The organism is Neolewinella lacunae (assembly GCF_014349155.1).
Taxonomy (GTDB): Bacteria; Bacteroidota; Bacteroidia; order Chitinophagales; family Saprospiraceae; genus Neolewinella; species Neolewinella lacunae.
Genome location: NZ_JACSIT010000084.1, coordinates 1 through 46484 on the forward strand (window position 1 = coordinate 1; position 46484 = coordinate 46484).

A 46484-nucleotide genomic window follows, 5' to 3' on the forward strand; every position below is an offset into this window, starting at 1 on the left:
GACCCAGAGGGTCTCGACCTATTAAGCGCTTGAGCCTCCCCGGTTGGCCAAAGTGAGTACGGCTGCGGCCTGGCTAATTAGACAGCCTACCACTAGGGGCTGTTAGCTGATCCTTATTCTCTGCGCTCCGGGGGACGGCTTAGTAGGGCATGGTTCCGCCGGTGATGCCCATGACTTCGCCGGTGATGTAGCTGGATTCCTGGGAGGCCAGGAGGACGTAGAGGGGGGAACATTCGACGGGTTGGCCGGGGCGTTTAAGGGCGGTTGAGGCACCGAACTGCTGGACTTTCTCCTGGGGCTGGCCGCCGGAGGGCTGAAGGGCCGTCCAGAAGGGACCCGGAGCAACGGCATTGACGCGAATGCCTTTTTCGGCCACTTGCTGGGCCAGGGACTTCGTGAAAGACACGATGCAAGCCTTCGTTTGGGCGTAGTCGAGCAGCGATTCGGAGGGGTCGTAGGACTGTACCGAAGCGGTGTTGATGATCGTTGCACCGGGTTCCAGGTGGGGTAGGGCGGCCTTGGTGATCCAGAACAGTGCGTATACATTAACCTTGAAGGTATTGTCGAACTGTTCGGTGGTCAGGTCGAGGATGGACTGCTGTGAGGTTTGCCGGCCGGCGTTGTTGACGAGGATGTCCAGTCCGCCGAGTTCCGCAACGGCGCCTTCGACCAATTGCTGGCAGAAGGATTCCTGGGAAATATCGCCGGGGATGGCGACGGCTTTCTGGCCCGCGTCCTGGATGAGTTTGATCACTTCCCGGGCGTTTTGTTCTTCGGAGGGGAGGTAGTTGATGGCCACGTCGGCACCTTCGCGGGCGTAGGCGATGGCGGCGGCGCGCCCGATGCCGGAGTCGCCGCCGGTAATCAGGGCTTTGCGTCCCTGGAGGCGCCCCGTACCTACGTAGCTCTCCTCGCCGTGGTCGGGCTCCGGGTCCATTTTATGGATGTCTCCGGGGCGGCTCTGCGGCTGGCGGGGAAAGGGTGGTTGGGGGTACTGGGTCAGGGGATTTTGTTTGGTCAGGCGGTCTGGGATGGTTTGCGTACTCACGTTTGGGGATTTTTGCGGTGAAAAGGTGACCAAAAGGGCACCCGCCGACTAGAACTTAGGGCTGGTAGGGCAAGTTCGTTCATTCCCGCATTGGGCGGTATTTGGATCGGGTTTTGGGTGTTTTGCAATCTTTTCCGGTGGGGCTTCGGCTTTTACCTTCCCTTGCTCCTAAGACGGACCGTGCACCTGCGGCCGCGCCTTTTGCATTGTACCGAAGGGGCTTATTGTTCGGCGGCGGTGCGCTCGTCAATGAGCAGCAGGGCAGGGTACTTCAGGCGGCGGTTGAGCTTGAAGGTGGAGAGGCGGTTGTGGTAGTAATACAGCAGGGCGAAATTATCGCAGACGATGCGACCTTTCCGATCGCGGTAGAGCGGCTTATCGATGTGGAAGGTGCCCATACTATCGATGCCATGGCCGACGATGGCGGCGGGGCTTTCGTAGATTTCGGGGGCTATCTTAGTGCGGTCTTCGAGGCTCATGGCCACGAGGAGATCGCGCAGCTGGGCGACGACGTCGTAGAGGGCTTCCTGATCGAAGTAAAAATCTTCGGGGGGGAGGCGGAGCAGGGCGTAGAGGTCGTGGCCCGGGAAAGCTTTTTCCAGCATGCCGAAGGCGGCGTAGCTGACCAGGTGGCTGGCCAGGACGATGCCATCGGCGTGGTAGCGTTCGACGATCTTTTCGCCCAGCATACGGGTGTACTCGTTTTCCCGCTGGTAATCCTTATTGATCTTGCCGAACTGATCGCGGAAGTATTCGCGGGTGGAGACCTGGTGGCCGTTTTTACTGTAGCTTTTGCCGTCGGCCTCAACGCGGTTACCGAGCACGTCCAGCGGCTGGCCGAGGGTGATGGTGATGCGGTTGCCCTTGCTGAAGACGCCCCAGACGAACTTAAGGATGGAGCGGAGGCTGTGGAAACTGTCCTGGGCTTTGATGTAGCGATCCTGGCCCTCCTTGCGCAGGTGTTGCTCAATGAGGAACTGCCCTTCGAGGACGAAGGGGTAGCTGAGGATGACGGGCACGATGAAGACCTTATCGTTGCGCCCATCCTGGTAGCGACCGCGCTGGGCTTCGACGGCGGTGCCGAGCAGGCCCAGCTTGAGTTTGGTTTCCAGGGCACCGGAGCGGGAGCGGGTCCCCCCCGGAAAGAACAGGCTGGGAACGCCGCGCTGGATGATGAGCCGGCTGAAGGTTTTCAGCGCGGTCATGTAAATGGGGTTTTGCTTGCGCCGGTCTACGCGGTAGGCCCCCAGGCGATTCATGAAGTAGGCGGTATAACCCGTATTATAAAGGTTAAGGCCGGCGCCGAAGGACATGGCGGGGAGGCCGGCCACCTGGTCCATGGCGTACCCGATGAGGATGGAATCGAGGTTGCTGAAGTGGGTGGGCACCATCACCACCGTACCCCGTTGGCTGAGTTCGCGGACCTGGTCCACGTAGCCCCGGACGAGCAACTTTTCCTGCAACAAGATTTTTTTGGAGAACAGGCTGCGGAAACTCCGTCCGTCGGCGGCATTGAGCAGGCGACCGAAGAAAAAGGTGAGGAAGCGGCGGGCGAATTTGAAGGTGGGGATTTTGAAATGTCCCACGATTTCGTCGGCGTAGCGGTGCACGACGCGGCCGAGGATGGTGCGGGTGGCGTTTTCGGCGGTGGTGGGCTCGTTTTCGTCGAGGGAGCGGGTGGCCAGCATTTTGGCCAGGCGCTTCCAGTACCGGCGTTCCTGGGGCGGGTCTACCTTCCAGGGTTCGTCCTTGGTGCGTTGTTGTTCGGCGAAGAGGGTCTTGCTGAGCAGCCCGTTGAGGTCGCGGCCGTGCTCTTCGAGAATGCGCTCGGTAGTGGCCGCTTCGAGTTCGCGGACGAAGTCGGCGCGGTCTTCGTGCAACTGGTTGATGGCCCAGGAGTGGATCTCGGGGGCGGTATGGGGGTAGCGTTTACCTTCGTGCTGGAAGGTAGCGGAGGGGCTGGCTGCGGCGGATGGGGTAGGGGTATCGGTCACAGTGGCGAAGATAGGGCAAATGCGCAGAAGGGGAACCGGGGGGCTTGGGGGGTGAAACCTGGTTTTGCTCCACCCTGAGCTCTGGGGTCAAGGCAGTTTGGAAATCAGGGAATAAGCGCCGGCTGGCAAGGGCTTGCCCCCAGAAATTTGGACCAACAGGCGTGTCTAAACACAGATGTTGGGCCGTTGGTACGGAGTCAGGAATTTTTTTTTGGCGACAAGTATACTTTTTTCGGCAATGTCTTTTGTACTTTTACGTCTACTTAAGCCTAAGGGCAGATTTACCTCATGAAAAAATAAACGACCTTCGCGTTGTCCCGGTGTGTTTTGGGTATCCCTCGTCATTTGCCTGACCGGGTCTGAACGCGTTAGTGCAGTTTGTTTTTCCACGGGGCTAGTGTCTCGGGAAGTAACCATTACGTGCTTCTCTTTTTTTAGAATAGCGTCTCTCAAATGTCAAATCATAACATTCCCTCCTTCGGGCGGTGTGCCCGTGCGTGTGCCAACCGCAGCACCCTGATCATTGCTTTGCAGCGAAAGATGGCCTGGTTGGTGGCTGGTCTCCTGCTGCTGTCTGGGTCTGCTTGGGGGCAGGGCAACGGCATGGGACGGCCCTTAGCGGATCCGGATCATCGGCAAGTGCCGGCCGTTTCAGCGGAGGTGGAAACGCCCCAGCGGTACGTGGAGGTAGAAATCAGTTTTGCGGGTCAGGAAGAGATGGAAGATTTTTTGCAGCTGGAGCTGGACTATGACCATTTCCATCCTTCGCTCGGAGCAAACCAGGTAGTGCTGCCGGCCCAGGACCTGGAAAAACTGCGGGCCGCCGGCGTACCCTACCGCGTTGTGGTGGAAGACGTTGCGGCGGCGGTCGACCGGAGAAATAAGGAATACCTGGCCAAAAACCCGATTGTGGCGCCGGAGAAATCGACGGCCGGATTCGAGTTGGGCAGCATGGGTGGGTTTTATACCTACGCCGAGGTTTTGCAGCAGTTGGATGAAATGAGGACCCTGTACCCCAACCTGATCACCGAACGTTTCAGCATTGGTACGAGCATTGAAGGGCGAACCATCTGGGCCGTCAAAATCTCCGACAATCCCAGTACGGACGAAAGTGCTGCCGAGGCTCCCGTTTACTTCGACGCTCTGCACCACAGCCGCGAGCCCGCCTCAATGGCTACGGTGATCAATTTCATGTTTCACCTGCTGGAGAACTATTCGAGCGACCCCGGCATCGGGTACATTGTCAACAACCGGGAGATTTTTGTGGTCCCCGTGGTGAACCCCGATGGCTACGAATACAACCGGCAGACCAACCCCAACGGCGGCGGCATGTGGCGCAAAAACCGGCGGGTCAATTCGGGTTCCTCCTGCCGGGGAGTCGACCTGAACCGAAACTACAATACGGACTGGGGGGGGGCTGGTTCCAGCTCAAACCCCTGTTCCGATTCCTACCGGGGCGCTTCGGTATTTTCTGAGCCCGAGTCGAGGGCCATCCGCGACTTCACTACATCAATCAATGCCCCCATTGCCTACACCACCCACACCTCGGGAGGCTACTGGCTGGGGCCGGACTTCAGCAACGGACAAACGGAATTTGCCATCCACGCGGAGCTGAACAGCGACTGCATGCACGAAAACGAATACATCTACGGAGACGCGGCCATTCTGCTGGGGTACGCCAGTGGCACGACGCAAAACTGGATGTACGAGGCTCTGGGCTCGCTTTCCTGGACGCCGGAAATTGGTACAACGGGTTTCTGGCCTACCATTCCAGAGATCATCCCCCTGGTCAACCAACAAATCAAGCCCTACGAATACGCGTGCTGGGTGGCCGGAGCACTGGCCGATTACCAGGGTTTTGAGGTGCTGAATGCGGAGGGATTATCCGTCGGGCAGCCGCTCTCCCTCGGGGTGCGCATTAAGAATAAGGGACTGAGCAAGACCGCCCAAAACGTGGTGGTCAGTCTTACTCCCGATAATCCTGGCGTAACCGTGGTAGCGGGCAGCCAGGCCTACGGCAACATTGCCTCCCGTGCTTTTGCGAGCAACGCCAGCCCCTTCACCTTTACGGTGGACCCTTCGGTTCCCGTGGGCACCGTGGTTACCTTCCAGGTGGTAGTGAGCCAGGAGGGCGTTGTATCAGATCAGGACCAGTTCCGCATCACGGTTGGCCAGCCCACTGTGCTGTTCAGCGACGACGCGGAAAATGGCAACGCGGCCTGGGTAAACGGTGGAACGGGGACCAACTGGCAGGCCTCCACGGAGGATGCCTACACGGGGAATGCGTGTTTTGTGGACTCTCCCCTTGGGCATTCAGCATCTAACAACAACCGCAGCTTTACGCTGGCGGCGCCGATTTCCCTGGTGGGTGTAAGCAACCCGCGCCTGGAATTTGCCGCCAAATGGGGTTTGCACACTACTACGGATTACGTCCGGCTGCAGATCAGCACCAACGGGGGCAGCACCTGGACTAACCTGAGCAGTGCGGCCATGGAAAGCATCGGGGGAGCCCCCGCTTTCGTGCGCAACGAACGCTGGACCCACCAGGTGGTCGATCTTTCTGCCTACAGCGGGCAGAGCATCCGCTTGCGCTTCCTTTCAGTAGCAAACTCCTCCCTGCGCTCCGACGGATTTTACTTCGACGATTTCCGGGTGGTAGGCTACGCCGGGATCAATCCTGCCACCTGTACCGACGGCATCCAGAATGGCGACGAAACGGGCGTTGACTGCGGTGGGAGTGCCTGTTCCCCTTGTCCGACCTGCACCGACGGCATCCAGAATGGCGACGAAACGGGAGTGGATTGTGGTGGTCCTGCCTGCCCCGCCTGCCCAAGTTGCAACGACGGGATTCTCAACAATGGCGAAACGTCCGTCGATTGCGGCGGCCCGAACTGCGCGGCCTGCCCCACCTGTACGGACGGCATCCAGAACGGGGACGAGACCGGCGTAGATTGCGGCGGGGCTTGTACGCCCTGCGAAACGGGCTGCGCCACGGTGGTCATCCTCACTGATGGGTTTGAGACGGGATACGGCAACTGGATTGATGGAGGAACGGATTGCAACCGCGTAAGCAGTAGCACCTACGCCAGCACGGGTGTTTTTTCCGTCGCCCTGCGCGACAACACCTCCTCCTCCGTAATGTCAACCAACAACCTGAACCTGGCGGGCTACGGAGAAATTACCGTAAATTTCTCCTACTACCCCGTCAGCATGGATAATTCCAGCGAGGATTTCTGGCTCCAGATATCCACCAACGGTGGGTCCAGTTACACAACGGTAGAAGAGTGGAACCTGGGCGACGAGTTCCAGAACAATACCCGCTACTTCGAGTCGGTGGTCCTTTCCGGCCCTTTCACCACCAATACCCGTCTGCGCTTCCGTTGCGATGCTTCGGCGGACAACGACCTGGTTTATCTGGACGACATCGTCGTTACCGCTTGCCAGCCCGGTACCAGTGCGCCCACCTGCTCCGATGGCATCCAAAACGGCAGCGAAACGGGAATCGACTGCGGTGGCCCCGACTGCCCGGCCTGCCCAAGTTGCTCCGACGGCATCCAAAACGGCGGCGAAACGGGTGTTGACTGCGGTGGCCCCAACTGTGTGGCTTGCCCGTCTTGCAACGATGGCATCCTGAACAACGGCGAAACGGCCGTCGACTGCGGTGGCCCGAATTGCAGCGCTTGCCCAAGTTGTTCCGACGGCATCCAAAACGGCGGCGAAACGGGTGTCGACTGCGGTGGCCCCAACTGCGCAGCCTGCCCCGTTACCTACTGCACTTCGAGCAGTTCCAGTACCCAGTACGAGTACATCCAGTCGGTCAGCATCGGTGGAACCAGCAACACTTCGGGCAATAACGGAGGCTACGGAAACTTTACGGCCAGCCCCATCCTGCCTTTAAATGCCGGTACTACGAATATCACCCTTGTACCCGGCTTCCAGGGAGGCGCGTACAACGAGGCCTGGTCGGTTTACATCGATTACAACGCCGACGGTGATTTTACCGACGCCGGAGAGTTGGTTTTCCAGGGCATCTCCTCCACTACGATTAATGGCTCTTTCGTGGTGCCGGGCGGACTAAGTGGAGTAAGTCGACTGCGCGTCCAAATGCAGTACAGCAACTACACCAGTGGCAGCTGTGCGGCCTATTCCTGGGGAGAGGTGGAAGATTATACCGTCAATTTCGGCAGCGGTGCCCGGCGCAATGCTCCGGTGTTGCCGGCCGTGGTACAGACGGAAGGCGAAACGCTTTCTCTCTTCCCCAACCCGGCTACTACGGACCTATTCATCCGTACAGGAAATCTCTCCAGCCAGGAGCCGGCCAACTGGCAAATCACCAATGCCGCTGGACAAGCCGTACGGGCGGGGATTGCGCAAAAGGACCAAACCGACCGCGGGTTTACGCTGGACATCAGTGCGTTGACCCCCGGTATGTATTACTTCACTGTCGTTACTTCGGATAAAAACATCACCCGCCGCTTTGTAGTACAACGGCGATAATTCTCGATACCAGTTCCTCAGTTACACCCTTATAGATTTACAGCCTCATGAAAAAAATTCAACCTTCGCTTCGGCCCAACCGGTCCGTATACCTTTCCCTGTTTGGTGCTGGCTTAGCGCTGGCTTTAGTACTGGGCTACGGGCAGGCGAAAAACCTTCTGGCGCACCTCCTGCCAGGGGGCGGACCGGATGGGCCCACGGCAGTACAAGATGGCGCATCGCTTGCCTTTGGGCCTAACGACCTGATGGTAAGCGTATTTGACGACTATAACAGTGACGGCACCGACAACGGCGCTGGAGAGCCTGGGATCAGCGGCTTGACGGTTACTGCCTACGATGCGGCAAATACGCCTACGGTATTTACGGATTCCGGGGATGGGAATTACCTGTTCACCCCCGGTAATGCCAACGTTTATCGGGTAGAAATCACGGGCATTGACGATGCTTTTGAGCCTAGCGTGGCCGGTGCCACTACCACCTTTTTCATGGCGCGTGGACAGACGGTAGCGGTGGGCTTGCACGTGCCCGATGAGTATTATCCGGGGACTGGAGTATTCCTCACCACGCCTTGTTACGTAGATGGTGCATCGAATGGCCCCAACAGTGGGGGCGACGTATTGGTAGTGGTGCCAGCCAGTGGCCTGACCACCGGGGTTGGAAACCGTACCCCAACTGAATATTTTGTGGCCAACCACAACGAGATTGGCGCCACTTTTGGCGTAGCCTACGCCCGGCAGGCCCAGACCTTGTTTGCCGCTGCATTCACCAAACGGCACACGGCTTTTGGCCCTGGCGGAACGGGGGCGATTTACCGGGTGGGGCTGACGAGTGCCACCGCACCGGTCACGGCTGCCGCTCCCACCACCTTCATCAACCTCAATACCCTCTTTGGTGCTAATACGGCGGGAGCAAACCCTCACCCCAATACTGCCGATTTTGACCGCGACCCTCTGGCTTACGATGCAGTAGGTAAAGTGGGTTTAGGAGGTCTTGCTTTCACCGAAGAAAACAACACTCTGTGGACCATTAACCTGGCGGATCGCCGTCTCTACGAAATGCCCCTCGGCGGCACGCGGTCTAATCCTACGGCACCCAGCGCCGCCGCGATTAGTCGTTGGCCCGCAACGGGTAGCCTGGTTGATTTACCCGGCCTACCGGGGACGCCTGCCGAGCGCGCGATCAACGTGCGGCCTTTTGCCGTTAAAGCACACCGGGGAGAGATTTACATTGGCGTGGTTTACACCGGCGAATCCACCGTCGTCCTCAATGGCGCAAACACCTTGGTAACCAACACCGGAGACCGGACGGTAATGCGGGGTTACGTCTATAAATTTGATCCCACGACGGATGTTTTCACCCAGGTGCTTTCTTTCCCTTTTAATTATATCCGGGGACAGGCCATTGACTTCTGTTCTAACAATGCCCAAGCCGAATTTTTCCCCTGGGCACCTGTGTACGATAAAAATACTTTTCAGACGGCCGTGATGGGCAATAGCGCAGTCTCTGGAAGTTTACCTCCCGAAAGGGCCTACCCACAGCCCTGGATTACGGACCTGGAATTCGATGAAAATGGAAAATTGCTCATTGGGGTCCGCGACCGTTTTGCCGACCAGCATGGCTTCAATAAACTACCTCCAACCACCGCTACGGCCGACCCTAATTTACGTTTCAGCGCCGACGGTGCTGGTGATATTTTGGTAGCCTCTCCAGCGGTTAGCGGTAATGGCACTTACGTCCTGGAAAACAATTCGGGCAACGGTGTCGGCGGCGAACCCTTCGGCCCAACGACCGGCATTAACAAACAGGAAGGTCCCGGCAACGGCGAATTCTTCTTCGACGACCGCTACCGGCCAGCTGATGCTACTCCCGACGGACCTACCCGCCCCAACTGCTCCCTGGATGTCAACGATATGGATCCCATTCTGGAGCCCACCCGAGAGCAGGGGCACGATGAAGTCTCCCTTGGCGGTCTCTTTCAGTATAATGGCACCCTCAATTTGTTGCTTTCTGTCTACGACCCCATCAACGCATTCGATGATTTTAACCAGGCAGGCTTTATGAGTTTGAGCACCATCAATGGCTCCCGGCAAGGGGCGGCCTTGGTATATGCTTCGCTGGATTTTAACGCTGGCACGCCCGATAACCCTGCTACCTTCGGTAAAGGCAACGGCTTGGGCGACGTTGAGGGTGTTGCTCCGGCAGCCCCCCTGGAAATTGGCAACCGCGTTTGGCTCGACGTCAACAACGACGGCATCCAGAACCCGGGCGAAAACGGCATTAATGGGGTACGGGTGGAACTGTTCAAGGACATTGGTGGCGTAATGACCAAGGTCGCCGAAACCACTACTGCCGCTAGTGCTACCCAGGGGGATGGTGCCTTCCGCTTCAGCAGCAGCCCGGCCCAAACCTGGTCCAACGGCCAAACACGGGTACTGCCAGATATGAACTACGAAGTGCGCGTCAGCCTGGCCAATTTGCAGTCGGTCAACGGCAACATCATTGCTTTTGCTACGGCCAACGCCGGAGGTAATGCCACCAACAACAACAAAACGGACTTAAGCGATTCTGACGCCAATACCAGCGGGGTCATTGCCGTCCGCACCGGTCAGCCCGGAGACAACAACCATACCCTCGATATTGGCGCGGTAGCTTGTAACATTGCTATCGCCAGCGCCTCGCCCGGCACCTGCGTCCCCGCCACCAATACCTACACGCTGGACGTGGAAGTCACCTACGCGAATATCCCCAGTGGCGAAATGATTGTCATTACCACCAGTAATGGCGCCAACCAAAGCTTCACCCCGGCGGCCGCCAGCGGCACCGAAACGTTTACGTTAACGGGCCTGGCCAGCGATGGCGTGGCCGATATTGACGTCACGGCAACGTATTCCACCAGCACCGTGTGCACTGCGACCCTCGCCGATGCCTACGATGCACCCGCAGATTGCACCCCCGTCTGTTCCCTGGACATTACCCGGGTGGATATTCAGTGCACCAACGGAACCACCTTTACCGTCTCTTTTGACGTAGAATGGGACTTTTTGAACGCACCATCCGACGTGATCGAGGTTTCGGTCGGCGGTATTGCACAGACGAGCATCAATCCCTCCGCTGCTACGGGCATCCAGTCTTTCGGGCCCATTTCCGTTGCCGGCCCCGCCTACGATGTACTGCTGAGCGCGGCTTTCCAGGCCACTGCGACCTGTACGGCGACGTCGCTCGTTGACCTCATTGCTTGCACCGACCCTTGCGCAGGCGAGTTGGGCGGCAACGTCTTCAACGATTTCAATAACGATGGCGCGGACGCAGGTGCAACGGAAGTCGGACAGGGCAATGTCCTGGTAGAAATCTACGAATGCGATGGCGCTACACCCGTAGCCACCACTTACACCAACGCCAACGGCGACTGGAGCGTGGACGACAGCGGCTTTACCTACCCCGTGCGCGTCGAATTCTCTACGCCGTTGCAGGATTACCTCCAGCCCAGCTACGCAGGTGCGGATAATGGTACCGACGTTCAATTCGTGGATGCGCCTTCTTGTGAGGTGGATTATGGGGTGATTGATATTTCTCAATACTGTAACGAGAATCCACTTGTTGCCGTAGTGTGTTTTCCCCGGAATACAGATGGCTCCGCTGAACCAATTGTTGTGTTCGTTGAAACCAATGACGCACGCAATTGGCCTGGCCCTTCAATTGCCGGTGATACCGATGGTCGCTGGGGAATTCCAGCGGGAGCCACGGCTGCCAACTACCCCGCTGTAGCCGAAGTTTTTGCCACTAAAGTTCAGGTGGAGACCACTTTCGGACTAGATTGGGATGCGGACAACTCCAGGCTTTATACTGGCGCATACATGAGAGCCTTTGCCTCAATGGGTTCGAACTCGAGTTCTAATGGCTTCGCAGAAGGGGCCATTTACGAAATTCCTATTGACTTGGCCAACAGCACCAGCACATCCGCGCAGATGTGGTTGGATCTGGAAACCCTTTTGGGAGACGGTATCGCTGGAACCTTTATTGCGGATGCCGTATTTCCAGGGCCGGCGGCCTATGGCGTAAATAGTCTTAACCCGAACCAGATTGGATACACTGGTTTGGGCTCGATCAAGGTCTCGAATGATAATAGCGAGCTATACGTGGTCAATTTAGCTACCCGCGAAGTACTGGTCATCCCAATCGGACCCAACGGCGCTGCTCCCACTACCGCCGCTGAGATTAAACGCTTCCCTTTGCCCACTTCCCAATGCGGTGGCACTTTTCCTGATGGACGGCCATTGAGTGCTGTATTAGGTCTCGGAGTGCATCCCGAGTCCGGTAGAGTTTACGCCACACTTACCTGTACGGGGCCTACCATCGCTGACGTGACGGGGCACGTGTACTCTTTCGATCCTTCTGACGCGACGCCCTCTGCGGCTGATTTCAACCTCGAACTGACTATTCCTCTCAATATTAACCGGCCTGCCTCCAGCCCCAATTCGAATCGTTTCTGGGGGCAGATCGGCCACCCTTGGGAAACGCTCATTCCGAGTGCAGTATCCTATAATAATGATCCAACAATTGGTGGTACCGCCTTTAATCCTCTCCCGCGAGAATTGGTATCTCAGCACATTCAGCCCTGGCTCGGTGAAGTGGGTTTCGCCCGGCAAAACGACGGCACCTACGCAATGGTCGTTGGGGAGCGCAACCGCTACCATGATGTCATCAATGGTTCCTTCTACGTTGCGGGAGGCGTATTTTTCAGAGCGTGTGGAAGTGAAGGAAATTGGTCGCTAGAAAGTGGAGGCAGTTGCGGTAGTGCAACTTCGTCTGTCGCCTACACCATGAGTGGCACTAGGGCCGGTCAGTACGTGAGTGATCAAAACCAATTCTTTTACTACGTCGGCCGGGAAGGAACGATGGGGGCCGGGACGGTAGATATTCCTAAAGGTACTTCCGAAATGGTCATTCCTGCCATGGATAACCTTTTTAATTCTTCGACCTCTGGATTGAGTTGGTTGAGCACTGTCGATGGTGGGAGGCTGCGTGATGTACGCATACTCGGAGACTTTTCGCCTGGTGGATTCAATAACACAAACTTCACTAAGGCCAATAACTGGGGAGCTATAGCCGCACTCTGCGAAAATCCCCCCATCCAAATCGGCAACTACGTTTGGGAGGATGCCGATGAAGACGGCGTACAGGACGCTTGCGAGGATCCCATAGCCGGCATCCCCGTCTCACTGTACAACAAAGCCACCATGGCTTTCGTGGATGTGCAAACCACCGGGGCCAACGGCGAATACTACTTCAGCGACGTTGACCCCAATACGGAGTACGCCATTGTCTTCGGTTACGACTACACCAACATGGCAACCACGGGCCTCTGGGATGAAACCGCCGGAGAACTGAAAGTGGGTAATATTCCCTACGCATTGACCCAAGCCGATAACGGGGAAGGCAATAGCCAGGATCTCAACGACTCCGACGCCACGCTGATGGATATGGCGGGCCTGACTGGTTACCCCATCATCAGCTACACCACCGGAACGGAAACCGATCATACGCTGGACGTGGGTCTGGTCCGGCAACCCAGTATCGAAATTCTCGATCCCTGCCAGTGTTTCGACGTAGAATACGACGCCCCTGAAACTGATCCGCTGGAATTCCTCGATTCCATCAAAGTAACCGGACCCGCAGGCCAAACCTGGCGGGTTGTGGCCCAGGTTGGTATGGAAGTAGTGGATTCCTTCATGAACCGTCCGATTCCGCTGGATACGGTACTTCGGGAGATTATGCCTGGAATGTATACCCTGAACTTTGCACATACCAGCCGGAGAGGCTACCAGGTAACGGTGGAGAACAACCTAGGTCAGCAACTGACAATCGGCGCCGTTTGCAATAACCCCGCCATTACGGTGACTCCGTTTAATTTGACGCCACTCTGTAACGTAAATACGGACCCCGTTCAGATCGTCAGCTCAGCGCGCCTGAACGGCATGGAAGTTCCCGGTACGTTCACTTACGAAATCATTGAGGAACACTACGCAGAGACGGGTACGCCGATCACGGAAATCGACGCCGATGCCTACCCCGATGGTACCATCCTGCTGATCCGCGGCCGTTACGTGCCGAGTGATCCCCAATACTGCCCCCATACCTTCGTGTACGAAGTGGAGATACTGACTTCCGCTTGCCCCTGCGAAAATATCCAGGACGGTGACGATTTGGGAGGTACGGCCTTCATTGACCAGAACAACGACGGAAGCATGACGGGTGACGCCGGACAGGAAGGGGTAGTTGTCCGGGTATACGACTGCGACGGTGAACTGGTTTGCACGACCGTAACCAACGAGAACGGAGATTGGAATTGTCAGGACCTCAACCCCGGCGAAGATTACCGTGTGGAATTCAGTTTGCCCACGGATGGCAGCCTGGCTAATCTCCAACCGAGCTACGCCGGAACCGATAACGGCACGAATGTTCAGTTTGTCCAACCAGGAACCTGCGAAGTCGATTACGGGCTGGTGGACGTAGAAGAATACTGTAACGATGCCCGCATACTCTTGCCTTGTTACGAGAATGGATCGGGAGTAAATAACTCCAATCCCGTGCTTATCCAACTAGGATATGGTGCTACCGGAATGGGAGCAAATGTCTATCCGGTTGATGCGGTAGCTAGTACCAACGGTTCTCTCTGGGGGCTTTCCTACAGCAGAAAGCTACAGATGGCCTACACTTCTGCCTTCCTAAAGCGGCAGGTGGGTATTGGTGAACGTGGCTATGATGGTATCTACGTGTACGATTATTCCAATTCATCCGTGGGTGCGCTCGTCGGAGGATTCGACTTGGAAGGTGTCGTTCCGGCAAATGGCGGAGCGGCGATTTCCTTGGGTACGGTCACCCGCAGCCTGATTCCGAGTGGTTCGGGTACTGGCGACAATGAGTTGTCCGCAGACCGGAACCAAGCGTCACGGGATGCAGATGCCTTTGCTAAGGTAGGCAAGATCAGCTTCGGTGATATTGATGTTGATGAGGCAACGAATACGTTGTGGGTAGTTAACCTTAACCAACGTACACTCCTCTCCATTGATCTCGACCAGGTTACCCCAAGTGCGAACGTGCCCAACACCCTCCCTTCTGCCGCAGTGAATGCCTATAATATTCTGGGCGGTGGTACCGGTCCTACCATTAGTGGAGCGCCATTGTGTATCAATGGAGAATTACGGCCATTTGCGCTTAAAATTAAGGGCGGTATTGGTTATTTGGGAGCCATATGTGACGCTTCCGGTTCGGCTACTATTGACGGCCCGGCGGAGCAGACGGCTTACGTTCTCTCTTTTGACGTCAATAACCCGACTTCCTTTACCGAGGTGCTGAGTTTTGGGCTAAACTATCCTCGCGAAGTATCGTGGCAACCATTTAGTCCCGGACCAGGCTTCGATCCTCTGGAATCTGACCAATGGCAACGGTGGATGGATAGCTGGAATCCGGCAGAAATCAAAACGGGTATTGGAGGTCTTTTTGACGGGGCTCCACAACCGATCCTGTCCGATATTGAGTTTTTGGAAGACGGAAGTATGGTTTTAGGGCTGATGGACCGGTTTTCTATGCAGCAAGGTTGGGACAATTTGATTCCTACTTCCGGTTCCAGTCAGCTGGCGCTTGCGGTCAGCCACGGTGATATTCTTTTGGCTTACCATACAGGCCTGGGTTACGTGTTGGAAGGCCCGAACGTGAATGATGTTCCTGCTACTCTTCCCGGAGGCGCAGTCAGTGGTGAAAAAACCAATGATGGTCCATCCAGAGGCGGCGAATTCTTCTTCGGTGATCGTTACGTTGGCTCAGATGCAACCCACCCGGAAACAGCAATGGGGGGGCTGGCGGTACTCCCAGGAAGTAATGAGGTGACTGCTGTATCGTTTGATCCGTTTGCTTTTAACAGCATGGGCGTGCGTTGGCTGAGTACCGCAACTGGTGCCCAGACCCGTGCTTACCAGATATTGGCCGGGGGCAGAGCTGCCTTTGGCAAAGGTTCCGCACTGGGAGATGTTGAGTTGATTTGCGACCCGGCACCGATTCAAATCGGCAACTACGTTTGGATCGACACCGACGAAGACGGCGTCCAGGACCCCTGCGAAACACCGGTTGCGGGCATACCCGTTTCTTTGTATAACAAGGACACGGACACGTTCGTGGATGTCCAGACCACTGGCGTAAACGGCGAATACTACTTCAACGATGTTGACCCCAATACCAACTACGCCATTGTTTTTGGGTACGACCATACTTCAACGGTTACGGACCTGCTGTGGGATCCTGTGAATATGGAAATCCTCATTGACGGATTGCCCTACGGCCTCACCGCAGCGGACACCGGAGAAGGCAACAGTCCGGATCTCAACGACTCCGACGCCAGCCTCATGGACATGGCCGGGCTCACCCAGTACCCCATCATCAGCTACACCACCGGCACGGAAACGGATCACACGCTGGACGCAGGCCTGATCTCGCTGTGTATCCCGCCCTCGGCAACCTTCGTCCCCATCCCCGGAGACTGCAACGGAATTATCATCAATAACAACGGCCGCATTGTCCTCACTACCACTACCGACGCGGATAAATATGGCGTCAGCGCACCCGGTGCCGCCACCTATGATGGCCCCGATTACGACGCTGCCCCCGCTATCCCCGTTCTCTACGCCGATATCGTGACCAACGTGCCGAACGCTGGCGAAACCTACATCGTCCGGATCTTCAATGGCGACAATGGCTGCTTTACCGACTACCCCGTTGTAGTGCCGGTAGCCAATTGCCCCATCGACCCGCAGGGCTTTATCTACTGCGAAGAAACCGGCGAAATCATCACCGGCGGCAGCATCAGCGTTAGTGGTCCCGGAACCTTCGTCATTACGCTTGACGGATCCACGGGAGAATACCAGTTCTTTACAGATGGTACGCCCGGGATCTACACCATCACTTATACGCCGCCCGCTGGCTATACGCTCAGTGCCAACCGTTTACCCGCAGGTGTGCTGGATCCAACCGGACAACCAGACCCCTTCCTCGTAGGTGCAAGCAGCGCCGATGGCCTGGTCCTCGATGATTTCACTGCCGGCGCGAACCCTTTCTACCTGGAAATCAACTTCGCTCCGGGAGACCCCGAGGTATTCACCAACAACATCCCCCTTCAGGGCTGTTCCGTAACCCTGGGCAGTACGGTGTTTGAAGATGCCGAAAACAACGGCGTTCAGGACGCCACCGACAGTGGTATTGCCGGTGTGCTGGTACAACTCTTCAGTCCTGGTCCCGACGGTATGGTCGGTGGTGGCGACGATGTGGAAATCAACGTGGGCCCCGACGGCATCCGCGGCACGGCCGACGATGCTCCCGGCGGAATGCCTACCGATGCCAACGGCGACTACTTCTTCCAGGGGCTTGCAGCGGGTGATTACTACGTACAGATTGGTGCGGCCAACTTCGGCCCGGCCGGTACCCTGGAACTGATTCCTTCCTCCTCCAACACCACCAGCGGCACCTTCGCTGGCGAGACGGACCCCGATGATAACGTGGACAACGACGACGAAGGCACCCAGCCCGGTGGCGGAGGCACGGTAGTTACCTCCGGCATCATCACCCTGAGCGCCAACGCGGAACCCACGGATGCCACCAGCGAAACGGCCCAGGGCAATACCCAGGACAATACCACGGGCAACACCGACGACGACAATGGCAACATGACCCTCGACTTCGGTTTCTTCGCCCCGGTAGCCGTGGGAGACTACGCCTTTGTAGACCTGGATATGGACGGCACCCAATCCGCCGGAGACGAGGTCCTGCCAGGGGTAGTCGTTACCCTCTACGACAGTGAAACGATGCTGCCCTACGCCGGCACCGACGTCAATGGCAACCCCATCACCCCGCTCACGACTGACGCCAACGGACTGTACCTTTTCAGCAACTTGCCGCCAGACGATTACTACGTCGTGTTCAACATCGCCGGAATCGATAATGCCGATCTCTACGACTTTGCCATGCCCAACGTTGGCGGCGATGATGCCCTGGATTCGGACGCAGCCCCGCTGAATGCCTCCGACGACACCGCCCCGAGCGGCCAAACCGGCTTCCTCAGTTCAGGAGAGGAAGATCTGACCCTCGACGCAGGGGTAACCTGTGCCATCACCGTAGAGGTATCCGATCCGTTTACCATCTGTTCCACCCAGCCGATCGACCTGTTGGCCGGGGCATCCGTTGCACCAGCCCGTCTGGGCGGGGCATGGAGCACCCCCGACGGTACGGGAACCTTCACCGACGCCAGTGGAACGCCGCTGACGGCACCCTACGCGCTGGGCACCGCCGCCAGGTACCTGCCCAGTGCCGCCGATGCCCGCCGTGGTTTCGTAACCCTGACCCTGACGAGTGGAGATCCTGGCCTGTTGGTGCCCCCCAGCAGCTGCGATCCCGTCAGTGCCAGCGTTCAAATCGAAATCCTGAAGGTGGACTGTGGTTCCTTCTTCTGGAATGGAATGGATTAGGGCGCTTCGCTTGAATTTTGAACCACTAAGAACACCAAGAGGGACTAAGGAATCTTCCCCTCTTAGCGTTCTTGGTGGTTCAAAATCTTAGGGTGTCTTAGTGGACTTAGTGTTCTTAGTGGTTCAAAAAAACCTGCGCAGCAGTTCCTTCCCCATTTGTCTTTGCACCTCTTCGTGTTCTTAGTGGTTGAAAATACCTGCGTAGCAGGCACAAAAGCTTAATGGTTCAAAAAAAGCTGCGCAGCAGCCTCAAACCTTAGTGTGTCTTAGTGGACTAAGTGTCCTTAGTGGTTCAAAAAAGCTGCGCAGCAGCCCAGTTAAACAAAGAAATTTAATTTAATGCATTGTTTTTCAAGTACTTAACCTTTCTATTTTCAGGCAAAACCTGAGGAACATTCCCGTAACCCTGGCCCGAATTGGTTAGGGTTACTTTTTTTTGCAACGGCTTTTGCCACCGTTCAGCGGAAAGCCAATTCAATTGATATGTAATAAAAATAAATTCGTCACTGACTGGCTTTGCCGGGCAGGCCAGGGGGATAGGGCGCAACTTTGTGCCAGTAATCCCAAAGTCTCATGTTCATATTTCCCGTTTATCTCAGTATTGCGTCTGTTTTTCTCCTGGTGGGTCTGGTTGCAGACCAGGCCCACCGTGGAGGAAGACGTCGCAGCCCGGGCCCCACTGGCGTAGTGCACCGGGTAATGTTGTGGATTGATTACGCCATTGTGATTGTCTGCCAGATCCTGGTAGTGGTGGCTTATGCGCTGCAGGTGGACTTTCTGCAGCTGCTCCACTGGCCGGAAACTACGGCGGCGTGGCTGGCGGCGGCGCTGCTGTTTGCGGCTTGCTTCCTCGGTAAGCAGTATGTGCTGAAGGCGCTGGCGCGTACGTCGCTGCGGACGTGCAGCGGGGGGCTGGCCAGTCCGGGTGGAACCGCCTTACCGCTTTGCGACGTGCTTTTCTTTTTCCCTCTTGCCGTGCTGGGCATTCCTACGGTAGTATACGTTCTGGGCAAAGCGATCACGCTGTTGCTCCCCGTAGTGATCAGTAGCCCAGCGGTGGAAGTGGCGCGCGAAACCGTCGCTTCCGGTCGGCAGCGCTACGCTTAGCCTTAGGCTGTTTAATTAGCTAGGCCGCAGCCATCCTCACTTTGGTCCATTCGTTGGGGGCTCAACCCCAGATCAACCGGGGGAGGCTCAAGCGCTTACCAGGTCGAGACCCTCTGGGTCGTAGGAGAATACGCCACTGTGCCTAGCTCGATCGACCCAGAGGGTCTCAACCTAGGCAGTCTAACGCGCGTACGGGCTCACCCCAATTAATTAGACAGCGCTACGCTTAGCCTTTCAGCAATCCCCCCAGCAAGCGCAGCGCATTGCTCACGGTAGCCTGGCTGTCCACGGGGATCTTGAGGTAGGTTTTTCCCGTAGCAGTATCCGTTTCGGTGATGGAATTAACCAGGTCTTGGGTGGCATTGGCGTCGGAGAGGGTGCGCGTGAGCCGTTCCAGGAAACCGACGCCTTCACTGACGAGGCTGGCGGCGCTTTCAGCCGGAGCGGCTCCATCGGATGCATTACTGCCAGCGGGAGCCTGGCCCGCCGGAGCGGGGGAAGGCTGACCAGCTTCGGTTCCCGAAGAACCTTTATTAGGCGGTACGTGGCTGGGTTGGTCGGGGGACTTACTATCCTGGCCATCTTCAGCTTCCGTTTGCCAATCGGGTGCGGCGGAATCCCCACTTTGGCCTGCGGCCTGGCCGACGGGGTTTTCCAGGTCATCGTCGGAAACCGGTTCGCCGGGCGTTGCGGTGACGGGGGCATCCTGCACGCGCTCCAGGTTTTCCATAAAGTCGTTGAACTTACGGTCGGACATAAACACGTTGTCCTGCCCCGTATCGAGCACCGCTTCGGCCAGCTGGGATTTGAAGCGCAGGGTATGCACCATCCGGTGTTCAATCGTTCCTTCGCTGATGAGGTTAATGACCTGCACGCCCCGCTCCTGGCCCAGGCGGTGGACGCGGCCGATGCGCTGCTCCAGCACCGCCGGGTTCCAGGGCAAATCAAGGTTGACGATGAGGGCCGCCCGCTGCAGGTTGAGGCCTACGCCCCCGGCATCGGTACTCAGAAAAACGCGGCAGGCGTCGTCTTCCCGAAAACGATCGAGCAAGGCTCCCCGGTCTTCGCTCGGGATGCCACCGTGGAGGTAGGCGTAGTCAATGCTTCGGGCTTCAAGTTCCTGGCCGACAATCCGCGTCATCCGTTCCCACTGGCTGAAGATGACGACTTTTTCCTGGGGGTCCGCCAGGCGCTCTTCGAGCAAAAAGAAGAGTTCGGCGATTTTGGTATCGTGGCGGGTTTGTTGGTCTACGAGGTAAGTGCTGTTGCAGGTCATCCGCATCAGGGTCAGGCAGTTCATGAGCCGCTGCCGGTCCTTTTCGTTCAGGAAACCCATGCGCCGCCACTTGGCTACGAGCAGGGCCACGTCCATGTTGTAGCCTTCGTGCATCTCCATTTGTGCCGCCGTCATCGGCACCAGAAAATGCTGGTCTACGCGCGGGGGCAGTTGCTGGGCCACTTCTTTTTTGCGGCGGCGGATCATCAGGGTGGCCAGCTTGGCATTGATTTCTTCGAGGTAGCGGTAACCGCGCACAACGCCCTGTTCGTCGGTCGCCACGTGTCGCGCGTGCAGTTTCCAGAGCGGGCCAAGCCGGTACTGATCGAGAAACTGGACGATGGAGTACAGGTCTTCCAGCTTATTCTCCAACGGCGTTCCCGTCAGGGCGATGCGGTTGGGTGCCTCCAGTTTTTTGACGGCGTGGGCGATTTTGGAATCGTAATTTTTAATGCGCTGCGCCTCGTCAAGGATGAGCAGGTCGGGCAGCTGATCGTTGAGGTAGGTGAAGTCGCGGGCGACGACGTTGTAGGTGAGGATTTTATAAAAGTGGGCGGGGTCGGCGTATTGTAAGCGACGCTGGGGCTGGGGGCCTTCGATGACGGTCACGCTGCTGTTGGTGAATTTGCGGATTTCCGATTGCCACTGGTATTTCAGGGAGGTGGGGCAAACGATGTACACGCTGCTGATGCCCATTTCCTGGCGGAAAAGCTCGGCGGCAGTGATGGCCTGGAGGGTTTTGCCGAGCCCCATTTCGTCGGCAATCAATGCGCGGCCGGCGCGGAAGGCAAACAATGCCCCTTCGCGCTGGTAGGGATAGAGGGTGGCGCTGATGGCTTGGTCCAGCCGCCGGGGATCGGCCGCAATCCCGGCGGCTTTTTGCTGGCGGCGGGCGTCTTCGCGGCGTTCAATGATTAAATCCAGGGCGTCGGGGTAACAACGGAAGCCTTCGTCGAGGGCATTGGCCGCTTCCACAAACTGATCGATGGCCAGCCAGGCCGAGGGCAAAATGCTGCCGTCGTCCGCGAAAAAGCCAGCGGCCAGCTGGGTGAATTTATCCCTTTGGGTGCTGCCGATGCGCAGCCGGAGCACAGGCTCGCCAGTAGCGTAATCAACCGACAACGAGCTGTAGGGCTGCGGGCCAAGGGGGCCTTTTTTAAAATGCTGTTTATTGCCCCAGGTATTTTTTAGTTTTTCCAGCGTCCATTCAATGTGCTTGCAGGTGCCGAGCTGGTTGGTGCGAAAATCGTAGCAGCTGCAAAAATTATCCCCCGGCTCCAGGCCGCGGATGGCCACGCGGTAGCTGCTGCGGCTATCGGGGTTGCGGACGGCAAAATCCGACCACACGGGGTGTTTACCCTGGTTTTCGAGTTTGAATACCTGGGCTTGCCCGAATTGGCGGCGCAGGGCCAGCTGCCAATCGCGGATGCTGAGGTCTTCCGGCTGCTTGTGGTAACTTACTTTTTTGGCTTTTTTAGCTTTTTTGGGGGTTTGTGCTTTGGCCATCGGGCTGCTGTTTTGAGGGTGGTAAGATAAGGGAACCTGGGCAGGATTTTGCGGAGGAAGGGACAGCTGGGGCCCAGACTTCCCCCGCTCCTTCAATAATTCCTCGCACCTGCGGCCGCGCCCCAATCGATTTTGGGCTTGTACTTCCCAAGCTTGGGCTAACTTTGCGCCAAAGCCAACCACCATGCACCAGGGCCTGCGCCAGACCGATTTGACCTTCGATCCACCCGCCAGTTTTTACCGCGGAAAGGTGCGCGATGTGTACCGCCGGGGCGATCAATTGCTGATGGTGGCCACCGACCGGATCTCGTCGTTCGACCACGTGTTGCCCAAGCCCATTCCGCATAAAGGGCAGATCCTCAACCAGATAGCGGTCCACTTTCTGGAGGCGACGCGGGATATTTGCCCGAATTGGCTCGAGTTTTCGCCCGACCCCAACGTTGCCATCGGCAAGGCCTGTGCGGCCATTCCCATCGAGATGGTCATCCGGGGTTACGCCGTGGGGCACGCCTGGCGGGTCTACCAAACGACGCGGGATAGGGCGCTGCCGCAGGTGCTGTGTGGGGTTGAGATGCCGGGCGGGATGCGGGAGAACGACGCCTTTCCGGAACCGATTATTACCCCGGCCACCAAAGCCGAGGAGGGCCACGACGAAGACATCAGCCGCGCCGAAATCCTGGAGCGGGGCCTCGTGACGCCAGAAGTGTACGCCCGCCTGGAAGACTACACGCGCCGCCTCTTCGCCCGCGGCACCGCCATGGCCGCCGAGCGCGGCCTCATCCTGGTGGACACGAAGTACGAGTTCGGCCTCCTCAACGGCGAAGTCTACCTGATCGACGAAATCCATACCCCCGATTCGAGCCGCTACTTCTACGCCGAAGGCTACGCTGAACGCCAGGCCAGCGGCGAACGCCAAAAACAACTCTCCAAAGAGTTCGTTCGCGAATGGCTGATGGACAACGGCTTCCAAGGCCTCGAAGGGCAGGTGATGCCGGAGATGCCCGACGACTTCGTCGACCTCGTTACCCGCCGCTACACCGAACTCTACGAAACGATTACGGGCAAGACTTTTGTCCCGGCCGATACGAGTGATACCCTCGGTCGCATCCGCGCCAACCTGGCGGGGACGAACTGGCGGGTGGTGTGAGGTCAAGACGTTTTACGTCGCAGCAATGCTTGAGCCGTTCCACGGCTCCACCCTTTTTGAACCACTAAGGGCACTAAGAGCACTAAGTACACTAAGTTTGGGGCTGCGCCGGGCAAGGCTTGAGGTCAAAACGTTTTACGTCGCAGCAATGCTTGAGCCGTTCCACGGCTCCACCCTTTTTGAACCACTAAGGGCACTAAGAGCACTAAGTACACTAAGTTTGGGGCTGCGCCGGGCAAGGCGTGAGGTCAAGACGTTTTACGTCGCAGCAATGCACTCATGCACCCCCTCGACCTGAAACGTCTCAACCATCGCCCCACAGCGGCTCCACCATTTAGGCAGCCGGTGCCGTACCTTGCCCCTTAAATCACCACACCGCAGCAACTCCCGAAAATGAAAATCTTCTGCATCGGCCGCAACTACGCCGCCCACGCCGCCGAACTCGGCAACGACCGCCCCACGGAGCCCATGGTTTTCATGAAGCCACCGACGGCCATTTTGCCCAACAACAAGCCTTTTTACTACCCGGACTACAGCCAGAACATCCACTTCGAAACCGAGCTGGTGGTGAAAATTGCGAAGAACGGTCGGCACGTGCAGCCCGAGTTTGCCCTCGACTACGTAGGCGCGATCGGCCTGGGGCTGGACCTGACGGCCCGGGACTTACAGGACAAGCTCAAGGCCAACGGCCACCCCTGGGAAATTGCCAAGGGCTTCGACAATTCTGCCCCGCTGGGCACAGACTTTTTCCCGCCCCAGGATTTTGACGACCTGAACGACATCACCTTCCGGCTGGAAAAGAACGGTCAGCAGGTCCAGCACGGGCAGAGCCACCTGATGCTCTTTCCGCTGACGGAGTTGATTTGCTACATCAGCCAGTTCTTCCGCCTGCAAAAGGGCGACCTGGTATTTACGGGTACGCCTGCGGGTGTAGGCCCCATCCAGCGCGGCGATGAGTTGGTGGGCTTTTTGCAGACGAAACTGGGGGAACAGGAGATGTTTCGGACTAGGGTTAGGTGAGAATTGAACATTTACAATTCAACATTCAGAATTTAACATTTAGCTGCCGCTGTTACATGTTTAGCATTTAACAGTTGGCTGCCGATGTCACATATTTACCACTGGATCCGGAGGTCACATGGAGCAGAAAGAGGTGCTGGACATCTAAAATCGTACATCTGACATCGTACATCGTAAATCTGACATCACCCATCTCCCCCGCGTTTGCCGAGTTCGATGACTTGTACCTGGCTGATTTGTCCGCCTTCAATATCGAAGCGCAGGAGGGTGCGGACCTGGTGAAAGCCGTGGTGACCGCAGGCTCCGGGGTTCATGTGGAGGAGTTTCCGGGCTTTATCGGGCATCACCTTGAGGATGTGGCTGTGGCCGCAGATGTAGAGCCGGGGTTGGTGGGCGTCGATGAGTTGGCGAACGCGGGCGGTGTAGCGGCCGGGATAGCCGCCGATGTGGGTCATGAAAACGGGCAGGCCTTCGACGGTGAAGAACTGGTTGAGGGGTAGCCGGGCGCGCACGGCCGCATCGTCGATGTTGCCGTAGACGCCGCGCAGGGGTTTGAAGGCCTCGAGGGCGTTGAGGAGGCTCGCGTCACCCACGTCGCCGCCGTGCCAGATTTCGTCGCAGTCCTTAAAGTAATCGAATACCCTGGGGTCTAGGTAGGAGTGGGTATCGGAGAGGAGGCCAATTTTCATAGTGGGGATGGGAGGGCGGAAAAATGTACAATTTACAATTAAAGATGTACCATTGGAAATTGTACATCTGACGAGAATTCTGCAGTGGCCCGGTGGTGGTCAATCCTCTTGGCGCCGGTCCGCTGCGACGTAAAACGTCTTGACCTCACCTCACACTGCGACGTAAAAACGTCTTGACCTCACGTCTTGACCTCGCGGGCAATAGAAAACCCGGCAACGGGCTGCGTTGCCGGGTTGAGCGCTTGGATCGGGGAGTGGGCTCCCGTGCCGGTACTGTGCTTACATGGACAGTTGCAGGTCCGGGCCGGTCGCGTAGTTGCGGATGGCCTGGAGCAGGCGCCGACGGGCGTTGAACCGGACGCGGGGTACGGTTGCCTGGGCCTGGGTGAGCTCCGCCAGCTCTCCGCGGAGGACCGGGTCAGCGGCCAGGGCCGCCTCCGTTGCCTCCGTCTGGGCCGGGGTGCTTTCGCCGTACAAATAGGCGATCATGTCAATATTGGTAAAAGTTTGCTTCATCTCAATGCTTTAAGCTTTACAAAATCGGTGATCCTTTAAGTTGATGGGACTATGCTGTAAAACGTGGTATCCTGCTTGATCCTGGGGTGAAGTTTAACCATCCGGCTGGGTGTTACAACGCAAGATAGGAAAAAAGGTGCGCATTTCAGTGGTCGCGGCTCCATTTTTGGGTCCGGTAGAGGCCCGTCCAGTGTTTTCCACGGATGTAGAGCACGTCAGGGTCGCTATCGAACCAGGCGGAGAGGCGGTATTCGGCTCCTTTCTGGGGGTCCAGGATGGTGCCGCCGCTCCAGCCCGTCCCATCCCTGGCGAGGTTTTTGATGATGACCAGGCCTTTGATGGGGCTGCCTTGCTGCTTACCGGGGCACTTATCGCAAACGGCGTCCCGTTGCGCAGTAAGGATCTCGGCGATGCGGCCGAAGTACTTATCGCCCTGGGCGTAGATTTCCACGACCGACTTCACTTCTCCCGTTTGGTCATCAAGCGTACGCCAGCGTCCCACCGGGCTGGCGGTGGAACTTTGGGCAGACAAACCCAGGGAAACGGCAGTGAGTAGGAGGAGGAGTAGGTAGCGTCGGGCCATGTAGCTCTTTTGTTCGGGGGTATAAACGCCTTATGCTGAGGCTTTGGTGTGTACGGTGCCAAGGATTTACCCTGCCTTGGGAGGCGGAGACGCTACTTCGTTTGCCTTATTCTGTCTCCGAGCGCCGGTTCTCGCAAAGGAACGGAACGTGGCCTGGCCGGGAGCGACTTAGTGTAAAAATTACACATTGCGTCGGAATTTTATACTGAAATGAAAGAGTGTTCGGATTTTTATTTTGAATTTTGTTGAAAAACAGAATTTTGATGCTCGCGCTTCTTTGGTAACAATAACTTAATGTAGCGGTAAGCCGGAGTTTACGGGCTCTGGGGACTTTTGCGGCACAAATCAATCAGTATATGCATACCAAGCTTACACTATTTCTAATGGCCATGCTCTGGGCCACGTTATCTTCCGCTCAGCCGGTGATAACCATCACCGACGCCAGCCTGGTGGGCGGCCAAACCTATAACTGGACCAACGACAATGTCTACCTCCTGGATGGCCTGGTTTACCTGGAGAGTGGTGGGGTGCTTAATATTGAGGCTGGAACGGTTATTAAAAGCCTTCCCTCAACGGAGGTTACCACAGGTGACAATACAACAGCCCTGATCATTACCCGTGGCGCGCAGATCTTCGCCGAAGGTACTGCGGCTAATCCTATCATTTTTACCGCCAGCGACGATGACGTCAACGATCCCAATGACTTCGGTGCAAATGACCGCGGCGAGTGGGGTGGTTTGATCATCCTCGGTAACGCTACGATCGCCAACAGCGATCCTACCGATAATGTCGAAGGAATTGCCGCTACCGAAACCCGCGCCGTTTATGGCGGTACCAACGACAATGACAACAGTGGCGTGCTGCGCTATGTGTCTATCCGTCACGGCGGTGCACAGCTTTCTGCTGATAACGAGATCAATGGTTTGACCCTTGGTGGCGTTGGTTCTGGTACCGACATTGACTTCATTGAGGTATTTGCTAACCTGGATGACGGAATTGAATGGTTTGGTGGAACTGTCGATGTAAAGCACGCCACCGTTTCCTTCTGCGGTGATGACGCTTTCGACTACGACCAGGGCTGGCGTGGTCGTGGTCAGTTCTGGATGGCCCTTCAGGCGCCAAACACCAACACCGGCCGTTCCGGTGAGCACGATGGCGCTACCCCGGATAACGTGGCTCCTTTCAGCGCACCAACTATTTACAACGCCACTTACATCGGAATCGGTCAGAACGGCGTTGCTACGGGTGGTGACGCCAACCGGGAAGGCCGCCAGCAAAGCGTTGTCTTCCGCGATAACGCCGCCGGTATTTACCGCAACTCCATCTTTACGGGCTTCAACCAGCGCGCAATTGCTATTGAGGACATTGCTGGTGATGACATTGACAGCTACGCCCGTTTACTGGCTGGTGACCTCGTCTTGGAGAACAACCTTTTTGAAAACTTTGGAGCTGGTAATACGGCAGCTGCTCTTTTCAACGCCATTACGCCCGGTGAAGCCATCATCAGTGGCCCTTCTAACGACATGGTAGTTTCCATGCTGGGGGGCGCTAACGAAATCGGTGCTTCCGGCATTGCCAACATAGGTCGTATTCCCGGTGGTAACCTGGATCCACGGATCGATGCCAACGGTAATGCACTGAGGGGAGCGGTAGGCATTGACGAAGACCTCAACGCTGATGGTTTCTTCAACCTCGTTACCTACCGCGGAGCCTTCGGCAACCGGGTAAACTGGCTGGAAGGCTGGACGGCGCTTGATGCTTATGGCTACCTCGGTGATGAGGTTGAGCCCATTGATAACTTCGATTGTATTGTTGTTCGCGACGAGGACCTCGTTGGCGGCCAGAACTACACCTGGACCAGCAACAACTGCTACACCCTCGACGGACTCGTATTCCTGGAGGCTGATGCTACCCTGACCATCGAAGCCGGTACCATCATCCGTGGTCTCGACGCGGACCGCGTGTCTACCGGTGACAATACCTCCGCGCTCATCATTACCCGTGACGCACAGATCTTCGCCAACGGTAATGCCGAAAACCCCATCATTTTCACGGCTGCCGACGACGACACCGAAGATCCCGATGACTTTACCTCCCGCGACCGCGGTGAGTGGGGTGGCCTGATCATTCTGGGTAACGCTACCATTGCTAACAGCGATCCTACTGACAACGTTGAAGGTATTGCGGCGACTGAAGCCCGTGCCGTTTACGGTGGTACCGACGACGCAGATAATAGCGGTGTTCTCCGCTACGTGTCTATCCGGCACGGTGGTGCACAACTTTCTGCGGATAACGAAATCAACGGCCTGACCCTCGGTGCCGTTGGTTCCGGTACGACGATCGAGTACATTGACGTATTTGCTAACCTGGACGACGGAATTGAATGGTTCGGTGGTACGGTAGACGTACGCTTCGCTACCGTTGCCTTCTGTGGCGACGATGCTATGGACTACGACCAGGGATGGCGTGGCCGTGGCCAGTTCTGGTTCGTAATGCAGGAGCCCAACACCAGCACGGGCCGCTCCGGCGAGCACGATGGTGCTACGCCCGACAACGCAATGCCTTTTAGTGCTCCGACCATCTACAATGCTACCTACATTGGTATTGGAGAAGGTAACACCGCGACCGGTGGCGATGCCAACCGCGAAGGACGCCAGCAAAGCGTTGTCTTCCGGGACAATGCCGGTGGCCAGTACCGCAACTCTTTGTTCACCGACTTCAACCAGCGCGCCATTGCCATTGAGGATATCGCCGGTAACGACATCGATAGCTACGCCCGCCTGTTGGCCGGTGATCTGGTAGTTGCTGATAACATCTTCGAAAACTTCGGCGCTGGCGACACCCCAGCCGACCTCTTCAATGCCATCACGCCCGGTGAAACCATCATCAACGGCCCATCCAACGACATGGTCATCTCCATGCTCGGTGGTGCCAACGAGATTGGTGCTTCCGGTATCGCGAGCATCAGCCGTGAGCCAAACATGATGCTGGACCCACGGATCAACGCCGGTGGTGCTGCCCTTGGTGGTGGAACGCCTAACCTCGATGACGATTACTTCCAGCTGGTTTCCTACCGTGGAGCCTTCAATAACTCCAACAACTGGTTACAGGGCTGGACCGCACTGTCTGACATGGGCTACCTGGGAGACCAGGTGGAAGAGATTGACAACTTCGACTGTATTGTCATCCGGGACGAAGACCTCGTTGGTGGACAGACCTACAACTGGGGCAGCGGAAACTGCTACACCCTGGACGGCCTGGTGTTCCTGGAAGCCGACGGTACGCTGAACATCGAAGCCGGCACGGTCATCCGTGGTTTGGATGCTGACCGGGTTACTACCGGTGACAACACCTCCGCACTGATCATCACCCGTGGTGCAACCATTAACGCTACGGGTACCGCCACGGCACCGATCATCTTTACGGCTGCCGACGACGACACCGAAGATCCCAATGACTTCACCTCCAACGACCGTGGAGAATGGGGTGGTTTGATCATCCTGGGTAATGCTACTATTGCTAATAGTGACCCTACCGACAACGTTGAAGGTATTGCAGCTACCGAAACCCGCGCTATTTACGGTGGTACGGACGACGAAGACAACAGCGGTATTCTTCGCTACGTTTCCATCCGTCACGGTGGTGCACAACTCTCCGCTGATAACGAAATTAATGGCCTTACCCTCGGTGGTGTAGGTTCCGGCACGACGATCGACTACGTGGAAGTTTTCGCTAACCTCGACGACGGGATTGAGTGGTTCGGTGGTACCGTTACGGTAGATCACGCTGCGGTTTCTTTCTGCGGTGACGATGCTTACGACTACGACCAGGGATGGCGTGGTGGCGGCCAGTTCTGGTACAGCCTCCAAGGCCCCGGTACTTCCACCGGCCGTGCTGGCGAGCACGACGGTGCTACTCCTGATAACGCAATGCCCTTCTCTCAGCCGCTGATCTGTAACGCTACCTACGTAGGCATCGGGGCTGACCAAATGGCAACGGGCGGTGACGCCAACCGGGAAGGCCGCCAGCAGGCCGTGATCTTCCGGGATAACACCGGTGGTTCTTACAACAACAGCATCTTCTCCGACTTCAACGGCAGCGCCATTGCGGTAGAGGATATTGACGGTACCGATATCGATTCTTACAACAACTACCTTAATGGTGACCTCAGCCTGAACAACAACATTTTCTGGAACTTCGGTTTCGGCGAAACAGCTGCTGACCTCTTTACGGTAGTCAACCCCGGTGAAGCAGTACAAGCTGCCCAATCTGCCGCCTTTGCTGCGGCCATGACGGCTGCTGGTAACCGCATCGTTGATCCTAAATTCATCGACTCCGACCGCGACATGGCTGGTGGAGACATTGACCCACGTCCGAACCAGTTTGCTGACGCCAGCTTCGGTGCGATCGAAGTTGAAGGGTGTGCGGTAGTCGACTACTACGGTGCCTTTGAGCCAGGTAATGGTGATACAAACCCAGTGTGGATTAACGGCTGGACTGCCCTGACGACAAGTGAAATTGTAGTTGAGTCAACCACCTCTACCGGTACGGCTGAGGAGGACGGCTTCTTGCTGGACGCTCCGGTTCCTAACCCTGCTGCTGAGTTCACAATGGTCAACTTTACACTGCCCCGCGCTACGCAGTTGACCCTGACCATCGTTGACATCACTGGCCGCCCGGTTGCCCGTACGGCGCGTCAGTACAGTGCTGGTGCCCAGAGTGAGCGCATCAACGTACAGAACCTGCCCAACGGCACCTACATCATCCTCCTGGATGCCGAGGGTAGCCGCCTGGTGCAGAAAATGGTGGTAAACAAGTAAGGCGCTGCCGCAACTACTTACCAAGCTTTTGATGTCAGCCCAATCCGTACCCACGGATTGGGCTGATGTCATTATCGCCCTCTTCTCTCCTCTTCAACTAAGCTTAGTGTAATCTTCACACTAACGGTAGCGGGAGGGCTTAACGAAAAATTTACATTGCTGACTTGTTTTCCCCCTTTGCACCTGCGGCCGCGCACTGATAATCAGTGAGTTATGGATACGTAAACTTAACGTACACATAACCCGAAGTCCCGAAATATGGTAATTAAACAACCGACCTTTGCGGCTTCTAGTGCAAACGGTTACAATTCAAATACATATGCTGAAGCGAATTCTTACGATCGTTGTTCTGCTCTGTGCAGCCGGAACAATTTTTTCTCAGAAGGGGGCCATCTCAGGGACCGTGTACGACGAGAAGGGCGAACCTCTTCCCGCCGCCAACATACTGCTTGAGGGGACTACCATCGGAGCAACTACGGATTACATTGAAGGAAAATACCAGTTCCAGGCTGACCCAGGGGTATACACCATCGTGGCCTCGTTTCTTGGTTATGCTGATGTGAAAATCACCGGTGTGGAAATCAAAGCTAACGAAACCAAGTTACTGGATATCGTCTTTGACCCAGAAGCAGCGGGTGGGGTGGACCTGGCCGAAATTGTGGTGACCGCCGAAGCCATGGAGCGTGGTGAAGTTGCGGTCATGAAACTGCGCCAGAACGACGTGAATGCCAAAGACATCATCAGTTCACAGGAGATGAGTTCATTGGGTGCAAGTACGGTTTCCCAAGCGCTGGCAAAAGTGACGGGGACAACGGTAGTAGGCGGCAAATACGTCTACGTGCGGGGATTGGGGGATCGTTACTCTGCCACTACCATCAACGGTCTGCGCCTGCCCAGCATCGATCCTTACCGTAACAGCGCGCAACTTGACCTGATTCCCACCGACATTCTGGACAACATCTCCGCCTCCAAAACCTTTACCCCCAACCTTCCCGGCGATTTTACCGGCGGTAGCGTTGACGTAAAAATTAAGGCCTTGCCGGAGCGCTTCACCTGGGGAGTTTCCGTTGGTACCTCGGTAAACACACAGTCAAACTTCCAGAACGACTTTCTGACCTACGAAGGCAACGCTGAAAATACCTTTGGTTACGCCTCCAGCAACCTGGACCTTCCCGTTGATCTGGATGATCAGCGTTATTCCGACCTGGGAACGTTCTCCCGGGGAGCCGTTCGCAGGGCCCGTACGGACGATGAACTGGCCGCCTCCCTCGAAGAAGTGACCGACGCTTTCGGCTCTGGCTTCGGCATCGAAGAAGCCCGCTCTCCAATGAACTACAGTGTGAGCGCCAACATCGGCAATCAGTTTAAGCTTGGTTCCATGCCGCTGGGTGTATTCGCTACGATCTCTGCCAGCAAAGATTACTTTGCTTACAACGGTGGCATCACCGGGCAGTACCTGACCCCTGGCCTGGGAGCTACGGCCCTTCAGGAAGTATTTGACCTGCGCCGGGACCTCAGCGAGGAAAGCGCCGACCTGGGAGGTATGGTGGGCCTGAACCTGCGGTTAAGCCCTTCCAGTAACATCTCTTTTTATACCCTCTACAGCCACCAGGGCACCGCTTCCGTTAAAATATCCCAGGGCAGTTACGAAGCTAAAGGAGCCAGCGGTGAGGCAGACAACAACTTTGTCGGCCGAGAATCCGCTTTCCTGGAACGCGAGCTGACTGACTACGTACTGCAAGGGGAACATACCCTGCGCAAGCTCGGGAATATTAAGGTCGATTGGACGGCCAACTACGTTACCAGTTCGCAGCAAGAGCCGGATTTCCGCTACATCGAGTACATCGAACAGGCAACATCCATCCTTAATGACCCTTCGCAGTTCCGCCAGCCCAGCCGCTTTTTCCGTGACTTGGCCGATGAGAGCTACGAGGGTAAGCTGGACTTTACCGTGCCTTTCCTGGCGGAAGCGTCCAGAGCAAATACCATTAAATTCGGTGGACAGTACCGTACGAAGGAGCGTGACTTCAACGAACGGCAAGTCGAATACTTCCAGCGTGCGGGCAATGGACAAACGTTCAGCGAGCTGGGCGGTGACTTCGAGCAGTACTTCGGTGACGACAACTCCGGAATCATTGGTGGTGAGCCCGGAAGCAACGAGATCGGCATTTCTATCATTAATACTACCTCCCAGGGGAACAGCTACGTTGGTACCGACGAAGTAGCGGCGGGTTACCTGATGGCTACCTACGAAATTGGTACGCGGCTTAAACTGACCGGTGGTGTACGGGCAGAAAATACCCGGATTGATATCGCCAGCGACATTGCCGACATCGTAGATCCTAGTAACCGGCCGCTGCAGGTTGCCAACATTGACACGACCAACATCATGCCGGCGTTCAACTTCGTTTACAAGACCATGCCAAACCACAATCTACGGGGATCATTCTCCCAGACGGTAGCGCGGCCAAACATGCGGGAACTGGCACCCTTTGCGTCCTTCAACGGTGTAGACCCCGACGTTGTGGGTAACGTCAACCTTCAGTTGTCCAACATCGATAACTACGACCTGCGGTATGAGATCTTCCCCGAGAATGCTCCCGGTGAGGTCATCAGCCTCAGTGCTTTCTATAAGCGATTTACCAACCCAATCGTGGTGACCTTCCTGCCCGGCGGCGGAGGAAACCAGCAGTTTACCTGGACGAATACTGAAGGAGCTAACCTGTACGGTATCGAGTTTGAGATCCGTAAATCACTGGCGTTCATCAGCCCTAGTCTGAGCAACTTCACCCTCAGCAACAACCTGGCGGTCATTCAGTCAAATCAGGATATTGCCGACCGCGAGTGTGAGCAGGGGATTTCCCTCAATGAGAATTACGTTTGTGAGCGCCCTTTCAACGGGCAGTCTGACTTCGTATTCAACGCCAACCTGGCTTACCGCACGCCCGGCGAAAATAGCTGGGACGCTATTTTGGCCTACAACTTCTTCAGCGACCGCCTCCAGTCCATTGGCCGGCCCGGTACTCCCGATATCTTTGAGCAGGGCCGTAGCCAACTCGACTTATCTATATCTAAGAACTTCAATAACCTCAAGGTGAGCCTCCGGGCGCAGAACCTGATTGACCCCGATTTCCGCAGCTATTCTACGTTCCTCGGGCAGGAGTACGATTTCACCCGCTACCAGCGTGGTCGCACCTTCAGCCTTAGCCTGAGCTACGGCATTTAAGATGCACTAGATTACTTTAGCGTAATCGTTGGCGCCCCCTGCCTTTGGGTGGGGGGCGTTTTTTTTTGACTAAGCGCCTGTCTTAATGACACCGCTATTGAAGGCGGCTCGCGCAATCCCCTCCACCGCCCGCGCCACCAGGCGCCCCGTAATCCCGTCCCGGTCAAAGCGGGGGTTGTACTCGGCCAGGTCACAACTGATGACTTTGCCCGTGCCCAAAACAGCCGCCAAAACGGGAAAAAAGAAGCTGGCCTCCAGTCCTACGGGACTCGGCGCACTCACGCCCGGAGCCATGGCGGCGGAAAAGCCATCGATATCGATGCTCAGGTAGAGGTGGTCGTAGGCGGCGGCAAAGTGTTGGACGAGGGTGATGGCCGCCTGCACGTCTTGGGCATTAGCTCCACAGGCCTCCAGCGGCAGAAAGCGGGCTCCCAGGCGCTCGGCCGTCTGGAAGAGGGAAGGCGGATTGGCCGCCCGCTGGATGCCGATGGCCAGGTAGCCGTGTTGCCCGGCCCCGTCCACCAGAATCTGGTGAAAAGGCGTGCCCGAAGTGGGGCCGTCGGCAAACGAGCGCAGGTCGAAGTGGGCGTCGAAATTGATCACCCCCAGGCGGGTGCCGGGGCGTCCGGCCAGCGCCGAACGGATGCCGAGGTAGTGCGCCCAGGCAATGTCGTGCCCACCCCCGATGCCGATGGGGAAAATCCCCGCCGCCAGCAGCCGGACGATGGCCCGACCAAAACTCTCCTGCGTGCTTTCCAGATCGCCGGCCAGGCAGGTGATGTCTCCCGCGTCGGCAATGCGGAGGGGGCCGAGGTGGTTGGCCAGACTTCCCATGCTCCTGCGGGCTTCGCTGGCACCTGCGGCCGCGCCCAATCGGCCCTGGTTGCGGCGCACCCCTTCCTCGCATGCGTAGCCCAAGAGGGCCAGGTCCGGCGGATCAGCGCTGATCGCTTGCCGCAGATCCAGCAGCTCCATTTTTTGGTACCAGTATTCGGGGCCGAGGGTAGGGTCGGTCTGGCGGCCAGTCCAGGCCGCAGCGCTGGGGGGGAGGTAGTTGGTCATGGTCAGCAAAGGTACCACCGGCCACTGAGGAGCACGCGCTCCACCGAAGATTCGCCGAAAGCGTACGGGAGGGCGGCCAGCGACGGGACCGGACGGGTGAGGAGTAAATTGGCGCGCTTGCCTACGGTGATGGAGCCCAGCTCGGCCTCGAGGCCCATGGCGTAGGCACCGTTCAAGGTGGCCGCGTTAATGGCTTCGTTGGGCAGGAGTTTCATTTGGGTGCAGGCCAGGGAAACGACGAAGTTCATGTTGCCCGACGGTGAGGAGCCTGGATTGTAGTCCGTCGCCAGGGCCAGCGGCAGCCCGGCGTCGATGATCCGCCGCGCAGGGGTGTAGGGGATGCCCAAGAAAAAGGAACAACCCGGCAGCGCCACCGGCATGGTCGTGCTGCCCCGCAAAGCGGCTAGGTCTTCCGCTTCCAGCACTTCCAGGTGGTCGACCGAGCGGGCCCCGTACGCTACTCCGGCGGCTACTCCCCCCAGGGCGGTGAATTGGTTGACGTGGATTTTCCCCGCCAGCCCAAAGCGCTGTCCCGCCGCCAGTACCCGCTCGGTATCGGCCACGTCGAAGTAGTTTTTTTCGCAGAAGATGTCGACGTAGTCGGCCAAGCCCTCCGCCGCAATTTGGGGCAGCAGTTCTTCGGTCAGCATCCGCAGGTAAGCCGTTTTGTCCTGGGCGTAGGCGGCCGGTAGTGCGTGGGCCCCGAGGAAAGTGGCGCGGATGGCCACCGGGTACTCGGCAGCCAGGCGGCGGATGACGCGGAGCATCTTGAGTTCGCCGGCCACCGTCAGGCCGTAGCCCGATTTGATCTCCAGCGCCCCCGTCCCCTGGGCCAACACCCGTGCCAGCCGGACGCGGCTCTGGGCGTAGAGTTCGTCTTCGGAAGTGGCGTTGAGCAGTTGGGCGGAGTGGAGGATGCCCCCCCCGCGGGCGGCGATCTCGGCGTAGCTCAGGCCCCGGAGGCGGTCCAGCCACTCGCTGGCACGGTCGCCCGCATACACCAGGTGGCTGTGGCTGTCGCACCAGGCGGGCAGCACGAGCCGGCCCCGGCAGTCGGTCACCTCCCCGGCGTAGTCCTGCGGGCATTCGCTCATCGGCCCGAAGGCAGCAATGCGGTCACCCTCCGTCAGCAGGTAGGCATCGTCGAGGGCGGGCAGTTCGGCCATGGCGGCGCCGGCAACCCAGGCCTGGCCGGCCGGGCGAATCTGGAGGAGCTGTTGGATGTTTTTGAGGAGCATGAGTTGTTAATGCGTGAATGAGCGAATGGGTGAATGCGTGAATAAATGAATACTGGTTGTGGGTCTGGAACGTGCGGCAGCGAACCACGAAGTAGCAGCGGAGCTAATCAAATATCAAATATCAAGAATCGTCTATCGTCTATCCATTTCTGGTCATTCCAGCAGCGCATCATCCACCAGATTGGGAAGGGTGACGCGGAGGCCTGGGGTGCGGTCCATTTCCCGGCGGATGGCGAAGTTGGCCTCGGGGTTGCGGGCCCAGGCGCGGCGGGCGATGCCGTTGTTGACGTCATAGAAGAGCATGCTTTTCAGGCGTCGTTCGGCCTCCGGGCTGCCGTCGAGGAGGAGGCCGAAGCCGCCGTTGATGACCTCGCCCCAGCCCACGCCGCCGCCGTTGTGGATGGAGACCCAGCTGGCCCCGCGGAAGGCGTCGCCGATGACGTTGTGGATGGCCATATCGGCGGTGAATTTACTGCCGTCGTAGATGTTAGACGTCTCGCGATAGGGGCTGTCGGTGCCGCTCACGTCGTGGTGGTCGCGGCCCAGCACGACGGGCCCGAGGCGGCCTGCGGCGATGGCTTGGTTGAAGGCCAGGGCGATGGCGGTGCGGCCCTCGGCGTCGGCGTAGAGGATGCGGGCCTGGGAACCGACCACCAGGCGGTGGCTGGCCGCCTCCCGGATCCAGGTGATGTTGTCTTGCAACTGCTGTTCGATTTCGGGGGGCGCGGAACGCAGGATGCGGTGGAGGGTTTCCAGAGCAAGGGAATCCGTCAGGGCCAGGTCCTCCGCCTTGCCCGAAGTACACACCCAGCGGAAAGGCCCAAAGCCGTAGTCGAAGCAGAGCGGACCGAGGATGTCCTGCACGTAAGAAGCATAGCGGAAGTTGATGCCGTCTTCTGCCATCACGTCCGCCCCGGCGCGGGAGGCTTCCAGCAGGAAAGCGTTGCCGTAGTCGAAGAAATAAGTACCCCGGGCGGTGTGGCGATTGACCGCTGCGGCGTGGCGGCGGAGGGTCTGCCGGACGAGGTCCTGAAACACCGTCGGTTCCTCCCGCAGCAGGCGATTGGCTTCGTCGAAGGACACGCCGGCCGGGTAGTAGCCGCCCGACCAGGGGTTGTGCAGCGAGGTCTGGTCGGAGCCGAGGTGGACGGTGATCCCCAGGTCGGCGAAGCGTTCCCAGACCTCGACGACGTTGCCGAGGTAGGCGATGGACATTGTTTTTTGTCCTTGCATCGCATCCTGCGTCAGCGCCACTAAAGCATCCATATCTTCCACCAGCACGTCCACCCAGCCCTGTTCGTGGCGCTTGCGGGCGGCGGCGGGGTTGACCTCCGCGCAAATGGTGATGCAACCGGCGATGTTGCCCGCCTTGGGCTGGGCACCGCTCATGCCGCCCAGCCCGGCGGTGAGGAAAATTTTTCCAGCCGGACTTTCTCCCGCCGGCAAGACCATCCGAAAGGCGTTCATTACGGTGATGGTGGTGCCGTGGACGATGCCCTGGGGGCCAATGTACATGTACGAACCAGCCGTCATTTGTCCGTACTGCGTGACGCCGAGGGCGTTGAATTTCTCGTAGTCGTCGGGCTGCGAGTAGTTCGGGATCATCATGCCGTTGGTGACCACCACGCGGGGGGATTCCGGCGCGGAAGGGAAAAGCCCCAGCGGATGGCCGGAGTAAAGGTGCAGCGTTTGCTCGTCGGTCATCGTAGCCAGGTACTGCATAGTGAGCAGATACTGGGCCCAGTTTTGGAACACCGCGCCGTTACCGCCGTAGGTGATCAGCTCCGCCGGGTGCTGGGCCACGGCGGGGTCGAGGTTGTTCTGGATCATGAGCATGATCGCGCGGGCGGCCAGGGATTGCCCCGGGTACTCCTCCAGCGGCCGGGCGAACATCGGGTAGGCGGGCCGAAAGCGGTACATGTAGATGCGGCCGTATTCGCGGAGTTCGGCGGCGAATTCCGGGGCCAGTTCCGCGTGCCAGGCGGGCGGGAAATAGCGCAGGGCGTTGCGCAGAGCCAGCTGCTTTTCGTCCGGGCTGAGGATGTCTTTGCGCCGGGGCGCGCGGCTGACGCCGCTGGGCGGGGCCTGGGGCGGGGGTAGGGTGGCGGGGATGCCGGAGAGGAGTTGTTCTTGAAAGGTCATGACGTGGGGACGGTTGGTGAGGTGGAGACGTTCTACGTCGACCGGTGGCCGACTCTGGACCTTCGGTCTGGAGCACATCTCTCCTTCGGTTTTTTAGCCCATGGAGTTGCATGGAGTTGGGCCTAGAGTTGCATGGAGTTTTAAACGGATCCGGACCTCTGGTCCGGTTTGCTTGGTGTGCCGGACCGGAGGTCCGGAACCAGGTCCGGAACCGGTTAGTGGAGGCGGAATTTACGCTGCGCCACCAGGCGGAGCAGCGCCGCGATATCATTTTTCAGCATCCGGTCTTCTTCCAGCGTGGGGACGTACGCCCTTACGAGGGCGTGGTTGTATTCCAGGATTTCGGAAAAGCGGAGGGGCCGCCGGAAGTCCATCGCCTGGGCGGCGTAGAGCATTTCGATGGCCAGGATTTTTTCGAGGTTGCCCAGGATCTGGTTGAAGCGGCGGCCGGAGATGCTGCCCATCGAGACGTGGTCTTCCTGCCCCAGCGAAGTCGGGATGCTATCGGCCGAAGCGGGGAAACAGAGCGATTTATTCTCCGTCACCAGCGCAGCGGTGGTGTACTGGGGAATCATGAGGCCGGAGTTGAGTCCGCCGGCGGTAGTGAGCAGGCGCGGCAGGCCGTAGCGCCCTTCGAGGAGGAGGTAGCAGCGGCGATCGGCGATGTTGCCCAGTTCGGCGGCGGCGACGCAGCAGTAGTCGAGGGCCATCGCCAGGGGCTGCCCGTGGAAGTTGCCGCCCGAGATGGCCGTCTCCTCGTCCAGGATGATGGGATTATCGGTCACGGCGTTCAGCTCGACGTCCACCAATTCCTCCAGGTGCGCAAAGGCGTTGCGCGAAGCGCCGTGGACCTGCGGCATGCAGCGCAGAGAGTAGGGGTCTTGCACCCGGCTACAGGCGGCGTGGGAGGCCATGTTTTCCGATCCCTCCAGAAAATGCCGGATGCGTTCGGCCACCCGGATGCTGCCTGCAAAGGGACGCAGGGCGTGTAAGTCCTCCCGGAACGGTGCCGCCGAGCCCTGGAAACCCTCCAGGCTCATTGCTCCGGTGAGGTCGGCCAGATCCAGCAGATAAGCCATTTTATCCAGGCCAAGGACGGCGTGGGCGAGGATGAACTGCGTGCCGTTGATCAGGGCCAGCCCTTCCTTGGCCGCCAACTGGAGCGGAGCGAGGTGGTGCGCAGACAATACGGAGCTGGCCGGTACGACCCGACCATTTTGCCACATTTCCCCTTCGCCCAGCAGGGGCAGAAAAAGGTGGGCCAAAGGGGCCAGATCCCCCGACGCCCCGACGGAGCCCTGCTCGGGCACCACCGGCAGGAGGTCGTGTTCAATGAAGTACAGCAACCGCTCGATGATGATGGGCCGGACGCCGGAATAGCCCTGGGCGAGGGCCTGGACCTTACAGATGAGCATCACCTTGGAAAGCAGCGGTGCGATGGGCTCCCCAACCCCCACGGCGTGGCTCAGCAGGAGGTTTTCCTGGAGTTTGCTCGTTTGCTCGGGCGTGATCTGGGTATCGCACAGCGGCCCGAAACCCGTATTGATGCCGTAGACGGCCTTATCGCCCGCGGCCATGCGTTCTACGCTGCTGCGGGATGCCCTTACCCGTTCCCAGGCTTCAGGGGAGAGTTCGCCTTTAAGCCGCCCGGAAGCCAGGGCGAGGCATTTTTCGCGGGTCAGGTGGTGGGAGCCGTAGTGGAACATGGGCGGAAAGGAATGGTCAATGCACAAAGTTCCGTTTTAAATCCATGTACATTAAGACTACTTTTGGGCTTGATTGATGCCCAAAAGTTATTGATGGAGCTGCGTTACTTCCAATATTTTCAGGTGGTGGCTGAAGAGTTGCACTTCCGGCGGGCGGCGGAGCGCTTGTTCATTTCGCAGCCGGGCTTGAGTCGGCAGATTCTCCAGTTGGAAGAAGAACTGGGGGTGCGCCTGTTTGATCGCCACAGCCGGCGGGTGGAGTTGACGCCAGCGGGGCGTTACCTCCACGAGCGGACAACGCTTTGGCTGCGGGACCTGGACCAAACCATCGCCAATACCCGCCTGACGGGACAAGGCCTGCGGGGGCACCTGCGGATCGGCTACATTGGCTCGGCGATGCAGCAAACCATCCCTGCACTGTTGCTGGCGGTGAAGGAGACTTACCCCGATGTGCACGTCTCCCTCCGCGAGCTGGAAAACCCCGCCCAGGTGTTGGCCCTCCAAAACCGGGAGTTGGACCTGGGCTTCGTCCGGATGGAAAGGGTACCCGCGCCGCTGGTAGCCCGGCCGGTGCTGGAAGACACTTTTTCGCTGGTTTTGCCGGAGGGATATCCGCTGACGGCCGAGGAATTTACGGGGCTGGCGGCACTGCGCCACGAACCCTTCATCCTCTTCGAACCCGCCTACAGTGAGAGTTACTACGAGAACGTCATGCAGCTTTTTGACGACGCCGGTTTCACGCCCACGCTTTCCCACAGCACGGTCAACGCCAGCTCCATTTACCGCCTGGTGGCCAACGGTTTTGGGCTGGCGATTGTCCCCACCATCCTGCGCGAAGGCTACGCCATGCCCGTAAAGTTCATTGAGCTGACCCAGGTGCCCCAGCGCACGACCCTGCGCGTGGTCTGGGATGGGGAGAATGAAGATGCTTTGTTGGGGAATGTTTTGGGGTTGTTATAACCAGTGGGCCAACCAGTAAGTATCGTTACATTAAGTCGACATCAGCGCCGCGCTGGCCAGATTTGGGTGTAACAGGACTTGCAAGTTGGCCCACTGGTATGGTCTTGGTTGCTGATTAGTCAGGGAAAATCCCCCCTCCAAACGTCCTAAACGCATCCGTTTCGCCCCAAGCAAGTTCTCCATGCGTTTTCTACCGTTCTTCAGCTGGGTTTTTCTGGCCCTTTCCCCGTGGTCGCCCAGCACCGTGGTGGCCCAAACCCCATCCTTCACCACCACTCAGGTAGGCACCAACAACCTCGTCGCCCGGGCCTCCGATCTCCACTACGGCCCCGATGACCACCTCTGGGTAGCGGAGCGCGCGGCGGGCCGGGTCGTGCGTATTGACCCCGCAACGGCGGCCCGCACCGTCCTGCTCACCCTTCCCGACATCTACTCCGATGCCTCGCAGGATGGACTGCTGAGCCTGGCCCTCCACGATAGTTTTACCCTGGGGAAGCCCTTCGTGTACCTCTCCTACACTTACCAGGAAAACAACGAGCGGCGGCAACGCCTGGCCCGCTACACCTACCAGGCCCCGGGCAGCCTGACCGACCCTGTCACCCTCCTCGAAGACCTCCCGGCCAGCAACGACCACAACTCCGGACGACTGGTCTTCGGCCCCGACGCAAAAATCTACTGCACCATCGGCGACCAGGGCAACAACCAAAACCGCAATTTCTGCGCCCCCATTCGCTCCCAGGATTTGCCCACCCAGGAAGAAATTGACCAGGAGAATTGGATCAATTACCCCGGCAAAATCCTCCGGATGAATCAAGATGGCTCCATCCCAGCCGATAATCCGCTGCTCAACGGCGTACGCAGCCACGTATTTACCTACGGCCACCGCAATGCGCAGGGACTCGCCTTCGGCAGCAACGGCCTCCTTTACTCCGATGAGCACGGGCCCAATACCGACGATGAGGTGAACATCATCAACGGCGGAAAAAATTACGGCTGGCCCCGGGTAGTGGGCTTTCGGGACGACCAGGCCTACGACTACTGCAATTGGTCTTCCGCCGCCGATTGCGCCAGCCTCACCTACGTCAACAACGGCTGCCCCGCCGGCGTCCCTCTCCAGGAAGAAAGTACCCTGACGGACACCAATTACCAGGATCCCATCTTCGTGATGTTTGCCGTTCCGGACGACTACGATTACGACAACCCCGCCTGCCAGAATGCCTACACTTGCCGGCCTAACGTCGCGCCCTCCAGCCTGCTCGTTTACGAAAGCGACGCCATACCGGATTGGTCCAACAGCCTCCTCATCACCAGCCTGAAGCGGGGCAAGGTCTACCGCCTCCAGCTCGATGCCAGTGGCACGGCCATCGTGGGTGATACTACTGAATACTTCTACACCGGCAACCGTTACCGCGATCTTGTTGTAGCTCCCGATGGCAAAACCTTCTACGCCATCACCGACCAATCCGGCAACATCACCGATCAATCGGGCCTCAACCTCATCAGCGGCGTACGCAACCCCGGTGCTATCCTGAAGTTCAGCCTTACCCCTCCCGTCAGCGTTGCCGGCCGGAAGGTCATCCATGACTTGCGCATCTGGCCCAACCCTGCCCAGCGGGAATGCTTCGTCGAACTGAGAAGCTCCGGCGAGACGAATGTCCCGGCCGAACTAATCAACAGCAAAGGCCAGCGTATTCCCATAGCCACCGCTTTTCAATCGGGGGTCAACCGGGTCAGCCTCCAGCACCTGCCCTCGGGCGTTTATACCCTCCGCCTTCTTACCCGCCAGGGCTTCCATTACGAGCGGGTGGTGGTGCGTGGGGGATGAGGGCTAGGGGGCAGCTATTTTTTAGAGCTTGTCTAAAATTTTGTGGGCTGTAATCAATGACATAAGGTTTTAGCTAGACAAAAAATTGTGCGCATAGTGAACTACGTAAGCAGCAATGCTCAGTTTAGCTATTTCAAGTTTACTACATTGCTAAAATCATGGGGAATCACTCCTCTATTGGTTGAAAAAGCCATCCTGGCGAAATAAAATTTGGACTTTTACCAAAATTTAGTTCGAAAGGTCATCCCTCTCCCTTGGAGAGGGACCGAGGGAGAGGGGATTAAATGCTAAACTGAGCATTGCTGCTACGTAAGCCATTTTTTGTGACGCCAGGTTCATAGCACGAAGTACTGCGTAGCAAACTGCTTGGTTATCAGGAAGTAAAATTTAGACAAGCTCTTTGTGCCTTTTAAGGATCAAAACTCAAACAAAGTCCCCACACTTCCCGGCGGCGTAGCGCCGATGTGGTGGTAACCTTTTTCGGTGGCCTGGCGGCCGCGGGGCGTCCGTTGCAGGTAACCTTCCATGATCAGAAAGGGCTCGTGGACTTCCTCGATGGTGCCGGCGTCTTCCCCCACGGCCGTGGCGATGGTGGTCAGGCCCACCGGCCCACCTTTGAATTTGTTGATGATGGCGTCCAGGATCTTGTTGTCCATTTCGTCCAGCCCGCCTTCGTCTACGTTGAGGGCGGAGAGGCCGTAGTCGGCAATCCGTTTATCGATGATGCCGTCGCCTTTGATCTGGGCAAAATCCCGGATGCGGCGGAGCAGGGCATTGGCAATGCGCGGGGTGCCCCGGCTGCGGCGGGCAATCTCGTTGGCGCCGTCTTCGGTGATGGGCACTTGCAAAATCGTGCAGCTGCGCTTGATGATTTTTACCAACGTCGCTACGTCGTAGTAATCCAGCAAACAATTGATGCCAAAACGGGCGCGCATCGGGGCGGTCAGCAGGCCCATCCGCGTGGTGGCGCCCACCAGCGTGAAGGGGTTGAGGCTGATCTGTACCGACCGCGCGTTGGGCCCGCTGTCAATCATGATGTCGATCCGGTAGTCTTCCATGGCCGAGTAGAGGTACTCTTCCACGACGTTGTTGAGGCGGTGGATTTCGTCGATGAACAGCACGTCGCCCTCGTTGAGGTTGGTGAGCAGGCCGGCCAGGTCACCCGCTTTTTCGAGCACCGGGCCGCTGGACATCTTCAGTTCCGCCCCCAGTTCGTTGGCAATGATGTGGCTCAGCGTCGTTTTGCCCAGTCCCGGCGGGCCGTGCAGCAAAACGTGGTCGAGGCTATCGCCCCGTTGCACCGCCGCCTGGATGAAGACCTTAAGGTTTTCCACAATCTTGGGCTGCCCGCTGAAGTCAGCGAGAGAATCTGGCCGCAGGGCCCGCTCCATGGTACTGTCTTCGGGCTGCAAACGTTCAGCCGAAGGATCGAGATGCTCATTCATACCGCCGCAAGATACGTATTGCGAGGAAATTTTCCAGGAAAAAACAAATTGTTGGAGCAGCGCAGTTTCTTTGTTTTTGCGCGGCCCCGAGATCCGCTTCGCTCGTCGGGACCACGCAAGTTGCGAGGCATCTTGCGCGGTCGCAGGTGCCATGGAAGCTGGTAAAGCAAGGGAGGGCGTGGGGGCTTCGGCTTGGCCCGCCGAGTCCAGTGGCGCAATCCAGCGCAGGCAGCTCCGCCAAATGTTGTACTTTTGTACAATGCTTGCAACCCACCATCTAACCTGACTTGTTAGTGTTTTCTTTAAACTGAAGCAAAATGCACGCTGAAGAAAAAATCCTAACCCATTGCACCTACCAAGATATTAATTGGGATCTATTCAGGGATTTTTATGCAGATGCTTACGGTCAAGCCAGTGAGCCCGACCAGGAGAGAAAGTTTGAGAACCTTCGATTGGGGAAGGAAGGCAAACCCAATCTGGCGGGTGCCTTACTCTTCACCAATAACCCCCAGAAGGCCATCACTGGATTTTTCATCACGGCCATTTGGTTTTGGGAGAACGAGATAGAAGCAAATGACTACCGGGCCGCCGAATATATTCGCGGCACCCTAGCCCAGCAATTCAAGCAAGCACTGGATTTCTCGAAAAGGACCCTCCACCGGATACAAAGTGGTGATTCCTTCAATAGCCCAAGCATTTTGGAGGTCCCCGAAATCGTAATCACCGAATTGCTGATCAATGCACTCATCCACCGGGACTACTTTATTGAGGATACCATCAAGTTATTTATTTTTGAAAATAGGATTGAAATTATCAGTCCGGGTAAGTTGCCCAACAACCTCACCATTGAGCAAATCAGAATGGGCATCCGGAAAAAGCGGAACGACATCCTCGATTCGCTGGCCCCCGGATTGCTGAATTACAAGGGAGCGGGTAGCGGCATTCTCCGCGCGTTAAATGCCTATCCTGATATAGACTTCGTTAACGACGCGGAGGCCGAACAATTTAAGGCGATTATTTACCGGCCCAAATTGGAAAAGCCTTCTAGAAACCGATAGCGTAAGTAAATTCTAGTATTTAGAAAGCTCCTCTTTCATGTCCTTCATCAACTCATCGAATGTTTTGTTGCTCATGCTGATTGCAGCTTCATCCATTTGATCCTTCGTCCAGTACTTTCCATCCAACACAGACAGTGGAATTTGGTCAACCAAGGAAACTTTTTCGGCTTCCAAGGTCTTTTCACCCTCCGTTATTACTAATGGAAATCCCTTCAATTTGGGGTACTTCAAAGTAATACTGCTGATGTAGCAGTCTAATTCTCCCGCTACCAATACCGTGATTTCTTTCGGCCCGTGCTTTATCACGAATCGTGAACATTTGTATCCCAAGAGGTATTGAGGAGGATTTGATGATGCGACTACTTCATATTCAGCATCGGCAACCATCGTTTTTTTAATGTCCTCCGTTGCGGAAGATTTGGGTAGAAATGACTTCTCTCCTCTGTAGGACATCACGTCGAACTGCTTGTCTTGTGCTAAGTCCAGCACTTTACCTCTGGATATTTTTGACGTTGTGGTCACATCGTACAAAAAAATAGCGGAAGAATAAACCTCATTAGCATAATGGTTTCCGGATGCTGCTACCTCCTTGTATTCAACGTGAAGCATGTGTTGACTTTTAAGCATTGGGCTAATCATGGCTAAGAACAGCAAGGATAAAAAGTAGTGATTCATCCTTGTGTTCGGAACCATACTACTCTACATTTTTGACGATGGGGTGATTTCGTCCATCATCTAGACATAAATACCGTTCGATAAAGAGCTCAATCTTAGCACACCACGGGGTCAGCAAACTTAGCCCTCGGCGAAATACTGACTCTGCGGGGAAGGTAGTACTCTCGTCATATTTAATGATACGGATGGTCGAGCGTGCCGCCCATCCGACTCGAATCGTCATGGCGTAACTTAGCCCTACGATAGCCATTAGTAAGTTGCTTTTCCCAAGGGGTTTGAAATTGATCGCTTCTAGGTCAAAACCATTGGATTTGAGATGGCGGAATAAGCACTCAATACGCCAACGCTTTATGTATTGGTCAACAGTCTTCTTGACCGGTCGGAGGCGCGTCAGAAAAATGATCACCTCATCACCAGCGGTCCCTTTAGGATT

General features: G+C 57.3%; 22 protein-coding genes and 1 pseudogene. 10 read left to right on the forward strand and 13 right to left on the reverse strand.

All coding sequences use genetic code 11. The features are described 5' to 3' along the window. Nucleotides 1–139 precede the first annotated feature (139 nt). Nucleotides 140–1048 (reverse strand): SDR family oxidoreductase, encoded by a 909-nt coding sequence (locus H9S92_RS07330; RefSeq protein WP_187466063.1) that lies wholly within the window; start codon nt 1046–1048, stop codon nt 140–142. 221 nt (nt 1049–1269) lie between these two features. Next, nucleotides 1270–3042, reverse strand: a complete 1773-nt coding sequence (locus H9S92_RS07335) for a 1-acyl-sn-glycerol-3-phosphate acyltransferase (protein ID WP_187466064.1) — start codon at nt 3040–3042, stop codon at nt 1270–1272. A gap of 453 nt (nt 3043–3495) precedes the next feature. Between H9S92_RS07335 and H9S92_RS07340 the strand changes: the two genes are divergently transcribed. From H9S92_RS07340 to H9S92_RS07350, 3 genes are all read left to right on the forward strand, one after another. After that, nucleotides 3496–7539, forward strand: a complete 4044-nt coding sequence (locus H9S92_RS07340; protein ID WP_187466065.1) for a M14 family zinc carboxypeptidase — start codon at nt 3496–3498, stop codon at nt 7537–7539. Nucleotides 7540–7586: 47 nt separating this feature from the next. Continuing rightward, complete coding sequence (locus H9S92_RS07345; protein ID WP_187466066.1) at nt 7587–18050, forward strand: SdrD B-like domain-containing protein; 10464 nt, start codon at nt 7587–7589, stop codon at nt 18048–18050. A 573-nt stretch (nt 18051–18623) separates the two neighbouring features. Then, complete coding sequence (locus tag H9S92_RS07350; protein ID WP_187466067.1) at nt 18624–19157, forward strand: hypothetical protein; 534 nt, start codon at nt 18624–18626, stop codon at nt 19155–19157. Nucleotides 19158–19383: 226 nt separating this feature from the next. Here H9S92_RS07350 and H9S92_RS07355 read toward each other — a convergent pair whose 3' ends face one another. After that, entirely contained in the window at nt 19384–21939 is a 2556-nt protein-coding gene (locus tag H9S92_RS07355; protein ID WP_187466068.1) for an SNF2-related protein, read from the reverse strand. A gap of 184 nt (nt 21940–22123) precedes the next feature. Here H9S92_RS07355 and H9S92_RS07360 point away from each other — a divergent pair, with 184 nt between their 5' ends. Both H9S92_RS07360 and H9S92_RS07365 read left to right on the forward strand, forming a co-directional pair. Continuing rightward, on the forward strand, nt 22124–23086 hold the full coding sequence (locus H9S92_RS07360) for a phosphoribosylaminoimidazolesuccinocarboxamide synthase (RefSeq protein ID WP_187466069.1): 963 nt from the start codon (nt 22124–22126) through the stop codon (nt 23084–23086). 393 nt (nt 23087–23479) lie between these two features. Continuing rightward, nucleotides 23480–24106, forward strand: coding sequence for a fumarylacetoacetate hydrolase family protein (locus H9S92_RS07365; protein WP_187466070.1), 627 nt, complete (start codon nt 23480–23482; stop codon nt 24104–24106). Nucleotides 24107–24291: 185 nt separating this feature from the next. Here the strand turns inward: H9S92_RS07365 and H9S92_RS07370 are convergent, their stop codons facing one another. The 3 genes from H9S92_RS07370 to H9S92_RS07380 all read right to left on the reverse strand — a co-directional run bounded on the left by H9S92_RS07370 (nt 24292) and on the right by H9S92_RS07380 (nt 25894). Then, entirely contained in the window at nt 24292–24795 is a 504-nt protein-coding gene (locus tag H9S92_RS07370) for a metallophosphoesterase family protein (protein WP_187466071.1), read from the reverse strand. Nucleotides 24796–25074: 279 nt separating this feature from the next. Further along, the gene (locus tag H9S92_RS07375) at nt 25075–25311 is read right to left on the reverse strand and encodes a hypothetical protein (protein WP_187466072.1); all 237 of its coding nucleotides are present in this window, start codon (nt 25309–25311) and stop codon (nt 25075–25077) included. A gap of 145 nt (nt 25312–25456) precedes the next feature. Then, nucleotides 25457–25894 (reverse strand): DUF2147 domain-containing protein, encoded by a 438-nt coding sequence (locus H9S92_RS07380; RefSeq protein ID WP_187466073.1) that lies wholly within the window; start codon nt 25892–25894, stop codon nt 25457–25459. A gap of 356 nt (nt 25895–26250) precedes the next feature. Here H9S92_RS07380 and H9S92_RS07385 point away from each other — a divergent pair, with 356 nt between their 5' ends. Together H9S92_RS07385 and H9S92_RS07390 are read left to right on the forward strand one after the other, a co-directional pair. Further along, on the forward strand, nt 26251–30714 hold the full coding sequence (locus tag H9S92_RS07385; protein WP_246463713.1) for a T9SS type A sorting domain-containing protein: 4464 nt from the start codon (nt 26251–26253) through the stop codon (nt 30712–30714). A 319-nt stretch (nt 30715–31033) separates the two neighbouring features. Beyond that, the gene (locus H9S92_RS07390; protein WP_187466074.1) at nt 31034–33940 is read left to right on the forward strand and encodes a TonB-dependent receptor; all 2907 of its coding nucleotides are present in this window, start codon (nt 31034–31036) and stop codon (nt 33938–33940) included. Between the two features lie 69 nt (nt 33941–34009). Here the strand turns inward: H9S92_RS07390 and hutG are convergent, their stop codons facing one another. The 4 genes from hutG to hutH form a co-directional block, all read right to left on the reverse strand. Continuing rightward, nucleotides 34010–35002: a formimidoylglutamase gene (gene hutG, locus H9S92_RS07395; protein ID WP_187466075.1), complete on the reverse strand. Its 993-nt coding sequence runs from the start codon at nt 35000–35002 to the stop codon at nt 34010–34012. A 2-nt stretch (nt 35003–35004) separates the two neighbouring features. Next, the gene (gene hutI / locus H9S92_RS07400; protein WP_187466076.1) at nt 35005–36240 is read right to left on the reverse strand and encodes an imidazolonepropionase; all 1236 of its coding nucleotides are present in this window, start codon (nt 36238–36240) and stop codon (nt 35005–35007) included. 153 nt (nt 36241–36393) lie between these two features. Next, complete coding sequence (locus H9S92_RS07405; protein ID WP_187466077.1) at nt 36394–38382, reverse strand: urocanate hydratase; 1989 nt, start codon at nt 38380–38382, stop codon at nt 36394–36396. Nucleotides 38383–38597: 215 nt separating this feature from the next. Then, nucleotides 38598–40088: a histidine ammonia-lyase gene (hutH, locus tag H9S92_RS07410; protein ID WP_187466078.1), complete on the reverse strand. Its 1491-nt coding sequence runs from the start codon at nt 40086–40088 to the stop codon at nt 38598–38600. 93 nt (nt 40089–40181) lie between these two features. On the opposite strand from hutH, the gene H9S92_RS07415 reads away from it, so the two are divergent. Together H9S92_RS07415 and H9S92_RS07420 are read left to right on the forward strand one after the other, a co-directional pair. After that, entirely contained in the window at nt 40182–41048 is an 867-nt protein-coding gene (locus H9S92_RS07415; RefSeq protein WP_187466084.1) for a LysR family transcriptional regulator, read from the forward strand. Between the two features lie 181 nt (nt 41049–41229). Then, complete coding sequence (locus H9S92_RS07420) at nt 41230–42873, forward strand: glucose/sorbosone family PQQ-dependent dehydrogenase (protein ID WP_187466079.1); 1644 nt, start codon at nt 41230–41232, stop codon at nt 42871–42873. 416 nt (nt 42874–43289) lie between these two features. On the opposite strand, the gene ruvB is transcribed toward H9S92_RS07420, so the two are convergent. Continuing rightward, nucleotides 43290–44318, reverse strand: a complete 1029-nt coding sequence (gene ruvB / locus H9S92_RS07425; protein WP_187466080.1) for a Holliday junction branch migration DNA helicase RuvB — start codon at nt 44316–44318, stop codon at nt 43290–43292. A 317-nt stretch (nt 44319–44635) separates the two neighbouring features. Between ruvB and H9S92_RS07430 the strand changes: the two genes are divergently transcribed. Further along, nucleotides 44636–45376, forward strand: a complete 741-nt coding sequence (locus H9S92_RS07430; RefSeq protein ID WP_187466081.1) for an ATP-binding protein — start codon at nt 44636–44638, stop codon at nt 45374–45376. Between the two features lie 12 nt (nt 45377–45388). Here H9S92_RS07430 and H9S92_RS07435 read toward each other — a convergent pair whose 3' ends face one another. Together H9S92_RS07435 and H9S92_RS21990 are read right to left on the reverse strand one after the other, a co-directional pair. Continuing rightward, nucleotides 45389–45985 carry a hypothetical protein gene (locus tag H9S92_RS07435; protein WP_187466082.1) on the reverse strand — a complete coding sequence of 199 codons (597 nt, stop codon included), beginning with the start codon at nt 45983–45985 and terminating at the stop codon, nt 45389–45391. A gap of 85 nt (nt 45986–46070) precedes the next feature. Beyond that, nucleotides 46071–46484 (reverse strand): annotated as a pseudogene (locus H9S92_RS21990) (hypothetical protein); the annotation flags it as partial.

Excerpts from the sequence above, each read along its gene's own strand:
- H9S92_RS07340 (WP_187466065.1), top strand. The coding sequence starts at position 3,496 with ATGTCAAATCATAACATTCCCTCCTTCGGGCGGTGTGCCCGTGCGTGT.
- H9S92_RS07345 (WP_187466066.1), top strand. The coding sequence starts at position 7,587 with ATGAAAAAAATTCAACCTTCGCTTCGGCCCAACCGGTCCGTATACCTT.
- H9S92_RS07350 (WP_187466067.1), top strand. The coding sequence starts at position 18,624 with ATGTTCATATTTCCCGTTTATCTCAGTATTGCGTCTGTTTTTCTCCTG.
- H9S92_RS07355 (WP_187466068.1), bottom strand. The coding sequence starts at position 21,939 with ATGGCCAAAGCACAAACCCCCAAAAAAGCTAAAAAAGCCAAAAAAGTA.
- H9S92_RS07360 (WP_187466069.1), top strand. The coding sequence starts at position 22,124 with ATGCACCAGGGCCTGCGCCAGACCGATTTGACCTTCGATCCACCCGCC.
- H9S92_RS07365 (WP_187466070.1), top strand. The coding sequence starts at position 23,480 with ATGAAAATCTTCTGCATCGGCCGCAACTACGCCGCCCACGCCGCCGAA.
- H9S92_RS07370 (WP_187466071.1), bottom strand. The coding sequence starts at position 24,795 with ATGAAAATTGGCCTCCTCTCCGATACCCACTCCTACCTAGACCCCAGG.
- H9S92_RS07375 (WP_187466072.1), bottom strand. The coding sequence starts at position 25,311 with ATGAAGCAAACTTTTACCAATATTGACATGATCGCCTATTTGTACGGC.
- H9S92_RS07380 (WP_187466073.1), bottom strand. The coding sequence starts at position 25,894 with ATGGCCCGACGCTACCTACTCCTCCTCCTACTCACTGCCGTTTCCCTG.
- H9S92_RS07385 (WP_246463713.1), top strand. The coding sequence starts at position 26,251 with ATGCATACCAAGCTTACACTATTTCTAATGGCCATGCTCTGGGCCACG.
- H9S92_RS07390 (WP_187466074.1), top strand. The coding sequence starts at position 31,034 with ATGCTGAAGCGAATTCTTACGATCGTTGTTCTGCTCTGTGCAGCCGGA.
- hutG (WP_187466075.1), bottom strand. The coding sequence starts at position 35,002 with ATGACCAACTACCTCCCCCCCAGCGCTGCGGCCTGGACTGGCCGCCAG.
- hutI (WP_187466076.1), bottom strand. The coding sequence starts at position 36,240 with ATGCTCCTCAAAAACATCCAACAGCTCCTCCAGATTCGCCCGGCCGGC.
- H9S92_RS07405 (WP_187466077.1), bottom strand. The coding sequence starts at position 38,382 with ATGACCTTTCAAGAACAACTCCTCTCCGGCATCCCCGCCACCCTACCC.
- hutH (WP_187466078.1), bottom strand. The coding sequence starts at position 40,088 with ATGTTCCACTACGGCTCCCACCACCTGACCCGCGAAAAATGCCTCGCC.
- H9S92_RS07415 (WP_187466084.1), top strand. The coding sequence starts at position 40,182 with ATGGAGCTGCGTTACTTCCAATATTTTCAGGTGGTGGCTGAAGAGTTG.
- H9S92_RS07420 (WP_187466079.1), top strand. The coding sequence starts at position 41,230 with ATGCGTTTTCTACCGTTCTTCAGCTGGGTTTTTCTGGCCCTTTCCCCG.
- ruvB (WP_187466080.1), bottom strand. The coding sequence starts at position 44,318 with ATGAATGAGCATCTCGATCCTTCGGCTGAACGTTTGCAGCCCGAAGAC.
- H9S92_RS07430 (WP_187466081.1), top strand. The coding sequence starts at position 44,636 with ATGCACGCTGAAGAAAAAATCCTAACCCATTGCACCTACCAAGATATT.
- H9S92_RS07435 (WP_187466082.1), bottom strand. The coding sequence starts at position 45,985 with ATGCTTCACGTTGAATACAAGGAGGTAGCAGCATCCGGAAACCATTAT.